Source organism: Raskinella chloraquaticus (SeqCode) (assembly GCF_021731865.1).
In the GTDB taxonomy this organism is placed as follows: Bacteria; Pseudomonadota; Alphaproteobacteria; order Rhizobiales; family UBA4765; genus Raskinella; species Raskinella chloraquaticus.
Genome location: NZ_JAKFWN010000043.1, coordinates 1 through 53,164 on the forward strand (window position 1 = coordinate 1; position 53,164 = coordinate 53,164).

Consider the following 53,164-nt stretch of genomic DNA (forward strand, 5'->3'; position numbering starts at 1 on the left):
ATGGCCGGACGCCTCACCGATCTCTCGCATGAAGGGCGGCTGGCAGCCGCAAGCCTCATCGAGGCAACGACGGGCATGTTCAGCCCGACGCTGCGCCTGGGCGTCACCGGCCTGTCGCGGGCGGGCAAAACGGTATTCATCACCGCCCTCGTGCAGGCACTCACCGAAGGTCACCGCCTGCCCTTGCTCGATGCCTCCATCGAAGGGCGGATCGCTGCCGTCCGGCTTGAACCGCAGCCCGATCTGACCATCCCGCGCTTTGACTATGAGCGCCATGTGGCGGCAATGAGCGGGCCTGATCGCCACTGGCCACAGTCAACAAGCGATATTTCACAGCTGCGCCTGGTGATTGATTATCAGTCGGCGGGCTGGTTCGGGCGCACGTTCGGTACATCCCAGCTGACAATCGATATCGTCGACTACCCGGGCGAATGGCTGCTTGATCTGGCGCTTCTCGACAAGAACTATGGCGACTGGTCACGTCAATCGCTGGACCTGTCTCACATGCCAACCCGCCTGCCGCTGGCCGCCGCCTGGCATGGCGCGCTGGCTGGTATTGATCCCAAGGCCCGTTATGTCGACGGGAGCGCCCGGGAACCTGCGGCGATCTTCACCGCCTATCTGCGCGCCTGCCGTGAGGAGCAGGTGGCGCAATCAACCCTGCCGCCAGGCCGTTTTCTCCTGCCCGGCGCCTATCAGGGCTCGCCCGCCCTCGCCTTTTATCCCCTGCCTGTCGGCGATGACGCGCCGGTTCCCGGCTCGGTGCACGCCCATATGGCGCGATGTTTTGAAGCCTACAAGGACGAGATCATCCGCCCCTTCTTCCGCCAGCATTTCGCGCGGCTTGATCGTCAGATCGTGCTGGTTGACGCCTTGAGCGCGCTTAACGCCGGGCCGAGCGCGGTGGCTGACCTTGAGCGCGCGCTTGGCGATATCCTTGCAGCCTTCCGCATCGGTACAAACTCCTGGTGGTCGAGCCTGGTGGCGCCGCGCATCGAGCGCATCCTGTTTGCCGCGACCAAGGCCGATCATCTGCACCACCGCGACCATGACCGGCTTGAGGCCATTCTGTCCCGCCTCATCGACAGGGCGGGGTCGCGTGCGACGAGCGCCGGTGCCAAAATCGATGTCATTGCCCTTGCCGCCATCCGCGCCACCCGCGAGGCGCGCATCCGCCAGCATGGCGATCTGATGGACGCCGTCATCGGCGTGCCGCTGGCTGGCGAGCGGGTGGGCGATGACGTTTTTGACGGCAGCGGCGAAGTCGCCCTGTTTCCTGGCGATTTGCCCGACGATCCTGAGCGCGCCCTATCGCAAGGCCGCGACGCGCCGACGCCGGATGAGGCTGATATGCGCTTCCTGCGTTTTCGCCCGCCGCTTGTGCGTGGCAGCGGCGCGAGCCCGGCAACGGCTCACATCCGCCTTGATCGCGCTTTGCAATTCCTCATCGGAGATTATCTTGCATGATGGAAGATCACAGCACAGCCCGACGACGCCCCAAGGCAGTGCGTCTTGACGGTGACGCCGGCAGCGAAAAGATGGCGCCGGAGGCGCGCAACGTCACCATCCTGCCTGAAGCGCCAGGCCTCATCGCTGCGCCCGACACGACCGACAGACTGAACGCACGGCCTGGCCGCAATCTGTGGACAAAACTTGCGCTCTCCGCCTCCGCCGGCCTCGTCTCGCTGGCTACGGGCCTTGCGGTTGCCGATCTCGTGAGCCGCCTGTTTTCCTATTCGACCTATCTGGGCTCGCTCGGGCTTCTGCTTACCATCATCTTGACGATGTCACTGATTGCCCTTGGCGCGCGTGAATTTGCAGCCCTTGCCCGCCTCGCCAGCGTCGAACATCTGCGCGCCCGCGCCGAAGCGACGCTTGGTAACGATGACCGCGACGCGGCCCGCTCCCTTGCCGGCGATCTGACAGCGCTCTACGCCAGCCGCCCCGACATGGCACGGGCGCGTGGCGAACTCGCCCGCCACATGGCCGATATCGTCGATGGCGCCGACCTCGTGCGCCTGGCAGAGCGACGGCTGATGCAAGACCTCGACCGCCAGGCAATCACCCTCATCACCCATGCCGCACGACGCGTATCGATCGTAACGGCCGTCGCCCCGCGCGCCATATTTGATGTTGCCATGGTGATCGCCCAGAGCGCCATTCTCGTGCGCAAGCTTGCCGAACTCTATGGCGCCCGGCCCGGCGGGCTTGCCTCCCTGAAGCTTGCCCGCGTGGTGCTGGGCCACCTTGCAGTCACTGGTGGCATGGCGCTTGGCGAGGGGGTGGTCGAGCAATTGCTGGGCCACGGGCTGGCAGCCAAGCTTTCCGCCAAGCTCGGCGAGGGCATGGTCAATGGCATGATGACGGCGCGGGTTGGCCTCTCGACGCTGGACGTCGTCCGTCCATTACCTTTCACTGCCCTTGCACGACCAAAACTCGGCGATATTCTGGCCGAGCTGGCGCACATGACGTAAGATTAACGAGGCAGATGAGACCGGTATGTTCGTCACCCTGTTCCAGGAATTGAAAGCAGCCGGCCTGCCGGTCAGCCTTGGCGAATATCTGACGCTGCTGAAGGCGGTGGACGCCGACCTTGCCGGGCGCCGCGTCGAGGATTTCTACTATCTCTCACGCACCGCGCTGGTGAAGGACGAGCGCCATCTTGATCGCTTCGATCGCGTATTCGGCCATGTCTTCAAAGGGCTGGAAAACGTCGCGGATGCGGCAAATGCAGAAATTCCCGAGGAGTGGCTGGCAAAGCTCGCCGAAAAATTCCTGACGGACGAGGAAAAGGAGCAGATCAAGTCTCTCGGTGGTTGGGACAAGCTGATGGAGACGCTGCGCGAGCGCCTGGCCGAGCAGAAGGGCCGTCACCAGGGTGGCAGCAAATGGATCGGCACAGCCGGCACCTCCCCTTTCGGCGCCTATGGCTATAACCCGGAAGGCATTCGTATCGGTCAGCACGAAAGCCGCCATCGCCGCGCCGTCAAGGTGTGGGACAAGCGCGAATTCCGCGACCTCGATGACCATGTCGAACTTGGCACCCGCAACATCAAGGTGGCCCTGCGCCGCCTGCGCAAATTCGCACGCACCGGAGCTGCCGACGAACTGGATCTCGACGGCACCATCAAGGGCACAGCTGAACATGGCTATCTTGATGTGAAGCTTCGCCCGGAGCGGCGCAACGCTGTGAAAGTCCTGTTGTTTCTTGATGTCGGCGGCTCGATGGATGATCACATCCGCACCTGCGAGGAGCTGTTTTCAGCAGCCCGCAGCGAGTTCAAGACGCTGGAATATTTCTATTTCCATAATTGCCTCTACGAAGGGGTGTGGAAAAACAATCGCCGCCGTCATGCGGAGCGCCAGTCAACCTTCGATGTGCTCCGCACCTATGGCAATGACTACCGTGTGATCTTTGTCGGCGATGCGTCCATGAGCCCTTACGAAATCGCCATGCCCGGCGGATCGGTGGAGCACATGAACGAGGAACCGGGCGCGGTGTGGTTGTCACGCATTACCGCCAGCTATCCGCGCGCCATCTGGCTCAATCCGATGCCGCGCAAATTCTGGACCTATACGCCGTCGATCTCGATGATCGGCCAGATTTTCAATCAACGGATGTTCGAGCTGACCCTGGACGGGCTGGATGAAGCCATGCGCGAACTCGTGCGCTGAGTACAGATGTCAGCTCTTGACGGCGGCGATTTAGCTCGCTCTCTTGCCTTATGCAATCAGCCAATGAATCTGTGGTCTATCGTCAGCGCCCGCATGCACTCTCCCCGGACGTGGAATTCGCTCTCGCCGGTGGTGTCCTATCGTGGGCGGACAAGAAGGGGCGGACGGGTGCTCTTGAAATCGCGCAGCTGAGGCATTGTCGCATTCTCTATGACGCGTCCCGCCTGAGCGCGCCGCGCTGGATCGTTGATCTCCAGGGCAGTGACCGGCAGGAACTTCGTTTTACCTCGACGACCACCGCAGGCGCAGGCGGAATGCGCTCGCGCAACGGCGCTTTTCTTGCTTTTCTTGGCCATGTCCACGCGGCACTTGCCGCACAGGCGCCGGGTGCGATCTGCCGCTTTGGTCCCGGCCTGCTGACCTATTGCCTTCACTCGCTGCTGTGGTGTCTGCCGGTCCTCGGCATGTTCTGGGCCGCCTATCTGGGATTCACCACGTCGGGTATCCTTGCCGGCGTCTTTTTTACTTTTCTGGCCCTTTATTCCGGTCAATTTGCACTGCGATACGCTTATTATAATTGGCCGCGCATCTACGATCCGCGCCATCCACCGCTGCATCTGCTGCCCAAACCATCACCCCACGATGTTTAAGGCCCGGCGCAGCAATGCATGAAGTCTTGCGATGATACGCTCATAAAACAACGCGATAGAGCACGATTTTAATCTGAGGAAAAAGCGTCGCGCTGCAACTGCTCGCCCTACCTGATCACCAGAACCGAGCATTGGGCGTGACGCACGATGCTCGCCGCATTCGATCCCAGAAGATAGGTTGCCATGGTCGGGTGATGCGAGCCGACCACGATCAGATCAGCGCCAAAGCTGCGCGCCTCATCGAGGATTTCGTGGTAAATCCCGCCAAGTCTGACCACCGTGCTAACCTTGTCCTTCGGCAACGTGACCAATTGCGCCTGCGCCTCAAGTTTCATTTTGACTTCCGCCTGCGCTTCCTGATCATAGGCTGGTGGCAGGAATTCGCTGACCATCGGCGTAATCACCGTGCTGACGTAGATTAGTCGCATCTCGCCATCATTGGCCTTGATCAGCGCCTCGACGCTGGCGATTGCCTTTCTGGAGAAGCTGGGCTCCAGAATATCAACGGGAACGAGCACTTTTTGGAACATTTCCAACTCCTTTTGAAAAGAAATTCTCGTGACAGGCAATCCGACCGCGCGACCACGGCAATACTACGCCTTTGCAGCGCAGCAGCATTGCTCTGGATCAAGCGTCCCACCTGCATTCCTGCCATGCGGCGCAGCCTGCCATGCATGCCGCTCGCCGCTTGCCAGCGCTGATCGTCTCCCTTAACGGTCAGGGATGACCGCCGTTTCGAGCCGCATTGCCGCATTGCGCCAAAACCCCGTCGCTCTTCTCATGGTGATGGCGGCGATTAATTACGTCGGTTTTGCCAGTTGGAGCGCGCTTCTCAATAATTTCGCCAAGGAAAGCGTTGCCTTTTCCGGCCGCGATATGGGCCTTTTGCAATCGATACGCGAAATTCCGGGCTTCCTCGCCTTCACGGCGGCTGCCTGGATCCTGATCATGCGCGAGCAGACGCTGGCTTATGCAAGCCTCGTCGTCCTCGGCGTCGGCGTTGCACTGACCGGTTACTTCCCGACGATCATCGGCCTGTGGATGACAACCTTCATCATGTCGGTCGGCTTCCACTATTATGAGACGATGGCACAATCGCTGACCCTGCAGATCGTTCCGAAAGCACAAGCCCCGCGTGTGCTCGGGCGCATCGGCTCGGTGCAGGCGATCGGCCAACTGTCGGCGTTCGGCGTCATCATGCTGGCCTGGACGCTGTTTAACCCGAGCTATGAAACGCTGTTCCTTGTCTCAGGTCTCGTGGTGGTGTGCGCGGGGATTGCGACAGCGCTGTTTTTTCCGCGCTTCAACGGGCCCGTCGTGCAACGCAAAGGGCTCGTCCTGCGCCAGCGTTACTGGCTCTATTATGCGCTCACCTTCATGGTCGGCGCGCGGCGACAGATTTTCATGGCCTTTGGCGGTTTCCTGCTCGTCGAGAAATTCGGCTTCGGCGTATCCAAGATGGCGCTGCTGCTTCTCATCACCTATGCCATCAACACCATCGCCGCGCCGCGCCTGGGCGGGGCCATCGCCCGCTTTGGCGAGCGGCGGACTGTGATGTTTGAAAACATCACCCTCATCATCGTTTTCCTGGGCTACGCAGTCACCGACAATCCCGTCCTGGCAGCTTTCTTCTTCATCACTGATGGCGTGTTCTTCACCCTGACGATCGCCCAGCGGACCTACTTCCAGAAGATCGCCGATCCGGCCGATATCGCGCCCACCGCAGGTGTTGCTTTCACCATCAATCACATCGCCGCGGTGTTTATCCCGGCCGTCTTCGGCTTCATCTGGCTGTGGAACCCCTCGGCGGTATTTGCCATCGGCTGCGGGATTGCCAGCGTCTCGCTGCTGCTTGCTTTTCTTATTCCTGATGATCCATCGCCCGGCAACGAGACGACGTTTGAAGCGCGCGGCAACGCTGTCCAGCCGGCGCAATAACCCGGCCCTAACCTGCCGCCCTGTCTTCAGCCAGCGACGCCGAGCTTCTTCTGCAGGCTTGTCGATGACGTGGTGTACTGGAACACATAGCGGCTGTCGGGATGGCAGATGCGCCGTGCCGCCTGCGCCGCCAGCGCCACCTCGTGGAAGCCTGACAAAATCAGCTTGAGCTTGCCCGGATACCAGTTGATATCACCAACCGCGAAGATGCCAGGCACGGAGCTTTCAAAGCGTTCGGTATCAACCAGCACCAGATTTTCGTGGAATTCCAGACCCCAATCGGCCACGGGCCCCAGTTTCATCGTCAGCCCGAAGAAGGGAAGCATCATATCGCAGGCGATATGGAAACTGTCTTTGTCACCCTTGATGTTGGCGCCTGACAATCTGCCGTTGGCACCCTCCAGGGAGGTTACCTGCCCCAGCTTGAAGTCGATCCTGCCCTCGGCAGCCAGAGCCTTCATGCGCTCGACGGAATGAGGCGCGGCGCGGAAGGCATCGCGCCGGTGCAGGAGGGTGACGCGCTTTGCCACCGGCTCGAGGTTGAGCGTCCAGTCAAGTGCTGAATCGCCGCCGCCCACAATCAGCACTGTACGGTCACGGAAGGCGTCCATCTTGCGCACCGAATAAAACACCGAGCTGCCTTCATAGGCATCGATACCCTCGATCGGCGGTTTCTTAGGTTGGAACGAGCCGCCACCGGCGGCGATCATCACCGCTTTGGCAACAAAGCTTTTGCCGCCATCGGTCTCAACGGCAAATCGCCCATCCTCGCGTTTTGTCAGCCGCTCGACCATTTCATTGAAATGGAATGTCGGCCCGAACGGCTTGCCCTGCTCGATCAGGCGATCGACGAGTTCCTGAGCGTCAACCCGCGGGAAGCCGGGAATATCGTAAATGGGCTTTTCGGGATAAAGCTCGGTGCACTGCCCGCCGGGACGATCAAGGATGTCGATGAGGTGGACCTTCATGTCGAGAAGGCCGAGCTGAAACACGGCAAACAGCCCGACCGGGCCGGCGCCGATGATCAGGACATCGGTTTCAATCGGTGCAACGCTCATGATTACCGCCTGATGACAAGGTTGCGCCGTCAGCCCTGACGCTCGGGGATATGTGCGGTGATGCCGTCCAGCTTGTCCGTGATCTTGATCTGACACGACAGGCGCGAATTCGGCCGTACATCAAACGCGAAATCCAGCATGTCCTCTTCCATCGGCCCGGTGGCGCCCACAGCCGGCAGCCACGCATCGTCGACATAAACGTGACACGTGGCACAGGCGCAGGCTCCGCCGCACTCAGCCTCGATACCCGGCACCATGTTGCGGATGGCAACTTCCATCAACGTCGCACCGATTTCGGCATCGACTGGATGAGATTTTCCGTCAGCAGTAACAAAGTTGACTTTGACCATAGGGAAATCAGGCCTTCTAGACGCTGTTAACTTGTCACGTCTGCCTGTTGCCAGCCGCAGACACGCGCATGCTCGATACCGCCCATATAAGCGAGAAAGCGGCCGGCGCAAAGACAAATGCCGCGGCACTTTCTTTATGCGATGCGGCGGCAAAAGCGGTCATGCCAGCAAACCCGAGATTTCGCGGTTGGTCGCCTCAACCGCCCGCCGCAGCGGCGCCAGAGCCGCATCACGCGAAGACAGGTTGTCGCTGAAGAACGCCTGCTCGACCTGCGCCGCCAATTGGGCCACGGTTTGAGCGCCGATCCCAAGGGCTGATCCCTTGAGCTTATGTGCTGAAATCTTCCAGTCAGTGGCGCTGGTCGTTGCCTCAAGACGCGCCATCAACTCAAGAGATTGCTGACGAAACAGGCCAAGCACTTCATCCCGCAATTGCCGGTCCCCGAACGTGTTGCGGTCAAGAACATCAAGCTCGATCATCGAATATTCCACGCGCAATCACATGAGAAGCTGAGCCGCACAATCCTCGCCAGCTACATGCCCGGATGACAAATGCTGTAGCCGAACCGCCTTTCCTTCGATAAAAAGCCGACGAGCATGGGCGCACGGTCTTGGGCATGCATATTGAAATTAACCTTAACATCGCGTCAATCGGCTGGAATCGAGAAAACGTTTCCCTCGCCTTTTACGCACCACTACAATCGTCTGGAAATACAACCCATGGCGAGGATGAGCGGATCATCCGCAATTACGGCTCGCTTGCGCTCATCGGGTAACGATCCGGCTACAATATGCGCGGTCCTGCCAACAGGCGGCGGCGTGAAGGAAACAGGTTAAAGAGGTTGAGTAAATGGTAACGCCGACCAAGAAGAACGACGAAATTTCTGCGCAGGTCGCTTTGTCTGCGGTCGAACAAGCACTTAACCTCGACGGCGTCGATTCCGAGACAAAGAACCAGTTTGCGCCGAAAGGCCAGGATCCTTCACCGGACACGCGCCGCGAGCCCTCGCTGGGCGCATCAGCTCATTCCGGCCGCCGCTTGCCCCCGCCAACGTCTGCCGCCAACGACACAACCAGCAACGCGGCAGCCGTGGCATCGGCACTCTATCGCCATTCCTCCGGCAGCCCCTATCTGATTGCGATCCTCATCGCTTCCGCCTGGGTCGGCGGCATCTTTGTTCTTACACCGGCAATCTTCGGGATTGATGTCTTCTCCCTGCTGACGCGTGATGGCCTGCGGGATAATCCCGGAGCGATCGCCCTGCTGGGCACGTTGCTGTTCCCGCCCCTTCTGTTTGTCGCCATCGGACACTTCATGGCGCGCGCCCAGCAATTGCGTGCCGCCTCCCGCGCCATGGCGGAAGTTGCCCTGCATCTGGCAACCCCGCTCACCAAGAGCCAGGAGGGCATGCTGACCCTTGGGCAGTCGGTGCGTCGTGAACTCGCACTGCTCGATGAAGGCATGGCGCAGGCATCCGGCCGGGTTGACGCCATGACCGCCTCGATCACGCGTGAAATTGCGACACTCGACCGCGCCTACCGCGATAACGAGACGCGCATGCGCGACATGATGGAAACGATCAAGGCGCAGAAAGAATCGCTGGAACAGAAATCACAGGCCGCCGTCGAACAGATCACGTCACTGCATACGTCGTTTGCCGAGCAATTGGGGCGGTCTTCGCTCAACTTGACCAACACGGTGAATGATCTCGGCACGCGCACCGCCGACATGCTGGCAACACGCGGCCAAATCATCACTGACACACTGCATCAGGCCGGCTCAACCATGGTCGACGCGTTCACGGCGCGCGGCGATTCACTCGTCAGCAAATTGTCCGATGCCGGGCAGGCTGTCACGCTGGCGCTCAATATCTCGTCCGATGACCTGGCAGCAAACATTGCCTCGCGCTCCGAAGAGGTGACCTCGCGCCTGTCATTGCAGATGCGCTCGATCGCCGAAACGCTGGCGCAGGATCTGGCAACGCGCGGCAATGAGGTGGCCGAGCGCATTGACAACGTTGGCAGGCGGATTGACCAGACGGTGACTGTCCATGGCGGCGCGCTGGCCGAGCGGCTGGACACCACGGAAATGAAAATCCGTGACATCATCGCTACCCATGGCGATAAGCTCGTCAGCAGCCTGGAAGCGCGTGGCGAAGTTATCGAAAGCATCCTCACCAGGACGCTGTCGACGATAGAGAGCACATCGGGTGTTGCCGCCTCTGCCATCTCCTCGCAGGTCGAGACCCTCCTCAGCCATATCGATGATCGCGCCGAACACATGGCTCGCGGCATTGATGAGCGTATGGACAATCTCAACGTCGGCCTTGACGGTCGTCTGTTCTCGTTCAAGGAAGCACTGGATCAGCGTGCTGCCGCCATCGATCAGACGATGGGATCAGTTGGCGCGACAATCGACCAGGCGCTGCTGGGTCGTCTTGAGAACCTGACCGACCTCATGCAGCGCCACACGACGGCGATTTCCGAAGAAGTAACGAACGGCACCGATCTTCTGGGGCGCTCGATTACCGATCATTTGTCGGCGATTGCAGCCAGTCTTGATGATCGGGCAGCCTCCATTGCCGATATTCTCGAAAGCCGCGCGACGTCGATTGATCTGAAGCTCGGTGAAAAGGCAACAAGCATTGCCGAGACGCTTGAGACCAATGCCGAGCGCATCGAGCAGACGCTGATCGAAATGCGCGCCAATCTCGACACGAACGGCGCGAGCATTACCGGGGCACTTGACAGCGCGGCGCGCAATCTCAGCACGCAGATCGGCGAAACCACTCATCGCGCAATCGATATGTTGACGCAGTCAGCTGCGCGCATCCAGGTTGATTATGATGCCGGCCAATCCCGCTTTGCCGAGCAGGTGGCGCATATCGAAGGGTCGCTTGGTGACATGCGCGAGAAAGTTGCCGCAAGCGGCAATACGATCATCAACGCGCTTGACGCTTCTGCACTCGCGCTCAATCTGGAGCTGACAGGAACAACAAAACGCGCTGTCGATGCCCTGTCCGAAGCGGGCCGGCGCATCCACGATGAAATTTTCGCCAGCCAGACCGAGTTCGCCGACAAGACGGATCGTGTCGAACTTGCCCTTGCGGATATGCGCAGCAATCTCGAAGCAAACGGCCATACCGTCATCAACGCCCTTGATGCGGCCGCGCACGCAATCAGCGCGCAACTGAGCGGCACGACCGACCGCACCATCACCGCGCTGTCGCAGGCCGGCCAGCGCTTGCATGCTGATATCAGTGCCAGCCAGGCTGATATCGTCACCGCCATCCTCACCAACCTCGATACGCGCGGCCAGGAAATCGTTGCCTCGATCAGCCAGACCGCTCATGGCATGACATCAAATCTGCTGGAGACGGGCGCATCGGTCACGGCCAACCTGCAGCAGATCAGCGGTGCGGTTCAGGCGACGCTTGAACAGGCTGGCAGCACACTGACGTCTGATCTCATGGAGACGGGCGGCAGCATCACCGCGACAATCCGCGACAATGGCGCGACGGTTGCCAAAACATTCGAGGAAAAGGCAACCATGCTGGCGCAGCTCGTGACGCTGCAGGGCGCGGTGCTGAAGCAGACTTTGGCAGATGGCGCGACAACCATCGGCACGACCATCACGGGCGATGCGAAGAAGGCCGTCGAGCAACTCGCCTCGACCTACAGCACCCTCGGCACCGACACGCGCAAGGTCGTTTTGTCTCTGACCGATACGACGCGTCAGTTGAGCGACGTGCTCCACAGCGCGGATGTGCGCCTGGGCACCCTCGATATCGCTCTGGGAACCCGCGTCGACAATGTCATGCACACGCTGGACCAGGTCACCGGGCGGGCTGACAGCGCCGCCGCCCAGTTGACTGTCCAGACGGATGCCCTGCAGACGGCAGCCGATGCGGTCGACAATAATGGCCGGCGCATGCTGCACGATATCGGCAGCCAGGCCGCCAACCTTACGCGCGTTGCCCAATCGCTGCAGGACGCCAACAGCGCCGTCGAGGCGGCGCTCGGCTCGCGTCGTGCCGAAATGGAAACGCTCAGCGAGCAGATTCTTCGCCGCGCTGAAAGCGTTGACGAGATGTTGCGCGAGCGCCAGCAGAACATTCAGCGCACCCTCGAAATGGTCCAGGACCGCACGCGCGAAATCGGTCAGTTCCTTGCTCAGGCATCGCAACTGGCGACACAGGCGGCAATCGACCAGTTCGAGCGCCTGCGCAACGATGCCGGCAGCGAGAGCGAGCGCTCGCAGCTTGCCGTTCGCGAAGCCTTCGATCAGGTGAGCGCCGAAATTTCGGGCGCGCTCACCCAGGCAACCGAGCGCTTCGCCACAACGGCGCAGGAACTGCAATCAACCGCTGTCACCATCCGCAGCGAGATTGACGCGACGCGTCATGAAATGCGCAAGAGTGTTCTCGAGTTGCCGCGCGAAACCCAGGAATCGACAGCGGCCATGCGTCGGGTTGTAGCCGACCAGATCCGCGCCCTCAACGAGCTGTCGGATATCGTCGCCCGTCACGGTTCCGCCTCCGATGTCAGCCAGCCGGCGCGCCGCCCGGCTGCCCGTATCGAGACGGCAAGTGCTGCACCTGCCCGTGTCGCTGATTTCTCCACCTCCAGCGAGCCGGCGCCGCGCCGTCTGACGCCCATCAAGCCGGTCGTTCGACCCCGCAGCGAAGAGCCGCGCGGCGAAGCAGCGCCCACCGGCTGGCTCCGTGATTTGCTCACGCGCGCTTCACGAGAAGATGAAGATCGCAGCGGTGCTGGCAATCCATTGCCGCGCAGCGCGTCGGCCCTCCCCGACAGCCTTGGACAATTATCAAGCGGCATTGCCGACGCCATCGATAGCGAAGCCCTGCTCGACGCCTGGGATCGCTACCGGCGTGGTGAGCGCAAAGTGTTCTCGCGCCACCTCTATTCGCTGCAGGGTCAGCAGAGCTTCGATGACATCCGCCGCAAATACAGCCGTGACAATGAATTCCGTGCTGCGGTTGATCGCTACATCGACGATTTCGAGCGTCTTATTCGTGACATCAGCCGCCGTGATCCTGACAATACGCAGACGCAGAACTATCTCGTCTCGGAAACGGGCAAGGTCTACACCCTGCTGGCACATGCGTCGGGACGCCTCGAATGAGCGCTCACACAGGACGATGATCAGCCAGACGTCCGGACAAAAGGCAGGCCCGCAGGCCTGCCTTTTTGTAGCTTCAGGCGTTTCAACTGTGGCGATCAGCCCAGGCGACGAGGCGCAGGAGAACATCCGACATCGTCTTGTCGAGCGCCGCCACAACCACTGCCGGCTCTGAACCCGAAACCGGCGCCTGCCCGCTGAAAATTTCGGCAGCGATCACCTGGCCATTCCGGTTGCCAACGAGCCGCGCCGTCAGCTCGATCTGCACCTTGGGGGATGATAAAAGGTCAAGTTCAAACGAGCGGATCTCCGTCACCAGGCGGGTGGCGGCATCAATGCCCTCGCCCGGCCGCACGACCGAGTTAAGTCGGCGCGCATTCTCAAACGTCGTGACGATACGTGACTGCACGAGGCGGGGCAGACGATCAGCCCATTGCGCACCCGCCAGATAGTTGATCTCGTTGGCGCGCGGCTTGACCAGGATACGGTCGGTATCGAGCGCCCTGACGGCTGATGACTCGGCGATCGCCACCGTGCCACGACGACCGCTGCCGGTGGAGGAAACCTTCGGCGATGACAAATCATATGTCTCGAGCGGCGGCGGCGAAATCAGCCCACCGACACCCCCGCCAGCACTGCAGCCGGCAAGCCCTGCCGGAACAGCCAGAAGGAACCAGCGTCGAGTAACGTAATGATCACCTGCAGACACGCGTGTCATCCTACCTGCGGCCGGAAAATTCGGGCGCTCCGGGGCGGCCGAAAACGAATTGCTGTGGGTTGCGCTCCACTTCGCGCAGGAACCGGTCGACCGTTGAAATCGTCCGCCTGCCATCATTGACGAAGGCCTGGAGATCCGTGAGGCCGGCCCCGGTGAAGCGATTGAGGTTGCCAGACAATTGCTCGATGCGCTTGTCGAGATTTTCTGCCGTGGCGCGGATCGACTTTGCCGCCTGACTGACATCGCCAATGATACGATCGCTGCTTTCGGACAATCCTTTGGTGAATTTTTCAGTATTGGCGAGGTTGCGTTCAAGGCTCTGCACCGAGCGCCCCACAGAATCAGGATCAATGGCCGAGAGAAGCGATGTTGCCTTCTCGATCCCCGGCTGCAGCTTGTCGGCTGCCACGGCGATACTGCGCGCAGCCGAACTCGCATCCGACACAAGCGTGCTGATCTTCTCACGCTCATCGGCAAGTGCGCTCACCACCGCCGCCACGCCATCGACAATTTCGCGCACACGGGCCGGGTCGATCGCATCGGCAACATTCTGCAACTGGGTCGACAGATCAGCAATCCGCCGCGCCGCAACCGACAGATCGGCGATCAGCGTGCCGATGCCGTCACTGTTCTTGGCCAGCGCATCGGAGAATGTCTCTACATTTTTCAATGTGTTGTTGATCGGCGCCTGTGCCTGGCCGACCGTGTCCTCAACCTTGGCGATGACGTTGTTGACACGCCCGAGCGTGTCGGCCCCTCCTTCGAGGAGGTTCTGCACGAACGAGCGCTCAGCGAAGATCGCCGGCGCCACACCATCAGGCCCCGGATCGAGATTTTCTGCCGTGTCGGTGCCGCCGAAAAACTCGATCGAGGCAACGCCCGTGAAGCCGAGCGAGGCGAGCCTTGCCCGCGTGTTTCGCTTCACGGGTGCGAGATCGTCAACCAGCACGCGCGCCCGTATTTCCGAGCGGTTGCCGGGGTTGATGCCAAGCTCCGACACTTCACCAACCCGCAAACCGTTGAACAGCACCGAACTGCCAACCGACAGACCCTGCACCGAGCCTGAGAACACCACATAGAAGGGCCGCCTTGATCCTGTGCCGCCGGAGCGCGAAATCCAGATCAGGAACAGGGCAGCAATCAGCAGCGAGACGACAACAAAGGCGCCGACGACTGCATTGTTGGCCTTGGTCTCCATCGCCGTCTACTCGCTTCTGTGTGTAATGCCGCGCGCGCGGGGCCCGCGAAAATAAGCCTGAACCCACGGATGATCGAATTTCAGCATGTCTTCGAGCGTTCCTGTGGTCAAAATGTGTTTGTCGCCAACCACCGCGATGCGGTCGCAGATCGTTGCAAGGCTGTCGAGGTCGTGGGTTACCATGAAAACGGTAAGGCCCAAAGTCCGTTGCAGGCTGCGGATGAGATCATCGAACTCGCCCGCCGATATCGGATCGAGCCCTGAGGTTGGTTCATCAAGGAAGACGATCTCGGGGTCAAGCGCCAGCGCGCGCGCCAGTGCCGCGCGCTTGATCATGCCGCCCGACAATTCAGCCGGATATTTGTCAGCAGCGTCAGGGCGCAGACCAACCAGCGAAATCTTCAGCCTGGCGATATCGTCCAGCAATTCTTCGTCAAGATTGAGATATTCACGCAGCGGCAACTGCACATTCTGCTTGACGGTGAGTGATGAAAACAACGCTCCCTGCTGGAACAGGATGCCCCAGCGTCGCTCAACGGATATGCGTTGGGCGCTATCGGCCCGACGCATGTCGATGCCGTTGACCTCGATCAGCCCCGTGCGCACCGGCGCCAGGCCGACGATCGCCCGCAACGTCACCGACTTGCCGGTGCCGGACGCACCGACGACACCAAGAACTTCACCGCGATAGACATCAAGATCGAGGTTTTCAAGAATGACCCGCTGACCATAGGCGACCGTCAGATGACGCACCTTGATGATGACCTGCGGTGATTCGGCTGACTGAGTGGCGATGGGAGCGTGAACTGTCATATGTCGAGCGCCGCAAAGACAATCGCAAACAGCCCGTCAACCACGATCACCATGAAAATCGCTTTCACCACCGAGGCGGTCGTATGCTTGCCCAGCGATTCGGACGAGCCTTCGACACGCAAGCCTTCGATGCAGGCAATGACACCGATGATGACAGCCATGAACGGCGCCTTGACGACGCCGATGAAGAGGTGGCGCGGCTTCAGCACGGTGCGCAGCTGCTCGATAAAAGCGGAAGGCTCGATGCCGACGTAAAGCCAGGAGGTGATGAGCGCGCCAAGAAGTGCGGCAAGATCGCTGATAACCGTCACCAGAGGAAGAGCAATAACGAAGGCGGCCAGTCTGGGGATGGCGAGAATTTCGATCGGATTGAGGCCGATGACACGCATCGCGTCGATCTCCTCGCGCATCTTCATCGCGCCAAGCTCTGCGGTTGTGGCAGAACCCGATCGGCCAGCGAACATGATGGCGGCCAGCAGAAGGCCCAGCTCGCGCATCACCAGGATCGCCACCAGATTAACGGCAAAAACCTCGCCACCATATGCCTTGAGCTGAAAGGCTCCCTGCTGAGCAACGATGCCGCCGACCAGAAAGGACATGAGAAAGACAATCGGTATCGCATTGAGGCCGGTACGCTCGAGATGCGTTGCAATCGCTGCCGGACGGATACGCGAGGGATGGCGGGCAATATGCAACAGCGCGATCACCACTTCGCCGAAAAATTCGAGAATGCCGCGCGCATCCCGACCTGCTGCCCTGACCCCCGCTCCTATATCGGCAAGCGTCCCGATGAGTTGGTTACGCGGTAAGGGCGGGCGCGACTTCTGGGTCTTGCGATTGAGAACCGTGTCGATAAGGGCACGCCGGTCAGGGTCGTTGCCTTCAAGAATGGTGGGAATGCCGGCCGCCTCGAACGCCTCGCTTGTTCTAACCAACAGCCAGGCCCCGGTCGTATCGATGCGCCGCACACCGTCAAACCTGATATCGACCGAGCGCAAGCGCCGCCCGTCCGGCTTCAACTTCTTCAGTGCGTAATCGATTTCCTCCGCGCGATCGACCGTCCAGTCTCCTCGCGCCACGAGGATACCGTGCTGACCTTCATCGACGAATTTAACAAATGCCATCGTCGCGCCTGACCGAGGAAGGAGATAAAACCTGAGTGGCTGATCTTAATCCTTCATTAACCAGCGCTGGCCGCGAATGTCGAGGCATAACCCGGCTCATGCGGCTGAGCCCGTATCCCTGGCCGGGTCAGCGCGTGAGGTAAGCGTCAAGACCACGGCAATCGCTGCAATGAATGCCATCGCCAATTGCGCCCGGCCGCCGAAACAGGCGTAAAGCGGGCCGGCGGCGAGCATGGTCACGCCGTTGGCTGCCCCCAGAAGGCTCGCATAGAGCCCTTGCGCCCGGGCGGCGAGAAACCCTGAAAACAGACGGCCGATCAGCCAGATCGTCGCAATATGCGTGCAGGCAAACGAGCAGGCGTGAAGAATCTGCATCGACACCAGAATCGGCCAGGGCGGATCGAATGCCATCACCGACCAGCGCAGACAGGCCGCCGCACCCGCCATCATCAGGAGGGATTTTGCCTCGAAGCGGGCAATGATGCGTCGCGACCACAGGAACATCAGAATTTCGGCAATAATCGCCACCATCCACAGCGCGCCGATGGCGGTTTCTGAATAACCAAGGTGCTTCCAGTGAACACTGCCCTGCACGTAAAAGACGGCATGGCTGGCCTGCAGCAGCGCTGCTGCCAGAAAGAGCGGGCGTACCGTTCTTGTGCGCTCAAGCAGCGTTGGCAAGGCTCGCGGTTCATCGCCAGCCGGTCGGGCGGCCGCATCGCCCGGAAGAAAAGCCGCCGTGATGGCAACCGATACAAGAACGGCGAACAGGATCGGAATAACGACCCATACCTCAAACGCCTCGATTGCCGCTCCGCCGGTGATCGTCAAAACAACAAAGGCAACCGATCCCCAAAGCCGGGCCCGCCCATAGTCAGCCCGCCCCGCGCGCATCTCGCCCATCGCCAGCGCATCCAGCAATGGCAGCGCCGGCATCCAGGCAAGGCTGGACAATATTGAAAAAATCGCAAGAAGCGCCATGGATGACTGAAACGGTAATGCGGCTGTCAGAACGCTGGCGGTCAACGCATAGATGATAATCGCCCGCGCCACCGAGCCTGCCCGCAAGCCCCAATCGATGAGAAAGGACAGCAGGAACACCCGGATAAACATCGGAACGGCAAGGATAATTGCCCGGTCGGAGGCCTCAAGCCCCTGCGCGGCAAGCCATAACGGGAAAAACGGCAAATGAACGCCGATGCCCGCGAACAAGGCCATGTAAACCAGAGCAAGGCGTAAATTGATGGTATTAACTTGCATTTGCTCAATCGCTCGAGGAATTTTTGTGCTGTGATATTATTTGGTTAAAGGTGAGTCGCGGCAAATTCAGCGATTGGCGGTATGTCGAACGATATATTGAGTGAGCAGGATTACGAAGCGATCGAAGCAGCCGTTATGGAAACGGAGCGTGGTCGTTGGTTCCTGCGTGAATATGCAGCGCGCAACCGTGTCGCCAGCACCTCGGAAATTCTTGACGTTCTGAGCCGCATCGAAAGCCGGCTGGCGGCCGCGCCCGCAACGAGACCGGAAGCGCAGACACCTGCGCCCGCAGCACTTATCTCTGCGCCCCCGCAACCTGCGGTCGACATCAGCGTAATCTCCGGTCTCATCGCTGCCGCGCGCGGTGAGATGGCGGCCCTGCGCGAAGAGGCACATCATAACGGCCGAACATTGCGCGAGGGCCGGGATTTTGATGCCATCAGCGCTGCCAGCGACAACGCCATCAACTCAGTGCTCAATGCCGCCGAGCGCATTCAGGAGCTGTCGTGGATTTTGCGGGAGCGCGGCATGGAAGCGGCATCCTGCGATGAACTCGACCAGCGGGCGAGCGAGATTTATCTGGCCTGCAGCTTCCAGGATATGGCGTCGCGCCGCCTTGAAGCGCTTGTGGAAACTCTGGTCCAGATCGATACTCATGTCGCCAGCAGCACCGGCCTCATCCAATCCGCGCCAGGTAACGAGGCTGCGCATCCGGTTGTGTCGCCAACCCTCGCCGACACAACGGAATGGGAGATCGAGGCAGTCGCCCTGCACGCGCCGCGACCACAGAGTTCAATGGCTGCGGCAGTTGATGTGATGGCGGCGCCATCACACCCGGTGACGCAGATGAATGTGCCATCGACGACGCCTCCTGTTGCGAGCCCGGTTATGAACGAACCGCGCCCGCGACGCTCCTCACCCCATCAGGCGGGCAATCTGGCATTGTCGCATGATGACGACGTGCTGGAAATGACAGCTCCTGCGATGCAGAGCGGCATCAATTATGACGAATTGTCATTCAGCGAAAAAATCGCACTCTTTAGCTAGGGTCTGACCCTGACATCGCCACGCGTCACGATCTTGCTTTTCGTCGCAGACGCAAGGGCAGAAAACGCCGCCGCCGTTTGACGGTGTTGGCTTCGCGCACATTATCCAGAAATTGTTTGGTCGCCTGCTGCCAGCTGTGAGCAAGCGCAGCGTTGCGGCACGCCTCGCGCGGCAGTGCGAGCGCCTCCAGACAGGCCGCGCGCAGGTCTTCGGAGAGCGATCCGGTGACGCCGTGCTGAACCACATCCGCCGGGCCGGTGACCGGATAGGCAGCAACCGTTAGGCCACTCGCCATCGCTTCCAGCAGGACGATGCCGAACGTGTCGGTACGGCTGGGAAACACAAACACATCGGAACCGGCATAGGCCTCCGCCAGTTCCTCATTTTCCAGCTTGCCGAGAAAGACCACGTCAGGAAATCTGACACGAAGCTCATTCAGGATCGGCCCCTCGCCGACAACCAGCTTGGTGCCGGGCAGATCGAGGGAGAGAAACGCGGGGAGGTTTTTTTCGACCGACACCCGCCCGACATAAAGGAATACCGGGTGTTTGACGTTTGGCAGCTCCTCCGCGCGCGGCTTGAACAGTTGCGTGTCAACCCCCCGCCCCCAGCGCATGATGTTCACAAACCCGCGGCGGGCGAGATCTGCTTCGAGACTTTGGGTTGCCACCATCACCCCGGCACCGGAATTATGGAAGCGCCTGAGCCACGTGTAGGTCCAGCGCTGCGGCACCGGCAGGCGGGCGGACACATATTCGGGGAATTTGGTATGGTAGCTGGTGGTGAAGGCGCGTCCGTTTTTCAAACACCAATTGCGGGTGGCATTGCCAATCGGCCCCTCGGTGGCGATATGAATATAATCAGGATCAATTGCCTGAATGTGGCGGCCAATCGTCGAGGGGCGCAACAGGGGGGCGATCGCCAGCCTGATTTCGGAATAGCCGGGCATTGGCAGCGTACGAAAGGCTAGCGGCGACAGGACTTCCACCTGGGCGCCGAGCCCGGGCGCCTCGCGCACCAACGCCTCCAGAGATCGCACCACACCATTGACCTGCGGATGCCAGGCATCGGTTGCCACCAGAACCCGCATCACGCTGCAACAGGTGTCCCTTGTGGTTCCGTTGCCAGCGCCGCAGCCCGCACATCAGCAGCATAGCGGATGATCTCGAGCCGCCCGTCGAAATGTTCGACCACCGCCGTACAGCTCTCAACCCAGTCACCGCAATTGATATAGGTGATGTTGCCCATCATTTTTTCGCCCGCGTGATGGATATGCCCGCAGATGATGCCATCCGCGCCAACCCGTTTGGCCTCACTCGTCAGCGCCTGTTCGAATTCACCGATGAAATTCACGGCGTTTTTTACTTTCATCTTGGCCCACGATGACAGCGACCAGTAGGTCAGCCCCAGCTTGCGCCGCCCCCAGTTGAGATAGGTGTTAATGCCCAGCGCCAGTACATATGCCCAGTCGCCAAGCAGCGCCAGCCATTTGGCATGGCGCACAACAACATCGAACTCATCGCCATGCATCACCAGAAAGCGCTTGCCATCGACCGTTTCGTGGATGGCGTTCTGGACGATATCGACAGCCCCGAAGGTCATGCCCACATAGTCACGCAGGAATTCGTCGTGATTGCCGGGAATGTAGATCAGGCGCGCACCCTTGCGGCCTTTGCGCAGCAATTTCTGGATGACGTCATTATGCGTCTGTGGCCAGTACCAGCCGCGGCGCAGGCGCCAGCCATCAACGACATCGCCGACCAGATAAATGGTATCGGCGTCATAGATTTTGAGAAAATCCAGCAACAACCCTGCCTGACATCCTTTGGTTCCCAAATGGAAATCGGACAGGAAAAGGGTGCGGTAATGGCGTTGGTTTTCGGCGTCAGACAATGCGCTTTCCCCGTCATGATCCTGGACAGATAGAGTTGTGTCCGAGTCGCCTCTCAGAATTATGACATACATGGCGAAAATACGGTACCCACGCATGATGCAAAAGCGACCGGGCGACCTTTCGCAACGATCATACGACCGAACAATGGGCTGGTTCGCGGTTTTGATTTCTTATAATGCCTCCGTGATCTAGGATCGCCCCACCGGCCTTGCCGCACGATGCGTGAGGACGAAACATGTTCAAGGGAAGCAGCAGATGGATTTGGGAATTGCCGGTCGGACCGCTCTTGTTTGTGCCTCATCCAAAGGGTTGGGGAAAGGATGTGCCAAGGCGCTTGCCGAAGCCGGGTGCCGGGTCATCATCAACGGGCGCACGATGGCGAGCCTCGAGGCAACGGCTGACGAATTGCGCCACAGCGGCGCTGATATCATTGCCATCGCCGCAGATGTTGGCACGCCGGAAGGCCGCCAGGCCCTTCTTGCCGCCGCCGGCCCGGTCGACATTCTCGTCAACAATAATGGCGGCCCGCCCTTCCGCAATTTCAGGGAGGTCGACCGCGACGCCATGATTGCCGGCGTGGACGCCAACATGATCACCCCGATTGAACTCATCAAGGCGGTGATCGACGGCATGTGCGAGCGCGGGTTCGGGCGTATCGTCAACATAACGTCGAGTTCGGTCAAAGCCCCCATCGCCGGGCTCGATCTTTCATCGGGAGCGCGCGCCGGCTTGACCGCTTTCCTGGCTGGCGTCGCACGGACGGTCGCCATGCACAATGTGACGATCAACCAGATCATGCCCGGCGCTTTCGATACCGATCGGCTGAAGTCGAATTTCGAGCGTGCGGCGCAATCCTCGGGCGCGCCAGTGGATACAGTGACCGCTTCGCGCCGCAAGGCAATTCCCGCCCAACGCTTCGGCACTGCCGATGAATTTGGCGCGCTCTGTGCCTTTCTGTGCTCGACACAGGCCGCCTACATCACCGGCCAGTCAATCCTCATTGATGGCGGCGCTGTCGTGACCACGCTTTGATCGTTGTTTCTGTCCAACCAATAAAAAAGGGGCCAAAAAGGCCCCTTTTTCCGTTTTTGATCTGCTTGCCCGACGCGCTTACTTGGTGACCAGCGGCGCTTCGATGACCGCCGGCGGCGGATCAAAACGATAGGTCAGGCCAGCGCTGACGAGATGGGCCGTCACATCGGTGCGCGTCGTATAATCGAGGGCGAAGGCACCGAGGTTCGGAATGGCGCTTCTGATCGTGCCGTTGATTGGCGCACGCTGGAAAAGCTCGGCCGTGTAGGCTGCCGACAACGTGATCTGCGGCGACCAGCGATACTGCAGACCACCGCTCAGGATCAGGCGGTCGGAATCAGGTACCGACAGCGTCCGCACGGCATCGCTGACGGGCGAGAAATCATAACCGACACCAGCGCGCACCGTCCATTTCGGGTCGAGCTTGTATTCGGCTCCAAGCGCAACATACCAGCCATCGTTGAAGTTCAACGCCAATTGCGACCCGGTCGGCGATCCGCCAACAATCAACGTCTTCACGCGGCGCCAGTTCTGCCATTCACCCGTCAACGAGACCGCCAGCTTGTCATTGATGGTCTGACGGATACTTGCCGTCACCAGTTCAGGCGTTGACTGGTCGATGGTGATCGGGAACCTGCCCGGCGAGCCAGGAAGTCCCGGGACAGCGGCGCTGAAGGTCTGGCGGCCATCGGCTGAATGGTCGATCGACGAGCGGTAACCGATTCCAAGTTGCGTCCCCTTGATCGGCTCATAGGTCACGCCAGCGGTGAAGCCGATGCCGACATCCTAGGCTGTCACCTGACCTGTGCCAAGCTGCGGCGCCAAGGTGCTGACCCGCTGCTCAAACGTCAGGTTGATCCACTGAACCTGGAAGCCGAAGCCAACACTCCACTGATCATTGAGCTTGACACCAAGGACAGGCTGCACATTCACCGTGGTGATGCGGGCGCGGGTACGGTCCGCCGCAAAAACCGCATTTCCGTTATAATTGACGCCAAGACCGAAGGGCGCCGTAACCGACAGGCCGAAATACCATTGCTTGTTGAGCTGCACGTTGAAATAGCTGCCGGCGGTCAGGACGGATGTCGCGAAATTGCCCGTTTGCTGCGGCGCGGCTCCGGCAACACCGTTGACAGCACCTAAGATGCCTGCGCCGGCCAGGCCAGGCACTGCGGTTGTGGCGTTGAATGTCGTGCGGCTCAGGCTGGCATCAGGAAACACGCCGGCGCCACCTGTTTCAGCATTAAGCCCGTCAAGCGAGGTCACAACGGCCGGGTTGACGCCGATGCCGCCGATGCCAAGACCAGCAGCAGCGCTACCTGCCCAGGCCTGGGCGGTTGCGTCCGTTGAACCGAGCCGGCTGGCAAAGCCACCGGCCTGCGCGCTGCCGGCCATCAATGCCAGACCGGCGACGCCCGACGCCAGCGCTACTGCCAGTCGCTTGTGATGAAATGTCAAGAAATGAGCCAAGATGTACCCTCCCACGCCGTCAATTCAGGCCGATTGCGTTGTGGCACCCTAGCTCCGCCTAAATGCGATGCAAGGGGAAGCCGTTACCAAGGTCGCTGCCGTCGTGCGCGGGCAAGACATCTGCAAATTCATTTTTTCTTGTCATTTCGCAGCCAAACACCGTCACAATACCGACATGAAAAAATTTTGTGCACGAATTTGCCGGTTTTATAATCATTTTTATCAAATTGTGTCTTCGGTATGACGCGCCCGGGACCACCTTCGGGCGGTCACCAAACAAACGTTTTTGAGACCTATGTTGCAGCAAAACAACAGCGGCGGACGCATGCCGGCATTTCGTTGGGCCCTATCGCTTGCCTTATTGTGACGCGAGTCGCACACTCCGTTTCTCATCGTCGCCTCGTTCGCGGGGCAAACTCAGAAAAAGACGGAAAATTTACATGAAACTCGTCCGTTATGGCGCGCCAGGCGCTGAAAAACCCGGCATCATCGATCAATCTGGTCAGATTCGTGACATTTCTCACCTTGTCGATGACATTGCGGGCGACGCCTTGTTGCCGGAAAAAATCGCCGCACTGAAAAAAATCGAAACATCAAGATTACCCGTTGTGCCTGCCGGCACCCGCATCGGTCCCTGCGTTGGAAAACTCGGCCATTTTATCGCTATCGGCCTCAACTACGTTGATCATGCGCATGAAACAGGCGCGCCTATTCCGGCCGAGCCAATCATTTTCGACAAAGCGCCCAATTCGGTCAGCGGGCCCCATGACGACATCGTCCTGCCGAGAGGCTCGATGAAAGGCGATTGGGAGGTCGAGCTTGCCATCATCATCGGCAAGGGCGGGCTTTATATTGATGAGGCAAAGGCACTCGATCACGTTGCGGGTTTTGCGCTGTGTAACGACGTCTCCGAGCGTGAACTGCAGATCGGCGGCACCGGCCAGTGGACCAAGGGCAAAAGCTTCCCTTCCTTCGGCCCGCTCGGACCATGGCTGGTTACCTCTGACGAGATCGGCGATGTGCAGAACCTCGACATGTGGTGCGACGTGAATGGCGAGCGCATGCAAACGGGCAATACGCGCACCATGATCTTTCCGGTCGCTCATCTCGTCGCCTATACGTCGCGCTTCATGCGCCTTGACCCGGGCGACGTCATCACCACCGGAACGCCACCGGGCGTTGGCATGGGCAAGAAACCCCCGCGCTTTCTCAAGGCAGGCGACCGGGTGAAGCTGCATATCCAGGGTCTTGGCACCCAGGAACAGCTGGTCCGCGACTACAAGGGCTGAGCGACGGACTAGCCGTTGCGGGCCCGCAGAAAGGCCTGCAACGAGGCGCGCGACCAGGCAAGGGCCGGCTGGCGAACCGCGTGATAGGCCTCAAGCACAAGGCGGGCAGCCTGATCCCGGCTGGCAAGCGACTCGATTGCCTCGTCGGCTGCTGCCCGCAAGGCCAGCAAGACGGCGTCCGGCAGCGCTGTCGGCTGCACACCATATTGGCGGACCATGACCTCAAGGGTGCGCGCATTCCACCATTCGGCTTCGGCCAGACCGACGTGACTTTCCGCCTCGCACGCCGCTTCGACAACAGCTTTCAAATCGCCATTCAGAGCCTGCCATACATCAAGCGCGATCAACGCCTCGCTGGAACCGTTCGGCTTGGTGACGCCCGGCCACAGATAATAGTGCGCCGCCTGATGGAAGCCTTGGGCCAGATCAGCCCATGGCCCGAGAAACTCAGCGGCATCAATGACGCCGGAGCGCAGATTGGCGACGATTTCCGAGGGTGCCGTCAGAACCGGTAGCGCCCCCAGCCGCCGGAACATCTCGCCGCCAAGTCCCGGCACCCGGATTTTGAGACCCTTGAAATCGTCCACGCCATTAATCGGCCGGTTGAACCAACCGCCAAGCGACGGGCCGGTGTTACCACCGGTAAACGGCTTGACGTTGTAGGGGCGATAAAGCCCGTCCCACAGCCCCTGCCCTCCGCCGTGAAGAAGGAACGCGCTGTGCTCGACCGGGGTCAATCCGAAGGGCAGGCTGGTAAAAATAGGTGCTGCGGCAATCTTCCCCGCCCAGAAGAAGGAGGCGCTGTGACCCATCTGGGCGGTCCCATTGCCGACCGCGTCAAACACCCCGAGCGCGGGCACGATATCGCCAGCGGCAAACACCTTGACCTCGATCGCCCCGCCGCTGAGCTTTGTGATCCGCTCGGCCAGCCGGCGCGCGCTCGTCCCTGGCCCCGGCTGATCACGCCCCCACGACGTCACCATGCGCCATTGCTGGCGACCTTGCGCCAGCGCCGGCGCCGCAAGGCCAAGCGACAGCGCGGCTGACATGGCGAAACGGCGTGTCAGTGAGCGCGACATGTTATCCACCCCACAATTCATGGAAATGATGGACCGGGCCGGCGCCCTGCCCCACTTCGAGCTCGCCAGCGCGTGCTATCGCGCCACTGAGCCAGGTCTTCGCCTGCCCGACCGCCTCCTCAAGCGTCAGGCCGCGCGCCAGCAGGGCAGCGATGGCCGATGATAATGAACAACCCGTGCCATGCGTATTGCGGACAGCAAGCCTTGGCGCGCTGAAGCGCGTGACACCGGTCTCACTCACCAGGATATCAATTGCCATGTCGCCACTGCCATGTCCGCCCTTGACCAGTACGGCCCGCGCACCACGCGCGAGAATGATGCGTCCCTGCGCGGCCATCTCGCCTTCGTCACGCGCCATGACGCCACCGGCCAGCCGTGCCGCCTCCGGCAGATTGGGCGTCACCAACAGCGCGCGGGGAAAAAGGTTGGCAATCAGGGCATCCACCGCTCCATCATCAATGAGCGCCGCGCCCGATTGGGCAACCATCACAGGGTCAAGCACGATGAATGGGCACTCGCGCGCCATCAGCCCGTCAGCGACAGCACTGATCGTCTCACGATTGCCGAGCATGCCGATTTTGATCGCCTTGACGGCGAGATCGTCAAAAACCGCGTCCATCTGCGCACGGATGATGGCGGGCGGCACGGCATGAATGGCCGTCACGCCCTGCGTGTTCTGGGCGGTAAGCGCGGTGATCACGCTCGCCCCATAGACACGCTGGGCAGCAAAGCTCTTCAAATCCGCCTGAATGCCCGCCCCGCCGCTTGAATCCGAGCCGGCAATCGTCAGCGCAATGGGAATCGTCATCGCCGGTTTGCCCGCGCTTTGGTGATTTCGGCAGAAAGGCGCGCTGCCGCCATGGCGGGCTCGCCATCTGCAAAAATTGCCGAAATAACGGCAATACCATCAGCGCCCGCGGCGATCACCGACCCACAATTATCAACCGTGATACCGGCAATCGCGCATATCGGCAGATCAGCGCGACGCGATCTGAGCACATCGACCAGACGACGAAACCCGTCCAGTCCCAACGGCGCCGTCTCATTGACCTTGCTGGCGGTCGCAAATACGCCGCCAAGTCCGACATAGTCGATCACCTCGAGCGGCGCGGCACGCGCCTCCGCTTCGCTGCGCACCGTCAGGCCAATAATAGCGTTGGCGCCCAGAATGCGCCGCGCGGCGTCCGCCGGCAGATCATCCTGCCCGACATGGACCCCGTCAGCCCCGCAGGCCATCGCGATGTCAACCCGGTCATTGATGATCAGCGGCACGCCTGTCCCCGCAAGCGCTGCTTTCGCGGTCATTGCCAGATGAAGAAAAGCGTTCGTGGACATGGATTTACAGCGCAATTGCAGCAGGCGGACGCCGCCGGCAGCCGCCGCGCGCAGCGCGTGCGCCATCTCGATGCCCGGCGTCACATCAGGGTCAAAAATGGCGTAAAGCGACAGATCAAGAGATGTCATGACAATCTCGCCCTCTCGCTCAGTATCGCGTCATCCATCGCATGCAGCGCATCGATGAGATGGACCGAGAAACTACCCGGACCTTGTGCTTTTTGTGCCGCGATCTCTCCGGCAACGCCCATCACGATGTGCCCGGCAATGGCTGCGAGGATCGGTTCGCGCGTGACTGACACAAAGGCCGACATCAAGGCCGCTTCGGCGCAGCCGATCGCCGTCACCTTTTGCAGGAAGGGATGTCCGTTGCCGCAGATGACGGGCGTCCTCCCGTCGCTGACGCAATCCGAAGCTCCGCTCACGGCAATCGTTACGCCGCCTGCAAGCGCACGCGCCTGAATGACGTCCGCCTGCGCCGGCTCGTCAAACAACGCACCATATTCGCTGCCATTGAGCCGGATGATGCGCGGCGATTTTGCAAGCAGCTCTTGGGCAAATCGGCCACGATCCGCCGAGCGATCAATAAAGACCGGGTCAAGGACCCAGGGCTTGCCAGTTTCACGCGCTGTGTCGACCGCAATACCCACCGCCTCGCGCCGCTCACGGTCGAAAGTCCCGAGATTGACCAGAAGCGCATCGGCGCTCGCGACAAAGGCACCAATCTCTTCCGGCGACACCGTCATCGAGGGAACAGCGCCGATGGCAAGCAAGACGTTGGCCGTGAACTGGGCCGCAACGATATTTGTCAGACAATGGACACGCGGCTGTCGCCGTCGCAAATGACGAAGCGCTTCACCCAAATCGGCTACTGACGGACGCAACGCGCTCAAGATCTCGATTTCCTCCGCCGGCATGACCCGGTTCAGGTTCGACGGGTTGGACGTCACCTCTCAGCCTGATCATTCAGGCACCCCGACGAGATGACGGGGAATGTAAGCGTATGGCGGGTTTTTGGCAAGGCGCTGGCGCCTCAGCGCGGCATGCGGGCGGCGGCCTCGTATTTTGCTTTAAGCCCCAGCTGACGCTCGCGGAAGATGACGAACATGCCCGACAGAATGACGACAAGACCGCCAATGATGGTCTGCGTGCCCGGCACATCGCCAAACACAAACCAGCCCAGCATCGTCGCCCAGGCAATCGACGTATATTCGAAGGGCGCGATGAGGGACGCATCGGCATATTTGAAGCTGGTCGTAAGGAGAAGCTGGCCAACGCCGCCGCTGACCCCGATGGCCAGCAGCAGGGCTGCTTCGCCAGGCGTTGGCATCACCCAGCCGAAGAGCGCGCTCGCCAGACCAATCGCCGCGCCACCCAGCGAAAAATAGAAGGCGATGGTTGGCGGTTCTTCCGTTGACGTCAAAGCCCGCACCGTCACCATGGCGAAGGCTGAACAGACCGCCGCGACAAGGCACAAGAGGGCGCCGATGGCCGCCGCACTCGGAGACGTTGTCAACGCTTCGCCCAGATGCGGCCACAGGATGATCAGCACGCCCACCATCCCGATACCAACCGCTGTCCAGCGATAAATGCGCACGCGCTCATGCAGGATCGTTGCGGCAAAAATCACTCCGAAAATCGGCATCGCATAGCCGATCGCCGTCGCATCGGGCAGCGGAATATAGGACAGACCGGCAAAGCCGAGCGCCATAGAGCTGATACCGATACAGACGCGCAACACATGGGCGAAGGGCCGTCTGGTCGCCAGCGCAGCGCGCACCGGGCCACGCATGGCAATGTAAACCAGGATCGGAATGACGGCAAAGAGCGAGCGTGCAAAGACGATTTCACCCGTCGGCAGGCGGGCCGCCACCAGCTTCACCATCATCGCCATGACGACAAAAACAAAGGTGGCGGCGATCTTGAAGACAATGCCGTAAAGTTCGCTCAAGGTCGCCTGCCTTCCCGTTGCTGTGGATCATCACAACAGGGCACATCTTTCACCGTCGCTTGCCGTGACAACCCCATCTAGATGAGGCCGCGCGCTGAAAGATTGCGTATCAGTGCCGCCGTTCCAAAGCGCCACGGTGGCGCGTCATCGGTGGGGCGGACACGATTGACGAGACTGCCAAGCTTGCTGCTGCGAATGGTGACGATATCGTTGGTCTTGTGTGTGAACCCCTCGCCCCGATGGTCGCGATCCTCGATCGGCGCAAACATCGTACCGCAGAAAAGCACGAAACCGTCCGGATACTGATGATGAGGGCCAATCGTCTGTGACACCAGATCAAGCGGATCGCGCGCAATCGCCGTCATGGTCGAGGAGCCGGTGAGGCGAAAGCCGTCCTCGCCCTCGACCACCAGTTCGACATGGGCGCGGCGAATATCTTGAAGCGAAAAACTATGGTCGATCAATCGAACGAAGGGGCCGATGGCCGTTGAGGCATTATTATCCTTCGAGCGCCCGAGAAGCAGCGCCGAGCGACCCTCGACATCACGCAGATTGACATCATTGCCCAGGCTTGCGCCGACCAACACTCCGCGCGAATTGACGATCAGAACCACTTCAGGTTCCGGATTGTTCCAGCTTGAGCCCGGGTGGATGCCGATATCAGCTCCCGTGCCCACCGCGCTCATCGGTTGCGCCTTGGTGAAGATTTCCGCGTCTGGGCCGATACCGACTTCGAGATATTGTGACCAGGCGCCGCGCGCCATCAGTGTTTTTTTAAGCGCTGCTGCCTCGGGCGAGCCGGGTTTGAGGCCGGAAAGATCACGCCCCACACTGGCCAGAATGTCCGCCCTTATGGCATCCGCGCGCGCCGGTTCACCCCGCGCCTGCTCCTCGATCACCCGCTCCAGCAGGGACAGAATAAACGTGACGCCTGCCGCCTTGATCGCCTGAAGGTCGATGGGCGCAAGGAACGACAGACCGGCACCCCCTTGCGCGCCGCCCGCCAGAATGTCGTCCAGAGAGCCAAGCCGCTCACCCTTCACCTGACGTGCCGCCGCAGCAGGATCGTTTTCTTCACACAACACACTCACCAGCGGAAACGAGCGTGAGATGTCGTAGACCCCGTCATCATCAATGCGCACCACCGACGGACCGTCCTGATCAGCCCGCCAGACACGACCGATCAACGTCCCTGTCGTGCCATCGGCCGGCAAGGTGGTTTGCGCCGAATGATGTAATCTTGTCACAAATCCTCCATCCGGCGCCCCGATTGCCGCTGCCCATAATGATCCTTGTCCGCCACCGCAATCAACCTGAATTGCGTTGCGGGCTTGGTCTTCGCCTCATGGCCGATTATAGAGCCTTGCCGCGAGGCGGGAGACGGCCGGTATGGACTGGACAAAAAGCGGAACGATATTGGTCACCGGCGCCAGTGGCTTTGTCGGCGCAGCGGTGTTGCGTGCTCTTGCCGCAAAGGGCGCGCGGCTGCGGGTTTTGGTGCGCGCGGGCAGTCCGCGCGATAATCTCGCCGGCCTGCCGGCTGAGGTAATGACCGGCGATCTGCGCGATTCGGCCGCCGTTGGCGCAGCCATGGAGGGCGTTGACGGCCTCTTCCATGTGGCCGCCGATTACCGGTTATGGGCACCTGACCCCGAAGATATCGTTCGCAACAACGAGGCGATGACACGCACCGTCATGGAGGCAGCGCTTGCCGCTAACATCAGCCGCATCGTCTATACCAGCTCGGTCGCCACCCTGAAGCCCGGCGACGATGCACAGCCGGGTCATGAAAAGGGCAGACTGACAGCCTCAACCGCCATCGGCGCCTACAAGCGCTCCAAGGTGATTGCCGAGCGCCTGGTCGACGATCTCGTCGCCAATCGCGGCCTGCCCGCCATCATCGTCCATCCTTCAACGCCGATCGGCCCCGGCGACATCAAGCCGACACCAACCGGGCGTGTGATCGTCGAGGCAGCGAACGGGCGCATGCCCGCCTATGTCGATACCGGCCTCAACCTCGTCCATGTCGATGATTGCGCTGACGGCCATCTGCTGGCCTTCGCGAAGGGCCGGGTTGGCGAGCGCTATATTCTGGGCGGCAGCGATGTTAGCCTTGGCACCATGTTGCACGACATTGCCGAATTAACCGGGGGCCGGCCGCCCTTCGGGCGCGTTCCCCGCCGCGCCATCATTCCCTTTGCCTATATCGGCGAAGCGATTGCCCGCCTTACCGGCAAGGAGCCGTTCGCAACCGTCGACGCGCTGCGCATGGCGGCCTATCGGATGTATTTTTCGTCCAGCAAGGCTGAACGCGACCTGGGCTACGGCGCCCGCCCCTACCGTCAGGCGCTGGCCGACGCGATCGGCTATTTCCGCGCGCGCGGTGTCGTCAGATGACGGTTGTGACGGATCTCGCCTGGCTGATGCTCGCGGTGTGGATGTTCCTGCTGCTCTGTCGCGGCCATTTCTGGCGGGCCGGCGTCCGGGATGATGATATCCTGCCACCGCCACCGGGCGGCTGGCCGGCGGTGATCGCGGTGATCCCGGCACGCGATGAAGCCGATATGATCGGCGCCACCCTCGCCTCGCTCTTTGTGCAGGATTACAAAGGTTCCCTGCAAATCATTGTGGTGGATGACCAAAGCAGCGATGGCACGAGCGATATCGCCCGCCGGGCAGCGGCCGGTGCTGGCGCCACGGACCGTCTGCTTGTGCTGCCTGGCGCGCCGCTCCCCGAAGGCTGGACTGGTAAGCTCTGGGCGGTCAATCAGGGAATTGAGAAAGCCTCGCGAAGTGATTCTCCGCCCACATTTATCTGGCTGAGCGACGCCGACATCACCTACGCTCCCGATACCCTGTCAAGCCTGGTGGCGCGGGCAGAAGCCGGCAATCTGGTTTTAACGTCGCTGATGGCCCGCCTGCGCTGCGACAGCCTGGCTGAGCGCTGGCTGATCCCGGCCTTCATCTTCTTCTTTCAGATGCTCTACCCCTTCGCCTGGGTGAATGACCCGCGGTCCCGCATGGCCGGCGCGGCCGGTGGCTGCATGCTGGTCAGGCGCGGGGCGCTCGACAAGGCCGGCGGCATTGCCAGCATCAGGTCAGCGCTCATCGATGATTGCGCCCTGGGAGCGCGCCTCAAACAGCAAGGAGCGATCTGGCTTGGCCTGACCAACCGCGCGCTCAGCGCCAGACCCTATCCCCGTTTCGCCGATATCGCCCGCATGGTGTCACGCTCGGCCTATGCGCAGCTTCATTATTCGCCATGGCTGCTTGCCGGTACGGTAATCGGTCTTGCCTTCGTGTATCTCGGCCCGCCGCTCCTTGCCTGCGTTGCCCATGACGACGCAGCATTTCCCGCCCTGCTCGCCTGGGCGCTGATGAGTTCCATGTTCGTTCCGATCCTGCGCTTTTACCGCCTGTCGCCGCTCAGGGCGCCCGCCCTGCCGCTGATCGCCCTTGCCTATCTGGTGTTTACCCTTCATTCCGCCTATCAGCACGCTGCCGGCAGGGGCGGCATGTGGAAAGGCCGGGCGCAGGCCCTGCCGCGGGAGGGTGCGTGAATTCAGCCAGTGACATGCGTTCGGGCAAAGGCAGCAGCGACGAGAATTTTCCCGTCGCATCCTGGCTTGTAGCCCCGCGCCATCGCCGGCTGATCCTCACCTTCTACGATTTTGCCCGTGCAGCCGACGATGTCGGCGACCATCCAACGCTCGATGCAGCGACCAAGCTTGCCATGCTGGGCCAGATGGAGCGCACCCTTCAGGGGCAGGACGATACCGAGCCGGCGGCCCTGCCACTGCGCCTCGCCCTGGCTGAGCGCGGATTGTCGCCCCGCCACGGCCTTGACCTTCTGGTCGCCTTCAAGCGCGATTGTACCAAGAACCGTTATGATGATTGGGCTGAGCTGATGGATTATTGCCGCTATTCGGCAAACCCGGTCGGGCGCTTCGTTCTCGACGTGCACGGCGAGAGCGAGGAGCTGTGGCCGGTCAATGACGCGCTCTGCTCGGCCTTGCAGATCATCAACCATCTGCAGGATTGCGCCGAGGATTACCGCGAAATCGATCGCGTTTACGTCCCGCGCGATGCCTTGGCGGCTGAAGGGCTGGACGTCAGCGCGCTTGCCGCCGCCCAGGCAACGCCGGCATTGCGCCATTGCCTGTCGCAACTGGCACTCAGGACAGATCACCTGCTCGATGTGAGTGAGGCTTTTGCCGGACGTATCCGCGATAGCCGCCTTGCCTGCGAGGTGGCGGTCATCCAGCGGCTGGCACGGCGTCTCGTGGGCCTATTGCGCGATCGCGATCCCCTGAGCGAACGTGTCCATCTCTCAAAGTCGCAAATGGCCGCAACCGCGCTTGGCGGTGTTCTCGACATCACCGTCCAGCGTCTCTTTCGACCAGATCGATCTCTTGCCGGGCGCATCACGTCATGAACACCCAAGCCCCCGTTGCGTCAGCTATCGCCCGCTCAAGCTCGTTTTATGCCGGCATGCGTGTCCTGCCACCAGCCCAGCGGGCGGCCATGTATGCGATCTATGCGTTCTGTCGTGCCGTCGATGACGTTGCCGACGAAGGCGGCGAGAGGGCGGAGCGGCAGGCAGAACTCGCCCGCTGGCGTGCCGATGTCGATGCCATGTATCAGGGAAAGGTTGCGCCAAGGCTGGCCGACCTTGCCAGCCATATTGTCACCTACCACCTGCAGCGCGCCGACATGCAGGCGATTATCGATGGCATGGAAATGGATGCGGTTGCCGACATCAGAGCCCCGGACTGGGCAACGCTCGACCTTTATTGCGACCGTGTGGCAAGCGCGGTTGGTCGCCTCTCGGTCAGGGTGTTTGGCATGGCAGAAGCGCCTGGTATCGCGCTCTCGCACCATCTCGGGCGGGCGCTACAGCTGACCAACATCTTGCGCGATATTGATGAGGATGCGGCAATTGATCGCCTGTATCTCCCGCGTGAAGCGCTTCTTGCCGCTGGTATCTTGAGTGACGATCCCAAATCTGCCACCGCAGACAGGGACCTTGACGCGGCCTGCGCTCCCGTAATCGCGCGCGCGCGCGCCCATTTCGCCGAGGCGGCCGCTATCATCGCATCAGCGCCACGACAGGCCACCCGCGCCCCGCGCCTGATGGGCGCCTATTACGGGGCCGTGCTTGACGCACTTGAAAAACGCGGCTTTGCACCCCCGCGCCTGCGCCCCCGCTTGCGCAAGCGCGATAAGCTGTTGATTCTCCTCCAGCACGGATGGCGATGATGCGTGCCAGAACCCTTCACATCATCGGCGCCGGCCTGGCGGGGCTCACAACCGCTGCCGGCGTTGCCCGCAAGGGCGAGGATGTGGTCATCCACGAAGCATCGGCCCATGCCGGCGGGCGGTGCCGCTCCTATTTCGAGCCTGCACTCGACATGATGATCGACAATGGCAATCATCTCGTTCTTTCGGGCAACCGCGCCACCATGCATCTGCTGGACCTCGTCGGCTCGCGCGGCGAACTGGCGGGTCCTGACGAAGCGTCTTTTTCCTTCGTTGATCTCGACAGCGGTGAACATTGGACGCTGAAGCCCAATATCGGCCCTGTGCCATGGTGGGTGCTTGTCAAGGCGCGACGCGTCCCCGGCTCCTCGCCCTTCGACTATCTGGTCGGCGCCCGCCTTGCGGGCCGCAAGCATGGCACGACAGTCGGCGATGTGATCAGCGAAGACCACCCGCTTTATCATCGCATGTGGGAACCCTTGCTGGTCTCGGCGCTTAACACCGACCCGCAGGAGGCCTGCACCCAGATGGCGTGGGCGGTGATGCGCGAGACATTGGCACGCGGCGGGCAGGCATGCCGCCCGCTGATTGCCCATCATGGTTTGTCGCGTGCCTTCATTGAACCCGTCATCGACTTTGTCGAGGGTCGCGGCGTCGAACTCAAATTCAATCACCGTTTGAAGGCAATGTCCTTTACCGGCGAGCGAGTGAGTGAGCTTGATTTTGGTGACGAGAAAATCTCGCTGGATGAGCGCGACGCCGTCGTTCTTGCCGTGCCACCCTGGGTGGCGCAGGATCTTGTGCCGGACATCACCACGCCGACCGCCTTTCGCTCCATCATCAACGGCCATTTCAAGACAGCGCCCGCCCAGGATCAGCCGCCGATCCTTGGTGTCGTCAACGGCGCCGTGCAATGGGTTTTTGCCTTCGAACAGCACGTATCGATCACCATCAGTGCCGCCGAGCCATTCCTTGATAGGCCGCGTCAGGAACTGGCAGAGTTGCTATGGGCGGATGTGAAAGCAGCGACCGGGCTTCGCGGTGACCTGCCAGCCTGGCAGATCATCAAGGAAAAGCGCGCGACCTTCGCCTGCACACCCGGCGAAGTGGCCAAACGCCCACCCCAGACAACGAGATGGAAGAACCTCGTCCTGGCCGGCGATTATGTCGATACCAGCCTGCCGGCAACCATTGAGGGTGCGGTGCGCTCAGGCTTTGCTGCCGCCCGCCTGGTTCGTGGCAAGACGATCAATTTTTGACCGTGTGACGACACGTTCAAGCCTTCATGCGGGCCGCAAAAGCGGCTAGCCAAAGCGCGGCTGCTGTGGCAAAAGGCGGTCGAATGAAAAACATGAACTCCACTTCGCTTTTTGCGCGCAACTGCACTTGCGCCGGCTTGGCAAGGCAAGTGCTGGAGATGAGAAATGTCGTCGATGGCTACCGCTTCCTCCTTGCGCGAACGACCGATGGTCGATCCGTCCGCACCGCAAGCTGACATCATGTCGGACGGCGCGATCGAGGCGGGTATCAAGCGCGCAACCGATGCGCTTCTCACGGCACAGAAAGCTGACGGCCACTGGGTCTTCGAGCTTGAAGCCGACGTCACCATCCCGGCGGAATATGTGTTGCTGCGCCACTATTTGGCCGAGCCCGTTGACTCTCATCTGGAAGCTTTGATCGCCACCTATATCCGCCGCCGTCAGGCACCCCATGGCGGCTGGCCGCTCTTTCATGACGGGGCCTTCGACATGAGCGCATCCGTCAAGGCTTATTTCGCGTTGAAGATGATCGGCGATGACATCGAGGCGCCGCATATGCGTCGTGCCCGCGAGGCGATCCTGTCGCGAGGCGGCGCCGCGCGCAGCAACGTCTTTACCCGCGTTTTGCTGTCGCTCTATGGGCAGGTGCCGTGGCGCGCCGTGCCGGTGATGCCCGTCGAGATCATGCTGCTGCCGCGCTGGTTCCCTTTCCACCTCGACAAGGTATCCTACTGGGCCCGCACCGTCATCGTGCCCCTCCTTGTTTTGCAGGCGCGGAAGCCGCAGGCGCGCAACCCCAGAGGCATCGGCATTGGCGAACTCTTCGTCACAGCGCCCGACAAGGTGCGCGAATGGCCAGCCGGCGCCCATCAGGCCTGGCTGCTGGTCAAGCTCTTCGGTCTCCTCGACAAGGGTCTGCGTCTGGCCGAACCCTTCTTTCCAAAGCGCTCTCGCCAGCGCGCCATCGACAAGGCGGTGGCGTTCGTGCGCGAGCGCCTCAATGGCGAGGACGGGCTCGGCGCCATTTTTCCCGCCATGGCCAATGCGGTGATGATGTTCGATGTTCTGGGATTTCCCAAGGACGGAGCGGATTACGCCACCGCCCGCCATGCGATCGACAAGCTGCTGGTCGACAAAGGGGATGAAGCCTATTGCCAGCCCTGCGTGTCACCCGTCTGGGACACCGCTCTCGTCGCCCATGCTTTGCTGGAGACCGGCGACAAGGCAGCGCTTGCCGCATGCCGTCGCGGGCTTGATTGGCTGAAGCCGCTGCAGATCCTCGATGTCAAAGGCGACTGGGCAACACGTCGCCCCGATGTCCGTCCGGGTGGCTGGGCGTTCCAATATGCCAATCCTCACTATCCTGACCTTGATGATACCGCCGTCGTTGCCATGGCGCTCGACCGCGCCGGCGACGGCACGCCGGCCACCGATCGTATGGGTGATAAGGCGGCGATTGCCCGCGGGCGTGAGTGGATCCTCGGTCTGCAAAGCCGGAATGGCGGCTTTGGCGCTTTTGACGCCGACAACACCTATCATTACCTCAACCACATTCCCTTCGCCGATCATGGTGCGCTGCTTGATCCGCCAACCGCAGACGTGACGGCACGCTGCATCTCGATGCTCGCGCAGCTTGGTGAGCGCATGGAAACCAGCGAGCCGCTGCGGCGCGCCGTTGATTACCTCCTTTCCGAGCAATTACCCGATGGCAGCTGGTTTGGCCGCTGGGGCATCAACTATGTCTACGGAACCTGGTCGGCTTTGTGCGCCCTCAATGCCGCAGGCTTGACCGGCGAGCATCCCGATGTCCGCCGGGCCGCCGACTGGCTGACTTCCATCCAGAACAAGGATGGCGGCTGGGGTGAGGATGGCGACAGCTACAAGCTGGCCTATAATCGCTATGAGGCGGCACCCAGCACCGCCTCGCAAACCGCCTGGGCGCTCCTTGGCCTCATGGCGGCCGGCGAGGTTGATCATCCCGCAGTGGCACGAGGCATCGCCTATCTGACGGCCCATCAGGCCGCTGATGGTCTATGGCCGGAGGACATCTACACCGGCACCGGTTTTCCGCGCGTCTTCTATCTGCGCTATCACGGTTACGCGAAATTCTTCCCGCTATGGGCAATGAGCCGCTACCGCAATCTCAAGGCCGGTAACGGCAAGGCCGTCCTTTGGGGCATGTAACTCCTCCCCGGCCGGTCGTGCTCGCTGTCTGCGGGCTCAGGGCGGAGGCACGGATTGCTTCCGGCCTGGGCGTTGCATCCCTTGCCTGCGGCGGTGATGCGCCAACCCTGGCGCGCTGTCTGCCGCAGGAATATGACCGGCTGCGACCTGTCGGATTGATGAGCCTCGGGATCGCTGGCGGGCTTGATCCCCGATTGACGACGGGCGATGTGCTGATCGGCTCGACTGTTATCGCCGATGAGGCGCAGTATGAGTGCGATGTCGCCTGGCGTCGGGCATTGGTGCGATCACTGCCAGGCGCGGTTGTAGGTCCCCTGGCCGGCGGCGACCATGCCCTGGCAACACCCGCTGACAAATCCGCGCTTTACCATCGCACCCTCGCCCGCGCCGTTGACATGGAAAGCCAGCATGTCGCCCGCTTTGCCAACGTTCATGGCCTGCCCTTCGCGGCGTTAAGAGTGATCGCCGATCCGGCTGATCGCGCTTTACCGAGCGCTGCCCTGGTGGGATTGAAACCTGATGGCAGCGCAGCCATCCTGAAGGTGATCCTGGCGCTCATGAAAACGCCGGCGGAGCTGCCGGCGCTTCTGCAGGTGGCAAATGACAGCCGTCATGCCATGGCCCGTTTACTCAGCAGCCGCCTTTGCCTTGGCCCCGGCCTTGGTTTCCCGGATTTCGGCAAGCTTGTTCTGGACATGGCGTGAGAAGACAAATTCCGGCGGGCGCTGCTTGTCGAGCGGAATTTCCGGCGCGAATTCGCCCTCCGTCTTGACCCCGCGCAGCGCCACCATGGCAGCCACCCATGGCCGGCGGATGGTGTCCTTCACTGCCGTGCCTTCAAAGCCGCAATGAACCATGCAATCGGCGCATTTTTCATAATTGCCGACGCCGTAATTATCCCATTCGGTGGTATCCATCAGCTCCTTGAAGGTCTTGGTATACCCTTCGCCGACGAGATAGCACGGCTTCTGCCAGCCAAAGACGGTGCGCGCCGGCATGGACCACGGCGTGCACTCATAAGTCTGGTTGCCGGCCAGGAAGTCGAGGAAGAGGGTGGACTGAGTGAATGTCCAGCGCTTTCCACCATCGCCGCGGCGCAGAATGTCGCGGAAGATTTCCTTGGTCTTGGAGCGGTTGAGGAAATGCTGCTGGTCGGGCGCCCGCTCATAAGCATAGCCCGGCGACACCGTGATCCCGTCGAGGCCGATCTCCTTCATGTAATCGAAGAATGTCGCAGCCTTGGCCGGATCGGCATTGTTGAACAGCGTGCAATTGATCTGGACGCGGAAACCACGCGATTTGGCAAGCTTGATCGCTTCGATGCAGGTGTCGTAGACGCCCGTCTGGCACACCGAACGGTCATGCATTTCCTCGTCGCCATCCAGATGGATCGACCAGGTGAAGTACGGGCTCGGCTTGTACTGATCGATCTTCTTCGACAGCAGCAGCGCGTTCGTGCACAGGATCACGAACTTCTTCTTCTTGAGAAAACCCTCGACAATCTGCGGCATCTCGCGATGGATCAACGGTTCCCCGCCGGCAATCGACACGGCAGGCGCCCCGCACTCGTCGATCGCGTCCATGCATTCCTGGTAGGACAGGCGCTGGTTGAGGATCTCATCGGGATAATCGATCTTGCCGCAGCCGGCACATGCCAGATTGCAGCGAAACAACGGCTCCAGCATCATCACCAGCGGATAGCGCTTCCGGCCGCTGAGTTCCTGCTTGAGAATATAGGAACCGATACGAACCGTCTGTCTGAACGGAATGGACATCTCATACCCTCACTTGGCGTAGGCCGGGGCATTCGCCACCGACAATTTGCGCGCGCACGCGGGCGCGTTGCGTTCAAGTTCCGCCGGCAGGCGGAATTCAATGGTTTCCTTGATGCCGGGCAGTGTCGTCACCTCGACCGGCGACACTCGCCCCAAGGCGGCGATCACGTCCTCGACCAGGACTTCAGGCGCCGAGGCGCCTGCCGTCACACCGATCGTTCGCGCATCATTGAGCCAGAGCGGATCAACATCATTGCCGTTCGCCACCAGATAGCTCGGCACGCCAAGATCGCGACCGATCTCGCATAACCGGTTGGAATTGGACGAATTGCGCGCGCCGACGACCAGAATGACATCCGCAATGCCGGCCAGCGCCCGTACCGCCTGCTGGCGATTCTGGGTGGCGTAGCAGATATCGTTGATATCCGGGCCTTTGAGATTGCTGAAACGGCGCTCCAGGGCAGCGATGACGAGGCGTGTATCATCCACGCTCAACGTCGTTTGCGTCACATAGGCAACCGGCGCATCATCCGCCAGCGCCAGGGCTGCGACGTCCGCAACGCTCTCGACGATATGAACCGGGCCGTCGATCTGGCCGATGGTGCCCTCGACTTCCGGATGACCGGCATGGCCAATCAGAATGACCTCCCGCCCCTGCCCGGCATAGCGCTTGCCCTGTTTGTGAACCTTGGCGACCAGCGGACAGGTCGCATCAAGCACATATAATCCGCGCTCGTCCGCCTCGTCCTCAACCAGCCGCGAGACGCCATGGGCACTGAAGATGGTGACTGCGCCGCTGGGAACGGACGTCAGATCCTCAACGAAAATGGCACCTTTTTCTTTCAGACTTTCAACGACATGGCGGTTATGCACGATTTCGTGCCGAACATAGACAGGCGCGCCATGCAGGGCCAGCGCCCGCTCCACGATGTCGATCGCGCGCACCACGCCAGCGCAAAATCCACGCGGCTCGGCCAGCACCACTTTGAGGGACTGCGTGGTCTCCATGGCGATGCTCTCAGGCGCCAACCGAACGCAGCACACGCTCGGCACGCGAGGGCTCGACCAGTCTGACGATGGACGACACGATGCCTGCCGCATCAAGCCCCGCGGCGCGATACATGGCATCAGGTGAATCATGATCCTGGAAGAGATCGGGCAACGTCAGGGTGCGGACTTTGAGGCCGTTATCGAGCAGCCCATTGGCCGCCAGATGATGGAGCACGAAGGAACCGAAGCCACCGATGGAACCCTCTTCGATGGTGATCAGCGCTTCATGGTTTTTCGCCAGGCGATCAACCAGAGCCGCATCGATCGGCTTGGCAAAGCGCGCATCGGCAAGGGTCGTGCTGATGCCGAGTTCGGCCAGCATCTCCACCGCCTTCATGGTTTCACCAAGCCGCGTGCCGTAATTTAGAATGGCAACCCTGGTCCCTTCATGCATCACGCGGCCCTTGCCGATCTCCAGGATCTGGCCACGCTCCGGCATGTCGACACCCAGCCCCTCGCCGCGCGGATAGCGGAAGGCGATCGGACCCGCGTCATAGGCAACCGCAGTTGCCACCATATGGACAAGCTCGGCCTCATCGCCCGGCGCCATCAGCACCATATTGGGCAGGCAGCCGAGATAGGCGGTATCGAAGGAGCCGGCATGGGTGGCGCCATCAGCGCCCACAAGACCGGCACGATCGATGGGAAAGCGCACCGGCAGATTTTGCAGCGCCACGTCATGGACCACCTGGTCATAGCCGCGCTGCAGGAAGGTTGAATAGATGGTGGCAAACGGGCGCATCCCCTCGCAGGCGAGACCGGCGGCAAACGTCACCGCATGCTGTTCGGCGATGCCTACGTCAAAGGTGCGAGCCGGGAAGGCCTTGCCGAAGAGATCGACGCCGGTGCCCGACGGCATGGCGGCGGTGATCGCCACGATCCGCTCGTCGCGCTCGGCCTCCTTGATCAGGCTTTCGCCAAACACCTTGGTATAGCTTGGCGCATTGGCCTTGGCTTTTTTCTGGGTACCCGTCTCGACATCAAACGACACAACACCGTGATAGCGGTCCGCCGACGCTTCGGCTGGGGCATACCCCTTGCCCTTCTGTGTCACCACGTGAACGAGGATCGGCCCGTCCTTGGCGTCGCGCACATTGCGCAGGACCGGCAGAAGATGGTCAAGATTATGGCCGTCCACCGGGCCGATATAGTAAAAGCCCAGCTCTTCAAACAGCGTCCCGCCGGTGACGAAGGTGCGTGCATGCTCGACGGCGCGCGTAATCGCATTATCGATGGTGGCGCCGAAATGCTTGGTCAGCTGCTTGCCGATATCGCGCAGCGACAGGTAGGTACGACCTGACAGGATGCGCGCCAGATAGGCCGACATGGCGCCAACCGGCGGGGCAATCGACATGTCGTTGTCATTGAGGATGACGATGAGCCGCGAGCCAAGCGCACCCGCATTGTTCATCGCCTCATAGGCCATGCCAGCCGACATCGAGCCATCACCGATAACGGCGACCACATTGAAATCGTCACCCTTGAGATCACGCGCCACCGCGTAACCAAGCGCCGATGAGATCGACGTCGAGGAATGCGCTGCGCCGAACGGGTCATAAACGCTTTCGGAGCGTTTGGTGAACCCTGACAATCCGCCACCCTTGCGCAGGGTGCGAATACGATCACGCCGTCCGGTGAGTATCTTGTGCGGATAGGCCTGGTGGCCGACATCCCAGATCACCTTGTCGCGCGGCGTATTGAACACGTGATGCAACGCCACCGTCAGTTCGACAACACCAAGCCCCGAGCCCAGATGGCCTCCGGTCAATGAGACGGCATCGATCAATTCCGCCCGCAACTCGTCGGCAACCTGCGCCAGCTTGGTATCAGGCAGCAGACGCAGATCAGCGGGCGTCGAGAGGGTATCGAGAAGCGGGGTTGCACTGGCCATGATCAGGCTCCTGAATTTTGTCTCGGGACGCGTGTCGCAAAACACGTAAATCCCATCGGCGGTAGGACGGTCGGTTGGTCCGTTGGCAGCGAACGCGACGTCAGGTTCACGTTTTCGATGAGAGGCTTTTCGCACAGTCCACAGCGCTTGACCAGTTGGAATCTTAACGGTTCAGTGACGATGTGCTCTTCACGTCACACTCGCTCTCAGCCGCCATCCATGCTCTCATTATCGGGTCGCTGGCAGTGATCAATGATTGAACAAAAAGGCAGCCTGCGTTAGCTCACAGGCTGATTTGCGGCAAAAGGCGGGGAGCGCTGGTTTTGTTGACCTCATTCATCGTTGCCGTGGTCCGCCTGTGCTTGCGGCATCGATGGGTGGTCGTCATCGCCTCTGTCGCCTTGATGGCACTCGGCGTTCGCCACGTCATCAACCACTTCGCCATCAATACCGATTCGGGCAAGCTGATCAGCGAATCCGTACCATGGCGCCAACTCGAAATTGCCTTCGATGTCACCTTTCCCAGCCGGACCGGCCTGACTGTCGTGGTGATCGACGCATTGACGCCGGAAGCGGCCGAAAACGCCGCCAACCTGCTCAATGAACGTCTTGGGCAATTACCTGAGGTGATCCGCTCCTCGCGCCGCCCCGATGGCGGGGATTTCTTCAAGCGTAACGGCCTGCTGTTTCTGAGTACCGCGGAAGTGAAATCAACAACCGAGCAATTATTCCGTGCGCAGGCTTTCCTCGGTACCTTGGCCGCCGATCCGTCGCTGCGCGGTGTCATGGATACGCTGTCGCTGGCCGCCCGCGGCGTTCGCGAGAAAGAAACCACTATCGACAGTCTCGACAAGCCCCTGTCATCGATTGCCGGGGGCTTCGAGGCCGCTCTTGCCGGCAAGCCACCGGCCTTCTCGTGGCGCGAACTTTTCACCGGAACAGATGCCAGGGAGCGCGACAAACGACGCATCCTGCTCGTCCAGCCCGTTCTCGACTACACCGCGCTTGAACCTGGCCAGATCGCATCAGAGGCGATCCGCGAGGCAGCACATAGCCTGAAACTCGACGAGCAAAATGGCATCCGCGTGCGCTTGACCGGCCCGGTGCCGCTGGCTGACGAGGAATTTGCCACTGTGGCTGATGGCGCTGCACTCAACGCAGCCATCACCGTGCTGGCGGTCGTGTTCATCCTGTGGCTGGCGCTGAAATCGCCACGGATCATGTTTGCTGTGTTCGCCTCGCTTGTAGTGGGCCTTGCCGCCACGGCAGCGCTCGGCCTCATGATGGTGGGCAGTCTCAATCTCATTTCAGTCGCCTTTGCCGTCTTGTTTGTTGGTCTGGGAGTTGATTTCGGCATCCAGTTTTCGGTCCGCTATCGCGATGAGCGGCACCGCAACGACAACATCGACGCGGCGCTCTGTGATGCTGCCGGCGAATCCGGCCGCCCGCTGCTGCTCGCCGCTGTCTCGACCGCCATGGGGTTCTTTTCGTTTCTGCCAACCGAATATCGTGGCTTGTCCGAGCTTGGTCTCATTGCCGGTGTCGGCATGCTGCTGGCTTTCGCCACCTCGATCACCCTGCTGCCCGCCCTGATCAGCCTGCTGCGCCCCCGCGGCGAGACGGAGGCGATGGGTTACGCCATTCTCGCCCCCGTTGATCATTTCCTTGCCCGCCACCGCCGTGCCGTTCTCATCGCCACCGCCATCATCAGCATCGGCGGCCTGCCACTGCTCGCTTTCCTGCGCTTTGATTTCAACCCGCTCAATCTGCGCAGCCCGAAAGTTGAATCTGTCTCCACCTTCCTCGACCTGTCGCGTGATCCGCTCACGAGCCCTAACGTCATCGATATTCTCTCGCCCACCCTTGATGACGCCAACGCTCTGTCGGTTCGCCTCGAGACACTGCCGGAAGTCGATCACGTCCTGACGTTGAGCGACTTCGTGCCCTCCGGGCAGAAAGAAAAGCTCGAACTGATCGAGGATGCGGCAGCACTTGTCGGCCCGACACTGGCGCCGGGAGAAACCAGGCCAGCGCCGGGCGATGACGAACTGATCATCTCGCTGCAGCGGACCGCCGCCGATCTGTCGGCGTTGGCAAAGGCAAGTCCAGGCAAGGATCAAACCATCGCCCGGCTGGCCGAGGCGCTGGAGAAACTCGCTCAGGCAGCGCCTGCTGTGCGCGCCAGGGCCAAGGCAGCCTTCGTGCCGCCGCTTCTGGTGACGCTCGACCAGCTGCAGGCCGCGCTGCAGGCAAGCGCCGTCACCCGTGCCGATCTGCCGCCAGACCTTGTCGCTGACTGGATCGCGGCTGACGGCAGCGCTCGTCTCGAAGTCGCACCCAAGGGTGACGGCAATGACAACGCCGTGCTGCGACGCTTTGCCGATGCGGTACGGCAAATCGCACCAAACGCCACCGGCGTACCCGTCTCGATCCAGGAATCAGGAAAGACGGTCGTCAACGCCTTTCTTCATGCCGGCGCCTTCGCGCTGATCACGATTTTGATCTTGCTATGGGTCGTGCTGCGCCGGCTCTCCGACGTGCTGTTGACGCTGATACCGCTCATTCTTGCAGGCGTCGTCACGCTCGAACTGTGCGTCGTCTTCGGCCTGCCGCTCAATTTTGCCAACATCATCGCCTTGCCGCTGCTGCTGGGCGTCGGCGTCGCCTTCAAGATCTATTTCGTCATGGCGTGGCGCGCCGGCGTCACCGACCTGTTGCAGTCAAGCCTGACACGCGCTGTCTTCTACAGCGCCATGACAACCGCCGTGGCCTTCGGCAGCCTGTGGTTGTCCAATCATCCAGGCACGTCCAGCATGGGCCAGCTTCTGGCTTTGTCATTGGTGACGACGCTTGCCGCCGCCGTTCTCTTCCAGCCCGTCCTGATGGGCCCACCGCGCGTCATCAAGCAGGTGCGGGAGGGATGACCTCCTCAAGACGCGGGTGCAGCACTTCCATCGAACAATGTGGCAATTCGAACATAACGCCGAATGTCCATCTCGTGTCGGGTAGGACGGCTGCCCCGGGGCGAGATCGGTATATCTCATCTCGACATCTGGATCTTAACTATGCAAAAAAAAGCAGTTAATGCCGCATGTTGTCATCTGATGCTATCACCGAAAAATTCATGACGAACTTTCGTACCATATCGCCTCACCCGTCGACATTGCCTCGGAAGCGCCGTTTTATTTCGCTGACTCTTTCGTGATGAGTGAAAAGAGAGGATTTGTTTCGATGTTCAATGAGTTCGTTGATCGGGGCTTGACCAACTGCACGACGACGACGGGATGATTTCGCGCCGTTCGTTCTTGAGATGGTTGAGTGGCATTGCGGCAGGCTGCTTTACTCTGGGAAGTTATGCCTTCGCGATTGAACCTGGCTTCCGCCTCTCTGTTGTGCGCTACAAGATGAGGCCGCCGCGCTGGACGTCGAACCTATCGCTAAAAATCTGCATCCTGGCCGATCCCCATTGCGTCGAGCCACATATGCCGCTGGCGCGCTGGCAACGCATCATCGCCGCGGCCAATGAGACACAGCCCGACCTTCATCTTTTACTTGGAGATTTCGCCGCTGGGCACCGTTGGCGCACGGGCACTGTGAACGTAGACGACATTGCGAAAGCCGCCATGGCACTTGAGGCACCCTTGGGCACGTACGGCATCTGCGGCAACCACGACTGGTGGGACGATAAAGCGGCACAGAAATCTGGAGTTGGGCCGACCTATACCGAGACGGTCTTTACTGCCGCCGGTATACCCATGCTCGAAAACCGTGCGAAGCGGCTCGAACACTTAGGCCACCCTTTCTGGCTGACCGGCACGTCATCAATTTTGGCGATCAAGCGGCGTTCCGATCGCTATGAAGGCCGCGCAAAACTCGCGGAAACATTGGCGCAGGTGACAGATGACGCGCCAATCATTCACCTCGCCCACGAGCCCGATCTGTTCGTCGACATGCCGTCGCGCGTATCGCTCACACTAAGCGGCCATACCCATGGCGGACAGGTACGTCTTTTCGGCTATTCGCCGGTGACGCCATCACGTTTCGGTAACCGCTTTGCCTACGGCCATATCGTCGAAGGCGGGCGCCACCTTCTTGTCTCAGGCGGGCTTGGCTGCTCAATCGCGCCCGTCCGATTTGGTGTACCACCCGAGATCGTCGTGCTGGAGCTCGGTTCCGCCGACCATCAGGACTACACGGATTTGAGACAGGTGCGAAGGATGCCCGCTTTCCATGACAGTAGCGTCGCTTGATGAACCAGCCTCAGGCGTCGGCAAATCCGCCGAGCCTTGCGCCGCTGGCTTCAAGGGCCTCACGGCATTCGGACGCGGTAAGCGCTTCGAATTCTTCGCGATAGCGCGCACCGGGCACCGCGAAGCGGAACCCCCCACTTGTTGCCGGGTGGCAGTAAATCTCGCTGAAGCCGTCGGGCAGGTGTTCCAGAAGGGCAGCGAGCCGTGGCGCTGTCAGCGCACCGGTGAAGGCAAGGCCAAAGACCTGATCGGGGACCGTAATACCCCGTCGCCGCGCCTGCTGTGCCAGCCTCCTCGCCCATGGCTCCATCACCAAACGCACCGGATTACTGATCATTGGCTCGATTTTGCTGACGATATCGAACGGCTCCAGCGGCACGCGCAGTGCCGTCATGCCGAAGGCTTTTCCGACGTCGAACACGAGTTCGGCGATCGTCGGATGAAGATGGAAATGCTTGTGGGCATTGACGTGATCGAGCCTGAGCCCGGTCGCGGCGAAGGCTAGGAACTGTGCTTCGATCTCGGCGCGCATTTGCCGGCGCACGCTGGGTTTGAAGAAAATCGCAGCACCAAACCGCGCCATATCGCGGCGCAGCACGCCTGTCGCATCGACCAGGCCGGGAATGCGGGCGGCCGGCAGGCAGGGCAGTGCTTCCGCGAGCGTGAGATGCAGCCCGACATGGAGCGTTGGTATGCGCTTTGCGATCGCAACCGCCTCCGCCGCCGCTGGCGCGCCCACCATCAAGCTCGCGGCAGACAGGATCCCGTCGCGATGAGCGATCTCGACTGCCGCGTTGACCTCGCCCGACAGGCCGAAATCATCGGCCGTGACGACCAGTCGTTTCAGTTCACCGCCTCGCGACGCTCACGCAGGAAGTGGAAGAATTCGACCCCCTCGCGCAGACGGCGCTTCATCATCGTCGGGCTCGCCACCATCTCACCGACGATGGAGGCGATCTTGCCGGCGCGGAAGTAGAAGCGCTTGTAGAAATCCTCGACCGAGGTGAAGATTTCCGTGTGGCTCAGATGCGGATAATGCAGCGGCGCGATCTGCACCCCATGCTCGTCGACCAGTTCCGCATTGGCATCGTCAAGCCAGCCATTCTTGCGGGCCTGATCGAAAAGGAAGGTGCCGGGATAGGGCGCGGCGAGTGACACCTGGATGGTGTGCGGGTTGATCTCGGTGGCAAACTTGATCGTCTCTTCGATCGTCTGCTTCGTCTCGCCCGGCAGACCCATGATGAACGTGCCGTGGATGGTGATGCCGAGTTCGTGGCAATCCTTGGTGAAGCGGCGCGCAACATCAATCAGCATGCCCTTCTTGATGTTGTGCAGGATCTGCTGATTGCCCGATTCATAACCAACCAGCAGCAGCCGCAGCCCGTTGTCGCGCAGCACCTTCAGCGTTTCGCGCGGCACATTGGCCTTCGCATTGCACGACCATGTGATGCCGAGCTTGCCAAGCTCCTTGGCAATCGCTTCTGCGCGCGGCAGGTCATCGGTGAAGGTATCATCGTCAAAGAAGAATTCCTTGACCTGCGGGAAATTCGCTTTCGACCAGACGATTTCCTCGATCACGTGCTCGACCGAGCGTGTGCGATAGCGGTGCCCGCCCACCGTCTGCGGCCACAGGCAGAAGGTGCAGCGCGATTTGCAGCCCCGCCCCGTATACATCGAAATATAGGGATGCTTCAGGTAGCCGATGAAGTACTTCTCGATTTCAAGGTCGCGCTTGTAGACCGGCGTGACGAAGGGCAGGAGATCCATATTCTCGAGGACCGCCCGATCCGGGTTATGGACGATCACGCCTGAGGAATTGCGATAGCTGAGCCCCTTGATCGCCGACCAGTCCATACCGTCGGCGACATCCTTGATGGTGAAATCAAATTCATTGCGGGCGGCGAAATCAACCGGCAGCGCGCCCTCAAGGCTTTCCTGCGCCTGGACCGCCACCTTGGCACCGATGAAGCCGATCTTGAGAGCCGGATTGGCGTCCTTGAGGGCCTTTGCCGTCGCCACATCCGATTTGAAGGACGGCGTCGAAGTGTGCATCACCACAAGATCAAAATTCTTCGCCTGCGCCGTCACCGCAGCAAGCGAGGTGCGATGCGGGGGAGCATCGATGAGCTTGCTGTCCTTCACCAGCGCCGCTGGCTGGGCAAGCCAGGTCGGGTACCAGAACGAGGCAATCTCGCGCTTGGCCTGATAGCGCGAACCCGCACCACCGTCGAAGCCGTCGAAGGACGGTGCCTGTAAAAACATTGTCCGCATCACAAACCTGTCTTCTCGCTTTGTCTCATGGTGCCGTCCGACATGACGACATAACGCTGGCCCCGCCAATCCACCGCCCGCGCAAAGAAACACGTAACAAACACACCAAAGGATAGCGTGTCGCGCAAGGGGCCAAGCCAGTAACGCGGCCTTGGCAGGGAGAAAGAGCGGGCGATGTTTATATGAAGAATGAGCCGGCAGGCAATAGCCAGCACAACGATAGCCGCACTCGTGATATTCAACCCGCTGACAACAAATGCAATAATAGACAGAGGAAGCGTATGCGTAATGGCCGATCCGGCAAATCCGACCGGGTCGACGAGGGCGATTGTCCGCGCCCAGCGCATTTCGTGGGCAATCATCGCCCGCAAACCCGACTCGCCGCAGCAATGGGCAATCGCCATCGGCGGAATGGCAATCGCCAATCCCTGCCGGCGCACCGCCTCGCCCAGCGCATAATCGTCGGCAAGATGGTTTGCGACCGCCGCAAAACCACCGATGGCCTCGAGCGTCTGGCGACGCAGGGCAATCGTCGAGCCGAAACAGGGATGCGCCAGGCCCAGAGACAGCCCGACGAGGACGTTGGGCAGGAAATGCGTATCGATGGCCTGCACCGCCACCTGCGACCAGAACCCGGCAACGGCCTGGCCGCGGTAGAGGCAAGTGACAAGACCGACACCAGGCTGATCGAGCGTCGAGACCACGATATCGAGATAATCAGGCATCACCCGCATATCGCTGTCGGCCAGCACGATGATCTCGTGGCGTGCGCGCGCGGCCATGTTGATGAGATTTGAAACCTTGCGATTGGCACCATGCTGACGCTCGTCAATGACCAGCACGATGTCACGATCCGGCATCGCTGATGTAAGCTGGTGGATGATCGCAATCGCCGAATCATCGGGCCGCTGCACGCCGAAGATGATCTGCACTGATCCGGCATAGTCCTGACGGCAGAAACTGACCAGGTTTTCAAACAGCTCCGGCTCATCACCGTAAAGCGGTTTCAAGATAGTAACACTTTGATTTTTATGAGTTTTTTTGTTAATTCTGTTGGCAAAACGGCGCGCCGCCACTCCTGCTCCGAGCGTGTAGACGCAACTCGTTATTGCAGTGATGGTGCAAAAAAGCCACAGCCAAGACACTACCAACCCCCTATGGTTTACGCGGGCGATCAAGCGACTCGTCCTGAGTAGCCTAATTTTTTAACGCTGCCAGCCCAGCGTAGGAACTGGCGGCCTCATCGAATAAGCAAGCTGATGTTCCAGCAGGTAATTTTTTTGAACGTGCAGCGTTATATCGGGGAAGGGACTGGGTTCTTGAAGGATTTGATCGGAAATTGGCACGCGGCAAACGCACGCAGTAAGTCCGCTTTGCGGCTTGTGCTTTTAGGCGGCGTTCTGGCAACCGGAGCGTGCGTTCCGTTAATGGATTCGCAAACGCGTCAGAACGCTCTGGCTGTCCGCGCCCTTGACACCCGCGATCAGTGGGAAGAAGCCAATCGCGCCCAGTTCGAACGCAATAAATTTGTGAACGACATAGCTATCAGCCCGGCGGCCCGCACCTATCGCACCATCGTTCCGCAGCCGCTCCGTGATCGTATCGATACCGGATCCAACAATCTCGATGAACCGCGCATTTTTGCAAATAATCTCCTGCAGGGCCGGTTTGACGCCGCGCACAAGACGTTCGGGCGTTTCCTGGTCAATTCGATCCTCGGCCTTGGTGGCCTGTTCGATGTTGCCAGTTTAGGCGGCCTTGAGCGCCAATCGGGTGATTTCGGTCAGACACTGTTCGTCTGGGGATTTGAAAGCGGGCCCTATTGGGTCATGCCGGTCTTCGGCCCAGCAAATGTGCGCGATGGTATCGGCCGCATTGTCGATATCGCCGGCGATCCCATTCAGTGGATCTTGCCGAAATGGGTCGGAGAGTGGCCGCTGACTGGTGTCAGCGTTGCCGCAGGACTGGGACAGGTCGAGCTTCTCGATGATCTCCAGCAAGGATCTGTTGATCCCTACGCCCGTTTCCGCAGCACTTATTTGCAAAATCGCGCCGGCGAGCTGGCGCAGGCGGCCGGTATCACTATTGTTCCTGAACTGGTGGAAGCCGAACCTGCCGCTGCACCTGCCGCCAAAAAGCCGCGTGGAAAAAGCAAGGCAAAGCGGCAGCGTTGAGTGTTCCCAGTTCACAGGGGCAACAGCGTCGTTTAACAGCGTCGACTTATGTCAGTGCCGGCGCGTTTGATCGTGGCGGAAAACGAACACTTATCGCCAGCAGTCTGGAGCTCCGGAACCGTCGTCCGGTATGCGGTCAGTTCTTGCCATCAACCCATATCCGCCATGGAATGGCGCATCTGATCAGGCCAATGAAAGCCGGATGCCGCTCAGACTGCCTCGCCAAGCAGTGACGAGCCGCGCTGTTCGAGGGCAGCAACCAAAGCCTTGGGTCCGCCTGATTCAAGAATGGGTGCAAATTCCGCGCGCCGTGTTGCCACTTCGCTGATCGTGCCATTGAAATAAAGATCAATCACCTTGCCGCCCCGCATCAGATAATCGATACGTGTCGGTGACGAGCCAGTGCGTGAAATGCGCGTCTTGACGATCACCACGCCGCCTCGCGATTCTGTTTTTTCGTCAACATCAAAAACTTCGCCGGCAAAATCCCCGATGCGCCGCGCGAAATTGGCAATCAGCAACCGTGCGAACGCTGCCTGCACGCGACCCTGTTCGCCCCCCAGAGATGCCCAGCCAGGCCCAACCGCTGAACGCGCCATGCCATTGAGATCAAAGGCGCGCGAGACCACGGGGCTGAGGCGATTATAGCGCTCCTTCACGGATGCCGACGAGATCTGCTTCAACAGCCCTGCCAACTCGCGATAATAGCTGCGCACCGCATCAACGCCATCCGACGCTGCCGCCGGCCGCACGGCAAAAAAGGCGCCGCCTGCAGCGCCTGCAACAAAAGAAAGGAACTGGCGCCGGGAATTTTGCGAAATCATGTAATCTCCACCAGACGACACCCCTGAGGCCTCGTCGCTTGTCTCGTCATCACCGACGTTGCGGTTCCTCTAACCGTTAAAGAAGGCGGCGGCAAGGAATTCCTGCCACAATTCATGGCAAATTTTACACCCCGATTTCGATTACGAATTTGAATTGGTTTGAAAAGTTTGATCCTGCGCCGCCTTGGCGCGACGAGCCAATTCCCGGGTCTCCAGCCGATGCCAGACGGCCAGACCGGGCAGGCCGAGAAGCAGTTCCGGCACCCGCTTGACCAGCGACATGGCGATCGCGACGTGGGGAGGCAGCCCGAAAACGGCGCAAAGAGCGATGAACCCGCCCTCCTGCACGCCAAGCCCGCCCGGTACCGCAAAGGCCGCCCCGCGGACCGCCTGACCAAGACTTTCGATCACCAGCGCTTCGCCGATCGACACCGGGTAGCCGAGGAAATAAAGGACGATCCACACTTCAATGGCACCAAAAAACCACGTCGCCATGTGCAGCCCCACGCACGCCGCAAGCCGCGCCCGCCGCCTGTAGATATCCTGAATATTGACGTGGAGGTCTGCCACCTGACCGAGCGCCGCCCATTTTTCCTTTTCCGCCAGACGCATCAGCTGGCGCTCCAGCCAGTCGAAGGCGCCAAAGCGCTGGGCGATGAAGAAACCGAAGACACCCGGGATCAGGATCAGCAAACCGATGGCCACGTAGCGCACGATCTCCTGATCCCCGTCGATGACAATCAGGATCGCCAGACCCGCTATGGTAAATGCCAACTGGGTCGCCACCTGGACGAACATGTCGACAACCAGACTGGCCCCTGCCCGCCCGCCGCTGACACCCCAGAACGTCAAAAGCCGCGCGCCGACGATTTCGCCGCCGACCTGCGCTACCGGCAGCAGGGTATTGATCGATTCACGCATCCAGCGCAGCAGCATGCAGATCTGCGGCGCCACCTGATTGGGGCCGAGCACCAGAAACCACCAGGCGCATCCGACCATGGAGATTGCAACGATGCGCGCAACGACCACGAGGCCGACACCAAAGCCCACCTGCCGCACGGCCTCGATGATGTCTCGCCATCCGAAATGCAGCGTGATACCGACAAGCAGCACCAAACCCAGCGCGCCTGCCACAGCAATCAGTCGCATGAACCCTGTCCGTGTCTGAATTTGCGCGCCATTTCAGCGCCGAGGAGCGCAAAA

The 53,164-nt window shown here is 60.7% G+C and carries 44 protein-coding genes, 1 pseudogene and 1 riboswitch; of the genes and pseudogenes, 19 read left to right on the forward strand and 26 right to left on the reverse strand.

Annotated features, from left to right (window positions below):
- The 4 genes from ACINK1_RS13850 to ACINK1_RS13865 all read left to right on the forward strand — a co-directional run.
- The coding region (locus ACINK1_RS13850; protein WP_376801099.1) for a YcjX family protein at positions 1 to 1,467 on the forward strand (1,467 nt) is incomplete at its 5' end.
- The gene (locus tag ACINK1_RS13855) at positions 1,464 to 2,474 is read left to right on the forward strand and encodes a YcjF family protein (RefSeq protein WP_376802926.1); all 1,011 of its coding nucleotides are present in this window, start codon (positions 1,464 to 1,466) and stop codon (positions 2,472 to 2,474) included. The genes ACINK1_RS13850 and ACINK1_RS13855, both read left to right, overlap by 4 nt.
- A 25-nt stretch (positions 2,475 to 2,499) precedes the next feature.
- Positions 2,500 to 3,675, forward strand: coding sequence for a VWA domain-containing protein (locus ACINK1_RS13860; RefSeq protein ID WP_376801097.1), 1,176 nt, complete (start codon positions 2,500 to 2,502; stop codon positions 3,673 to 3,675).
- 50 nt (positions 3,676 to 3,725) lie between these two features.
- Positions 3,726 to 4,325 carry a hypothetical protein gene (locus ACINK1_RS13865; protein WP_376801096.1) on the forward strand — a complete coding sequence of 200 codons (600 nt, stop codon included), beginning with the start codon at positions 3,726 to 3,728 and terminating at the stop codon, positions 4,323 to 4,325.
- Between the two features lie 107 nt (positions 4,326 to 4,432).
- On the opposite strand, the gene ACINK1_RS13870 is transcribed toward ACINK1_RS13865, so the two are convergent.
- Complete coding sequence (locus ACINK1_RS13870) at positions 4,433 to 4,855, reverse strand: universal stress protein (protein ID WP_376801095.1); 423 nt, start codon at positions 4,853 to 4,855, stop codon at positions 4,433 to 4,435.
- Between the two features lie 193 nt (positions 4,856 to 5,048).
- Between ACINK1_RS13870 and ACINK1_RS13875 the strand changes: the two genes are divergently transcribed.
- Complete coding sequence (locus ACINK1_RS13875) at positions 5,049 to 6,263, forward strand: MFS transporter (protein WP_395760159.1); 1,215 nt, start codon at positions 5,049 to 5,051, stop codon at positions 6,261 to 6,263.
- Between the two features lie 26 nt (positions 6,264 to 6,289).
- Here the strand turns inward: ACINK1_RS13875 and ACINK1_RS13880 are convergent, their stop codons facing one another.
- The 3 genes from ACINK1_RS13880 to ACINK1_RS13890 all read right to left on the reverse strand — a co-directional run bounded on the left by ACINK1_RS13880 (position 6,290) and on the right by ACINK1_RS13890 (position 8,151).
- On the reverse strand, positions 6,290 to 7,321 hold the full coding sequence (locus ACINK1_RS13880; protein WP_376801093.1) for an NAD(P)/FAD-dependent oxidoreductase: 1,032 nt from the start codon (positions 7,319 to 7,321) through the stop codon (positions 6,290 to 6,292).
- 29 nt (positions 7,322 to 7,350) lie between these two features.
- Positions 7,351 to 7,671: a 2Fe-2S iron-sulfur cluster-binding protein gene (locus tag ACINK1_RS13885; protein ID WP_376801092.1), complete on the reverse strand. Its 321-nt coding sequence runs from the start codon at positions 7,669 to 7,671 to the stop codon at positions 7,351 to 7,353.
- A 159-nt stretch (positions 7,672 to 7,830) separates the two neighbouring features.
- Entirely contained in the window at positions 7,831 to 8,151 is a 321-nt protein-coding gene (locus tag ACINK1_RS13890; protein ID WP_376801091.1) for an Hpt domain-containing protein, read from the reverse strand.
- Between the two features lie 370 nt (positions 8,152 to 8,521).
- Between ACINK1_RS13890 and ACINK1_RS13895 the strand changes: the two genes are divergently transcribed.
- Positions 8,522 to 12,817: a hypothetical protein gene (locus ACINK1_RS13895; RefSeq protein WP_376803872.1), complete on the forward strand. Its 4,296-nt coding sequence runs from the start codon at positions 8,522 to 8,524 to the stop codon at positions 12,815 to 12,817.
- 82 nt (positions 12,818 to 12,899) lie between these two features.
- Here the strand turns inward: ACINK1_RS13895 and ACINK1_RS13900 are convergent, their stop codons facing one another.
- The 5 genes from ACINK1_RS13900 to ACINK1_RS13920 all read right to left on the reverse strand — a co-directional run bounded on the left by ACINK1_RS13900 (position 12,900) and on the right by ACINK1_RS13920 (position 17,927).
- Positions 12,900 to 13,532: an ABC-type transport auxiliary lipoprotein family protein gene (locus ACINK1_RS13900; RefSeq protein WP_376801089.1), complete on the reverse strand. Its 633-nt coding sequence runs from the start codon at positions 13,530 to 13,532 to the stop codon at positions 12,900 to 12,902.
- A gap of 1 nt (position 13,533) precedes the next feature.
- Complete coding sequence (locus ACINK1_RS13905) at positions 13,534 to 14,730, reverse strand: MlaD family protein (protein ID WP_376801088.1); 1,197 nt, start codon at positions 14,728 to 14,730, stop codon at positions 13,534 to 13,536.
- 6 nt (positions 14,731 to 14,736) lie between these two features.
- Positions 14,737 to 15,543, reverse strand: a complete 807-nt coding sequence (locus tag ACINK1_RS13910) for an ABC transporter ATP-binding protein (protein WP_376801087.1) — start codon at positions 15,541 to 15,543, stop codon at positions 14,737 to 14,739.
- Positions 15,540 to 16,667: an ABC transporter permease gene (locus ACINK1_RS13915; protein ID WP_376801086.1), complete on the reverse strand. Its 1,128-nt coding sequence runs from the start codon at positions 16,665 to 16,667 to the stop codon at positions 15,540 to 15,542. The genes ACINK1_RS13910 and ACINK1_RS13915 overlap by 4 nt, the downstream gene beginning before the upstream one ends.
- Before the next feature lie 96 nt (positions 16,668 to 16,763).
- On the reverse strand, positions 16,764 to 17,927 hold the full coding sequence (locus tag ACINK1_RS13920; RefSeq protein ID WP_376801085.1) for an MFS transporter: 1,164 nt from the start codon (positions 17,925 to 17,927) through the stop codon (positions 16,764 to 16,766).
- 81 nt (positions 17,928 to 18,008) lie between these two features.
- Here ACINK1_RS13920 and ACINK1_RS13925 point away from each other — a divergent pair, with 81 nt between their 5' ends.
- Positions 18,009 to 18,974, forward strand: a complete 966-nt coding sequence (locus tag ACINK1_RS13925; protein ID WP_376801084.1) for a hypothetical protein — start codon at positions 18,009 to 18,011, stop codon at positions 18,972 to 18,974.
- Between the two features lie 25 nt (positions 18,975 to 18,999).
- Here the strand turns inward: ACINK1_RS13925 and ACINK1_RS13930 are convergent, their stop codons facing one another.
- Together ACINK1_RS13930 and ACINK1_RS13935 are read right to left on the reverse strand one after the other, a co-directional pair.
- Positions 19,000 to 20,064 (reverse strand): glycosyltransferase family 1 protein, encoded by a 1,065-nt coding sequence (locus ACINK1_RS13930; protein WP_376801083.1) that lies wholly within the window; start codon positions 20,062 to 20,064, stop codon positions 19,000 to 19,002.
- Positions 20,064 to 20,867, reverse strand: a complete 804-nt coding sequence (locus ACINK1_RS13935; protein ID WP_376801082.1) for a UDP-2,3-diacylglucosamine diphosphatase — start codon at positions 20,865 to 20,867, stop codon at positions 20,064 to 20,066. Before ACINK1_RS13935 ends, ACINK1_RS13930 begins: the two co-directional genes overlap by 1 nt.
- A gap of 256 nt (positions 20,868 to 21,123) precedes the next feature.
- Between ACINK1_RS13935 and ACINK1_RS13940 the strand changes: the two genes are divergently transcribed.
- Complete coding sequence (locus ACINK1_RS13940) at positions 21,124 to 21,900, forward strand: SDR family oxidoreductase (RefSeq protein WP_376801081.1); 777 nt, start codon at positions 21,124 to 21,126, stop codon at positions 21,898 to 21,900.
- A gap of 78 nt (positions 21,901 to 21,978) precedes the next feature.
- Here the strand turns inward: ACINK1_RS13940 and ACINK1_RS13945 are convergent.
- Positions 21,979 to 23,295 (reverse strand): annotated as a pseudogene (locus ACINK1_RS13945) (OmpP1/FadL family transporter).
- A gap of 515 nt (positions 23,296 to 23,810) precedes the next feature.
- Here ACINK1_RS13945 and ACINK1_RS13950 point away from each other — a divergent pair.
- Positions 23,811 to 24,659 (forward strand): fumarylacetoacetate hydrolase family protein, encoded by an 849-nt coding sequence (locus ACINK1_RS13950; RefSeq protein ID WP_376801079.1) that lies wholly within the window; start codon positions 23,811 to 23,813, stop codon positions 24,657 to 24,659.
- Positions 24,660 to 24,667: 8 nt separating this feature from the next.
- Here the strand turns inward: ACINK1_RS13950 and ACINK1_RS13955 are convergent, their stop codons facing one another.
- The 6 genes from ACINK1_RS13955 to ACINK1_RS13980 all read right to left on the reverse strand — a co-directional run bounded on the left by ACINK1_RS13955 (position 24,668) and on the right by ACINK1_RS13980 (position 30,271).
- Positions 24,668 to 25,738, reverse strand: a complete 1,071-nt coding sequence (locus ACINK1_RS13955) for a TRAP transporter substrate-binding protein (RefSeq protein ID WP_376803380.1) — start codon at positions 25,736 to 25,738, stop codon at positions 24,668 to 24,670.
- A gap of 1 nt (position 25,739) precedes the next feature.
- Entirely contained in the window at positions 25,740 to 26,546 is an 807-nt protein-coding gene (thiD, locus tag ACINK1_RS13960; protein ID WP_376801289.1) for a bifunctional hydroxymethylpyrimidine kinase/phosphomethylpyrimidine kinase, read from the reverse strand.
- Positions 26,543 to 27,202 carry a thiamine phosphate synthase gene (thiE, locus tag ACINK1_RS13965; protein ID WP_376801291.1) on the reverse strand — a complete coding sequence of 220 codons (660 nt, stop codon included), beginning with the start codon at positions 27,200 to 27,202 and terminating at the stop codon, positions 26,543 to 26,545. Before thiE ends, thiD begins: the two co-directional genes overlap by 4 nt.
- Positions 27,199 to 27,966 (reverse strand): hydroxyethylthiazole kinase, encoded by a 768-nt coding sequence (gene thiM, locus ACINK1_RS13970; RefSeq protein WP_395760160.1) that lies wholly within the window; start codon positions 27,964 to 27,966, stop codon positions 27,199 to 27,201. The genes thiE and thiM overlap by 4 nt, the downstream gene beginning before the upstream one ends.
- A riboswitch (TPP riboswitch) is annotated at positions 27,958 to 28,061 on the reverse strand. (Overlaps the previous gene by 9 nt.)
- A gap of 45 nt (positions 28,062 to 28,106) precedes the next feature.
- A complete protein-coding gene (locus ACINK1_RS13975; protein ID WP_376801294.1) occupies positions 28,107 to 29,024 on the reverse strand; it encodes a DMT family transporter in 918 nt (305 codons plus the stop codon).
- Between the two features lie 77 nt (positions 29,025 to 29,101).
- Positions 29,102 to 30,271, reverse strand: coding sequence for a fumarylacetoacetate hydrolase family protein (locus tag ACINK1_RS13980; protein ID WP_376801295.1), 1,170 nt, complete (start codon positions 30,269 to 30,271; stop codon positions 29,102 to 29,104).
- 142 nt (positions 30,272 to 30,413) lie between these two features.
- On the opposite strand from ACINK1_RS13980, the gene hpnA reads away from it, so the two are divergent.
- The 7 genes from hpnA (at position 30,414) to ACINK1_RS14015 (ending at position 38,430) form a co-directional block, all read left to right on the forward strand.
- Positions 30,414 to 31,421, forward strand: coding sequence for a hopanoid-associated sugar epimerase (hpnA, locus tag ACINK1_RS13985; RefSeq protein WP_376801297.1), 1,008 nt, complete (start codon positions 30,414 to 30,416; stop codon positions 31,419 to 31,421).
- Positions 31,418 to 32,584 (forward strand): glycosyltransferase, encoded by a 1,167-nt coding sequence (locus ACINK1_RS13990; protein WP_376801299.1) that lies wholly within the window; start codon positions 31,418 to 31,420, stop codon positions 32,582 to 32,584. Before hpnA ends, ACINK1_RS13990 begins: the two co-directional genes overlap by 4 nt.
- Positions 32,581 to 33,459, forward strand: coding sequence for a squalene synthase HpnC (hpnC, locus tag ACINK1_RS13995; RefSeq protein ID WP_376801300.1), 879 nt, complete (start codon positions 32,581 to 32,583; stop codon positions 33,457 to 33,459). Before ACINK1_RS13990 ends, hpnC begins: the two co-directional genes overlap by 4 nt.
- Positions 33,456 to 34,283 (forward strand): presqualene diphosphate synthase HpnD, encoded by an 828-nt coding sequence (gene hpnD, locus ACINK1_RS14000; protein WP_376801302.1) that lies wholly within the window; start codon positions 33,456 to 33,458, stop codon positions 34,281 to 34,283. The genes hpnC and hpnD overlap by 4 nt, the downstream gene beginning before the upstream one ends.
- Entirely contained in the window at positions 34,280 to 35,542 is a 1,263-nt protein-coding gene (hpnE, locus tag ACINK1_RS14005; RefSeq protein ID WP_376803378.1) for a hydroxysqualene dehydroxylase HpnE, read from the forward strand. The genes hpnD and hpnE overlap by 4 nt, the downstream gene beginning before the upstream one ends.
- A gap of 207 nt (positions 35,543 to 35,749) precedes the next feature.
- The gene (shc, locus tag ACINK1_RS14010) at positions 35,750 to 37,726 is read left to right on the forward strand and encodes a squalene--hopene cyclase (protein ID WP_376801520.1); all 1,977 of its coding nucleotides are present in this window, start codon (positions 35,750 to 35,752) and stop codon (positions 37,724 to 37,726) included.
- A gap of 17 nt (positions 37,727 to 37,743) precedes the next feature.
- Positions 37,744 to 38,430 (forward strand): phosphorylase, encoded by a 687-nt coding sequence (locus ACINK1_RS14015; protein ID WP_376803376.1) that lies wholly within the window; start codon positions 37,744 to 37,746, stop codon positions 38,428 to 38,430.
- Here ACINK1_RS14015 and hpnH read toward each other — a convergent pair.
- Genes hpnH through dxs form a run of 3 tightly spaced genes read right to left on the reverse strand, consistent with a single transcriptional unit; the run spans position 38,353 to position 42,442 of the window.
- Positions 38,353 to 39,501, reverse strand: coding sequence for an adenosyl-hopene transferase HpnH (gene hpnH, locus ACINK1_RS14020; RefSeq protein WP_376801306.1), 1,149 nt, complete (start codon positions 39,499 to 39,501; stop codon positions 38,353 to 38,355). The two genes, ACINK1_RS14015 and hpnH, sit on opposite strands and share 78 nt — an antisense overlap.
- A gap of 9 nt (positions 39,502 to 39,510) precedes the next feature.
- Positions 39,511 to 40,509 (reverse strand): 4-hydroxy-3-methylbut-2-enyl diphosphate reductase, encoded by a 999-nt coding sequence (ispH, locus tag ACINK1_RS14025; RefSeq protein WP_376801308.1) that lies wholly within the window; start codon positions 40,507 to 40,509, stop codon positions 39,511 to 39,513.
- Positions 40,510 to 40,519: 10 nt separating this feature from the next.
- The gene (gene dxs / locus ACINK1_RS14030; RefSeq protein ID WP_376801310.1) at positions 40,520 to 42,442 is read right to left on the reverse strand and encodes a 1-deoxy-D-xylulose-5-phosphate synthase; all 1,923 of its coding nucleotides are present in this window, start codon (positions 42,440 to 42,442) and stop codon (positions 40,520 to 40,522) included.
- A gap of 323 nt (positions 42,443 to 42,765) precedes the next feature.
- On the opposite strand from dxs, the gene ACINK1_RS14035 reads away from it, so the two are divergent.
- Together ACINK1_RS14035 and ACINK1_RS14040 are read left to right on the forward strand one after the other, a co-directional pair.
- A complete protein-coding gene (locus ACINK1_RS14035) occupies positions 42,766 to 45,366 on the forward strand; it encodes an MMPL family transporter (protein ID WP_376801311.1) in 2,601 nt (866 codons plus the stop codon).
- 360 nt (positions 45,367 to 45,726) lie between these two features.
- Entirely contained in the window at positions 45,727 to 46,692 is a 966-nt protein-coding gene (locus ACINK1_RS14040; protein ID WP_376801313.1) for a metallophosphoesterase, read from the forward strand.
- Positions 46,693 to 46,702: 10 nt separating this feature from the next.
- Here the strand turns inward: ACINK1_RS14040 and hpnK are convergent, their stop codons facing one another.
- From hpnK to hpnI, 3 genes are read right to left on the reverse strand one after another with little or no spacing between them, the layout of a single operon-like run.
- Positions 46,703 to 47,539 carry a hopanoid biosynthesis-associated protein HpnK gene (gene hpnK / locus ACINK1_RS14045; RefSeq protein WP_376801521.1) on the reverse strand — a complete coding sequence of 279 codons (837 nt, stop codon included), beginning with the start codon at positions 47,537 to 47,539 and terminating at the stop codon, positions 46,703 to 46,705.
- Positions 47,536 to 48,963, reverse strand: coding sequence for a hopanoid biosynthesis associated radical SAM protein HpnJ (gene hpnJ / locus ACINK1_RS14050; RefSeq protein ID WP_376801314.1), 1,428 nt, complete (start codon positions 48,961 to 48,963; stop codon positions 47,536 to 47,538). The genes hpnK and hpnJ overlap by 4 nt, the downstream gene beginning before the upstream one ends.
- Positions 48,963 to 50,108, reverse strand: coding sequence for a bacteriohopanetetrol glucosamine biosynthesis glycosyltransferase HpnI (gene hpnI / locus ACINK1_RS14055; RefSeq protein WP_376801315.1), 1,146 nt, complete (start codon positions 50,106 to 50,108; stop codon positions 48,963 to 48,965). The genes hpnJ and hpnI overlap by 1 nt, the downstream gene beginning before the upstream one ends.
- Before the next feature lie 282 nt (positions 50,109 to 50,390).
- Here hpnI and ACINK1_RS14060 point away from each other — a divergent pair, with 282 nt between their 5' ends.
- A complete protein-coding gene (locus tag ACINK1_RS14060; protein WP_376801316.1) occupies positions 50,391 to 51,137 on the forward strand; it encodes a VacJ family lipoprotein in 747 nt (248 codons plus the stop codon).
- Positions 51,138 to 51,346: 209 nt separating this feature from the next.
- Here ACINK1_RS14060 and ACINK1_RS14065 read toward each other — a convergent pair whose 3' ends face one another.
- Together ACINK1_RS14065 and ACINK1_RS14070 are read right to left on the reverse strand one after the other, a co-directional pair.
- On the reverse strand, positions 51,347 to 51,961 hold the full coding sequence (locus ACINK1_RS14065) for an ABC transporter substrate-binding protein (RefSeq protein ID WP_376801317.1): 615 nt from the start codon (positions 51,959 to 51,961) through the stop codon (positions 51,347 to 51,349).
- 141 nt (positions 51,962 to 52,102) lie between these two features.
- Positions 52,103 to 53,110: a flippase-like domain-containing protein gene (locus ACINK1_RS14070; protein WP_376801319.1), complete on the reverse strand. Its 1,008-nt coding sequence runs from the start codon at positions 53,108 to 53,110 to the stop codon at positions 52,103 to 52,105.
- Between the last annotated feature and the right edge of the window lie 54 nt (positions 53,111 to 53,164).

Coding starts and splice junctions, on each gene's coding strand:
- ACINK1_RS13855 (WP_376802926.1), top strand. CDS start 1,464: ATGATGGAAGATCACAGCACAGCCCGACGACGCCCCAAGGCAGTGCGT.
- ACINK1_RS13860 (WP_376801097.1), top strand. CDS start 2,500: ATGTTCGTCACCCTGTTCCAGGAATTGAAAGCAGCCGGCCTGCCGGTC.
- ACINK1_RS13865 (WP_376801096.1), top strand. CDS start 3,726: ATGCAATCAGCCAATGAATCTGTGGTCTATCGTCAGCGCCCGCATGCA.
- ACINK1_RS13870 (WP_376801095.1), bottom strand. CDS start 4,855: ATGTTCCAAAAAGTGCTCGTTCCCGTTGATATTCTGGAGCCCAGCTTC.
- ACINK1_RS13875 (WP_395760159.1), top strand. CDS start 5,049: ATGACCGCCGTTTCGAGCCGCATTGCCGCATTGCGCCAAAACCCCGTC.
- ACINK1_RS13880 (WP_376801093.1), bottom strand. CDS start 7,321: ATGAGCGTTGCACCGATTGAAACCGATGTCCTGATCATCGGCGCCGGC.
- ACINK1_RS13885 (WP_376801092.1), bottom strand. CDS start 7,671: ATGGTCAAAGTCAACTTTGTTACTGCTGACGGAAAATCTCATCCAGTC.
- ACINK1_RS13890 (WP_376801091.1), bottom strand. CDS start 8,151: ATGATCGAGCTTGATGTTCTTGACCGCAACACGTTCGGGGACCGGCAA.
- ACINK1_RS13895 (WP_376803872.1), top strand. CDS start 8,522: ATGGTAACGCCGACCAAGAAGAACGACGAAATTTCTGCGCAGGTCGCT.
- ACINK1_RS13900 (WP_376801089.1), bottom strand. CDS start 13,532: ATGACACGCGTGTCTGCAGGTGATCATTACGTTACTCGACGCTGGTTC.
- ACINK1_RS13905 (WP_376801088.1), bottom strand. CDS start 14,730: ATGGAGACCAAGGCCAACAATGCAGTCGTCGGCGCCTTTGTTGTCGTC.
- ACINK1_RS13910 (WP_376801087.1), bottom strand. CDS start 15,543: ATGACAGTTCACGCTCCCATCGCCACTCAGTCAGCCGAATCACCGCAG.
- ACINK1_RS13915 (WP_376801086.1), bottom strand. CDS start 16,667: ATGGCATTTGTTAAATTCGTCGATGAAGGTCAGCACGGTATCCTCGTG.
- ACINK1_RS13920 (WP_376801085.1), bottom strand. CDS start 17,927: ATGCAAGTTAATACCATCAATTTACGCCTTGCTCTGGTTTACATGGCC.
- ACINK1_RS13925 (WP_376801084.1), top strand. CDS start 18,009: ATGTCGAACGATATATTGAGTGAGCAGGATTACGAAGCGATCGAAGCA.
- ACINK1_RS13930 (WP_376801083.1), bottom strand. CDS start 20,064: ATGCGGGTTCTGGTGGCAACCGATGCCTGGCATCCGCAGGTCAATGGT.
- ACINK1_RS13940 (WP_376801081.1), top strand. CDS start 21,124: ATGGATTTGGGAATTGCCGGTCGGACCGCTCTTGTTTGTGCCTCATCC.
- ACINK1_RS13950 (WP_376801079.1), top strand. CDS start 23,811: ATGAAACTCGTCCGTTATGGCGCGCCAGGCGCTGAAAAACCCGGCATC.
- ACINK1_RS13955 (WP_376803380.1), bottom strand. CDS start 25,738: ATGTCGCGCTCACTGACACGCCGTTTCGCCATGTCAGCCGCGCTGTCG.
- thiD (WP_376801289.1), bottom strand. CDS start 26,546: ATGACGATTCCCATTGCGCTGACGATTGCCGGCTCGGATTCAAGCGGC.
- thiE (WP_376801291.1), bottom strand. CDS start 27,202: ATGACATCTCTTGATCTGTCGCTTTACGCCATTTTTGACCCTGATGTG.
- hpnA (WP_376801297.1), top strand. CDS start 30,414: ATGGACTGGACAAAAAGCGGAACGATATTGGTCACCGGCGCCAGTGGC.
- ACINK1_RS13990 (WP_376801299.1), top strand. CDS start 31,418: ATGACGGTTGTGACGGATCTCGCCTGGCTGATGCTCGCGGTGTGGATG.
- hpnD (WP_376801302.1), top strand. CDS start 33,456: ATGAACACCCAAGCCCCCGTTGCGTCAGCTATCGCCCGCTCAAGCTCG.
- hpnE (WP_376803378.1), top strand. CDS start 34,280: ATGATGCGTGCCAGAACCCTTCACATCATCGGCGCCGGCCTGGCGGGG.
- shc (WP_376801520.1), top strand. CDS start 35,750: ATGGTCGATCCGTCCGCACCGCAAGCTGACATCATGTCGGACGGCGCG.
- hpnH (WP_376801306.1), bottom strand. CDS start 39,501: ATGTCCATTCCGTTCAGACAGACGGTTCGTATCGGTTCCTATATTCTC.
- ispH (WP_376801308.1), bottom strand. CDS start 40,509: ATGGAGACCACGCAGTCCCTCAAAGTGGTGCTGGCCGAGCCGCGTGGA.
- dxs (WP_376801310.1), bottom strand. CDS start 42,442: ATGGCCAGTGCAACCCCGCTTCTCGATACCCTCTCGACGCCCGCTGAT.
- ACINK1_RS14040 (WP_376801313.1), top strand. CDS start 45,727: ATGATTTCGCGCCGTTCGTTCTTGAGATGGTTGAGTGGCATTGCGGCA.
- hpnJ (WP_376801314.1), bottom strand. CDS start 48,963: ATGCGGACAATGTTTTTACAGGCACCGTCCTTCGACGGCTTCGACGGT.
- ACINK1_RS14060 (WP_376801316.1), top strand. CDS start 50,391: ATGGATTCGCAAACGCGTCAGAACGCTCTGGCTGTCCGCGCCCTTGAC.
- ACINK1_RS14065 (WP_376801317.1), bottom strand. CDS start 51,961: ATGATTTCGCAAAATTCCCGGCGCCAGTTCCTTTCTTTTGTTGCAGGC.
- ACINK1_RS14070 (WP_376801319.1), bottom strand. CDS start 53,110: ATGCGACTGATTGCTGTGGCAGGCGCGCTGGGTTTGGTGCTGCTTGTC.